Genomic DNA, 57,671 nt, shown 5'->3' on the forward strand with positions numbered 1-57,671 from the left:
CATGTGCAGCATTCTTATGCACAATCGCACATGAGACCGCGGGTGCAGCGCGCATCCGGCATTCCCTGCGCCCTCTGAATTGAGAGGGTGAAGAATTTTCAATAGCTCGGGCGCAATGCGTCGCGGGAACGCGAAACTATATCCGCGTCGTCCCGGCGAAGGCCGGGACCCATAGCCACAGGAAGAAGTTTTGCGAATGGTCTCTGTTACCGTAACTTCACCGAGAGATCACGCGGTATGGGTCCCGGCCTTCGCCGGGACGACGATGGTTGAAACACCGTCCCCGAAAACCACCCTACCCGATCGGCTTCAGCCCCGCTTCGATCGCCGCGCGGCGCGGTTCGAGGAACGGCGGCAGCGCCAGTTTCTCGCCGAGCGTTTCCATCGGCTCGTCGGTCGCAAAGCCGGGACCGTCGGTTGCGATCTCGAACAGGATGCCGTTGGGCTCGCGAAAATAAAGGCTGCGAAAATAAAACCGGTCGACCTCACCGCTGTTGGGCACCCGCAAATCCGTCAGCCGCTGCGTCCAGGCGTGATACTGCGTCTCGTCGGGCGTGCGGAACGCGACGTGGTGCACGCCGCCCGCGCCTTGGCGCGCCATCGGCGACGCCTTGTCCTCGAGTACATGCAGTTCGGCGGCGGGATTGCGCTCGTCCTTTGCCTCGCCCATCGCGAACACGTGAATTTGCGCGCCGTGCGCGGCGTAGTCGCGCACGCGGCGCATGTTCATGACCTCGGTCAGCACGAACGCGGTGCGGGGCAGATCGTGCACGGTGAGCACGATCGGGCCGAGGCCGCGGATCTGATGCTCCGCCGGAACCGTACTGCGCTCCCAGGGCGAGGAAGCGCCCGCCCCGCCGTCATCGATCAATACCAGGCGCTGCCCTTCGCCATCCTCGAACGGCAGCGTCAGCCGGCCGTCTACTTCGATCACATCCCCGGTCACGCCGCCCGCCGCCTTCAGGCGGTCGCGCCAGAACCCGAGCGTCTTTTCATCGGCGACCCGCAGGCCGGTGCGCGAGATCGAATTGGTGCCGCGCCGCTCCGGCGCCGCCGGAAAATCGAAGAAGGTAAGGTCCGTGCCGGGATTGGCTTTGCCGTCGGCATAGAACAGATGGTAGGCGCTGACGTCGTCCTGGTTGACCGTCTTTTTGACCAGCCGCATGCCGAGCAGGCCGGTGTAGAAGGCCAGATTGTCGCGCGGCTTCGCCGAGATCGCGGTCAAATGGTGAATTCCGGTAAGCTGCATGGCATCATCCTTATCGCGAGAAAAACAGGTGCGGCGATTTGGGTCTTCTGCGGGATCATGTAGGATATAGTGTGATTATTCGCCAGCGGCCCTGTCGCCGGCCTGTTCAGGGACAATTTCCATGACCGAACACCTCATAGTGTCTGACGAAGACGCGACGCGCGTGATCACGATGCGGCGGCCCGAAAAGAAGAACGCGATCACCCAGGACATGTATCGCGCGATGAGCGATGCGATCGACAAGGCGCAGGACAATCCGGCCATCCGCTGCATCATCATCACCGGCGGCTCCGGCGTGTTCACCGCCGGCAACGACCTGGAGGATTTCCTGAAAGACGGCACCTCCAATGCCGATGTGCCGCGCGCCTCCAACGCCGCAAAGTTTCTGTATTCGCTGGCGCACAACACCAAGCCGCTCATCGCCGCCGTCGACGGCATCGCGATCGGCATCGGCACCACCATGCTGTTCCATTGCGACCACGTGCTCGCCAGCAGTACCGCAACGTTCTCGACACCGTTCATCAATCTCGGGCTGGTGCCGGAAGGCGCCTCCAGCCTGTTGGTGCCGCGCGCCATGGGCCACCAGCGCGCATTCGCGATGCTGGTGATGGGACGCAAATTCAGCGCCGACGATGCGCACGCCGCCGGCTTCGTCAACGTCGTGGTGGCGCCGGGGCATACCGAGGCCGAAGCGCGCAAGGTGGCGCGCGAAATCTGCGCGCTGCCGGCCGAAGCGGTGGCGATCTCGCGCAAGCTGCTAAAACTGCCGCCGGAAGACCTGACCCGCCGGATCGACCAGGAAGGCCATCTGTTCGGCGAACGGATGCGCTCCAAGGAAGCGATATCAGCGTTCAAGGCCTTCATGGAACGCAAGAAGGGGTAGCCGGCAAGGCGTGATACTCACCCGCCGTCATTGCGAGCGCAGCGACTTGTCCGCCGTAGCTCAACGAGCGAAGGCGGAAGCAATCCATCGCGCCGCATGAAGAAAGAATGGATTGCTTCGTCGCTACGCTCCCTTGTACAAACGCATCGCGTTTGTTGCAGGCAATGACGGTGCCATGAGAATTCTCTTCAATCCTATTCTTGCCTTGGCGATCACGGCCGCGCTTGCCACATCATCGCACGCCCAGACCCCCGCCCCCATCGATCTGCGCATTCTCGCGATCAATGATTTCCACGGCTATCTCCGCCCGCCGCAGCTCGGGATCCGGATAGCCGATCCCGAGGACAAGACCAAAAAAACCTTCGTCGCCGCCGGCGGGGCCGAACACATGGCAACACTGGTCAAGGAACTTCGCGACGGCCACAAGAACTCGATCTTCGTCGCGGCCGGCGATCTGATCGGCGCCAGTCCGTTCCTGTCGGCGATGTTCCATGACGAGCCCACCATCGAGGCGCTGTCGATGATGGGGCTGGATATTTCCTCGGTCGGCAATCACGAGTTCGACGAGGGCAAGGCCGAACTGCTGCGAATGCAGAACGGCGGCTGCCATCCGGTCGACAAGTGCCAGGGACCGCATCCCTTCCTCGGCGCGAAATTCCGCTATCTCGCCGCCAGCACCTTCGAGAAGGCGACCGGAAAAACCGTGCTTCCCGCCTATGAGATCAAGACGTTCGAGGGCATTCCGGTGGCCTTCATCGGCCTGACCCTGAAGGGCACGCCCAACGTCATCTCGCCGGAGAGCGCCGCCGGCCTCGAATTCCGCGACGAGGCCGAGACGGTGAATGCGCTGATCCCCGAACTGAAGGCGCGCGGCGTCGAGGCCATCGTGGTGCTGATCCATGAAGGCGGCCTGCCGACCGGCGACTACAATGAGTGCCCGGGCATATCAGGCCCGATCGTCGATATCGTCAGGAAGTTCGACCGAGCGGTCGACATCGTCGTCTCCGGCCACACCCATCAGGCTTATGTCTGCGAGATCGACGGCAGGCTGGTCACGTCAGGCGACAAATACGGCACCATCGTTACCGCCATCGACGTCAAGCTCGATCCCGTCAGCCGCGACATCGTCAGTGCCAGGGCCAACAACACCATCGTCCGCACCGAGACCTACGCCAGGAATCCTGAGCAGACCGCACTGATCGAAGCCTATGACCGGGTGGCAGCGCCGATAGCCAACCGTCCGGCGGGCTCGATCACGGAAACGCTGTCGCGCGTGCCCAACAATGCCGGCGAGAGCCCGCTCGGCGATGTCATCGCCGACGCGCAGCTGGCGGCGACCAGTGCGCCTGCGAACGGCGGCGCGGTGATGGCGTTCACCAATCCCGGCGGCGTGCGCATCGACATCACGCGCAAGGAAGATGGCGCGGTGACCTATGCGGACCTGTTCGCGAGCCAGCCGTTCCGCAACCAACTGGTGACGCTGACGCTGACCGGAAAGCAGATCAAGGACATGCTGGAGCAGCAATGGTTCGATCCGAAACGGCCGCGGATCCTGCAGGTCTCGAAGGGCTTCAGCTACGCCTGGGACAACACCAGGCCGGACGGCGAGCGCATTCTCCCTGAGCGGATGGCGCTGAACGGCGCGCCGATCGAACCCGCCGGGAACTATCGCGTGACCGTCAACAATTTCCTCGCCGTCGGCGGCGACGGCTTTACGATCCTGACGCAAGGAACCGCCCCGCGAATCGGCGTCTACGACATCGACGCGTTGAACAGCTATTTCCTGGCCAACAGTCCGGTCGCCCCCGGTGCCGTCAATCGCATCGCCCGAATCAACTGAGCCAGCCCACCGCCGCGCGGGGTGGAACCATGGCCCCTTTCCGAGCGGCCGCCGAGCGCCTAGATTGTGCGTTCGCGGCCCGCCCGCACGCCAGGATTTCGCATGACGCTGTTACTGACGCATTCCGCCTGTCTCGACCATCTGACGCCGCCGGGACATCCCGAGCGTCCCGACCGGCTGCGCGCGGTCGCCGAGGTGCTCGGCGAGGATCGCTTCAAGGCGCTGGCGCGCGGCGAAGCGCCGGAAGGCAGTCTCGATTCCGTGACGCTGTGCCATGGCGAGCATTATGTCGGCGAGCTCCGCCACATCGCGCCCACCAGCGGCCTGATCTATATCGACGGCGACACCTCGATGTCGCCGGGCACCTGGGAAGCCGTCATGCGCGGCGTCGGCGGCGCGGTGGCCGCGACCGACGCGGTCATGTCCGGCGCCCATCACAACGCGTTCGTCGCAGTCCGCCCGCCCGGCCATCATGCTGAAGTGAGCAAGCCGATGGGCTTCTGCTTCTTCGACAATGCCGCAATCGCCGCGCGCCATGCCCAGCGTAAATACGGCATCGCGCGCGCGGCGGTGGTCGATTTCGACGTCCATCACGGCAACGGCACGCAGGATATTTTCTGGTCCGATCCGACCGTGATGTATTGCTCGACGCACCAGATGCCGCTGTTTCCCGGCACCGGCGCCTCCGGCGAGCGCGGCGAGCACGACACCATCGTCAACGCGCCGCTGGCGTCGGAGGACGGCAGCGTCAAGTTCCGCATGGCGTTCGAAAACCTGATCCTGCCGCAGCTGCAGAAATTCAGCCCCGAGCTCATCATCATCTCGGCCGGCTTCGACGCGCATTTCCGCGATCCCCTGGCCTCGCTCAACGTGAAGGCGGAGGATTTCGGCTGGGTCACGCGCAAGCTGATGGATGTCGCGGACAGCAGCGCCGGTGGCCGGGTGGTCTCGGTACTGGAGGGCGGCTACGACCTGCAGGGGCTGAAAGAGTCGGTCGCATCCCATGTCACCGCATTGATGGGCACGTAAATCCCCGCCACAATACGCCCGCAAAACTTCGCTTGATTCTGCGCATCACGATTTGATCTGCGCATCCGGGAACACAATATGGCTGAAAACACCCAAGTGGACGTCAAAAAGCTGAGCTTCGAGCGCGCGATCGAGGAACTTGAATCGATCGTCAAGCGGCTCGAGGACGGCAAGGTGCCGCTTGAGGAATCGGTTGCGATCTACGAGCGCGGCGAGGCCCTGAAGCGGCGCTGCGAGGAACTGCTGCGGCAGGCCGAGGCCCGCGTCGACAAGATCACCACCGACGCCAGCGGACAGGTGACGGGCACCGAGCCGCTCGATGTTCAATAATCGAGAACATTAGGCGAATTTGACACCTGCCATCCCGCAAGGGCCCGAAATAGCGACCGAATTAGCTACCTAATTAGCCGCCGAATTAGTTCTTGGCGCGCAAAACGGCCTGATATAGTCCGGCCAGCACCCGGGGACAGTTCGTGCGCGTTCAGCACCGCCATATCATCTACATACAGGGGTACGATCCGCGCGGATTGGCGCAGTACTACCGCATGTTCCGTACCGAACTGCGGAAATTCGGCCGGCTGTACCAGCTTTCCGCCACCATCAGCCGGCCCAAGGTTGCAGCCGACGACGAGATGGCGTCCTGGACCATCGAGACCAAGGCGGACGACTGGCAGACCCGTACCAGCTACGACTTCCTGCGTTTCGAAGACTTCATCCAGCGCGACCTCGCCTCGCCGATCTGGCGCACGGTGTTCAACGCGGTCTGGATCTACTGGCGGCTGGTGTTCAACGGCACGCTCGCGCGGTTCACACGTGCGAACTGGCGTTTCGCGGCCTTCATCACCTATCCGCATTTCGTGCTGCTGCTGGAAGCCCTGGGCTCGGCGGGTATCGCCTTCGTATTCATGAAGGGCCTCGACGCGCTGGGTATCCCGGCGCCATTCAGCATTGCCGCTTCTGTCGCGATATTCGTGGCGCTGCTCGGCACCGTGCTGAAATACACCGAAAACAGCACTTACGTGCTCTATCTGCTGTCCGACTGGATCTGGACCTGGGACTTTGCGCACCGCGCCCGCCCCGACTGGGACCAGCGCCTCGACCGCTTCGCGCAGCACCTCGTCAATGTGGCGCATTCAAGTGACGCCGAAGAGATCATCGTTGTCGGCCACAGTTCCGGATCATTCCTGGGCACCGAAATGCTGGCGCGTGCGCTTAAGCTCGATCCCGCACTGGGGCGTCACGGTCCGCGCATCGTGCTGCTGACGATCGGCGGCAATTTACCCATCATCGGCTTCCACGCGGCGGCGAAGGATTTCCGCGAGCATCTGCGCCAGCTCGCCGTCGAGCCGTCGATCGACTGGATCGACTGCCAGGCCCGCAAGGACGTGATGAACTTCTACCAGTTCGATCCGATCAAGAGCCACGGCATCGAGGTCGGGAACATCAGGCGCAATCCCACCGTCGTGGCGGTGCGTTTCCGCGACATCGTCCGGGCCGATCATTACGAGACCTTCCGCTGGCAGTTCTTCAAGGTCCATTTCCAGTTCGTGATGGCCAACGAGCAGCCCGACGCCTACGATTTCTTCATGATCGTCTGCGGACCGATCCCCCTGAGCGCGCGCATGGCCGTTCCGGATGCCGCGCTGGCGGTTGCAACCGGCGACCCGGCCGCGCGCGAATGGGCCTGGAAACGGATCGAAACCGCCAAGACCGGCGCGCTGGATGCCGACGATTTAGGCGGCATGGAACCTTCCGCCCGCCGGAGCGGTTAAAAAATCGAGGTTTTTGAACCGAACGGCCGGGAACTCTGACCTAGCACCGGGTTGGCTTTGGCCGCCGCTTTGGTGTAAAGCTTGCAATTCTATGGGCTGTGGAGAGCGGGTCTGCCGGTCATTGCCGACGGAAAGCAAGTTCTTCAAATGGCTGAAGAAAACTGACCGGTAAGGGTTAAACGGACCAGCGTGATGTAGATCACATGGCTCGATCCGGAGTGTATCTTGGCTTTCAAATCAGAAATCGGCCTGCCGAGATGGCACCCGGGGTCTGGATTTTCGCTGCGCGGTTAACGCGCAACCCATCTCGCGTCGGACCATTCGCTCCGACATGCAAAATTGGAATATCGCTGTGACCGAATTTAGTAAGACGCCTCTTCTCGATACCATCCGCACGCCCGATGACCTTCGCAAGCTCAAGATCGAGCAGGTCCAGCAGGTTGCCGACGAGCTTCGCCAGGAAACCATCGACGCGGTTTCGGTAACCGGCGGTCACTTTGGCGCCGGCCTCGGCGTCGTCGAACTGACCACCGCCATCCATTACGTCTTCGATACGCCCCGCGACCGTCTGATCTGGGACGTCGGCCACCAAGCCTATCCGCACAAGATCCTCACCGGCCGCCGTGATCGCATCCGCACGCTGCGCACCGCCGGCGGTCTGTCCGGCTTCACCAAGCGCAGCGAGAGCGACTACGATCCGTTCGGCGCCGCGCACTCCTCGACCTCGATTTCGGCCGGCCTCGGCATGGCCGTGGCGCGCGACCTCTCCGGCGGCAAGAACAACATTATCGCCGTGATCGGTGACGGCTCGATGTCTGCGGGCATGGCCTATGAGGCGATGAACAATGCGGGCGCCATGAACTCGCGCCTGATCGTCATCCTCAACGACAATGACATGTCGATTGCGCCCCCGGTTGGGGCGATGAGCGCGTATTTGTCGCGGCTCTACTCCGGCAAGACCTACCGCACGCTGCGCGAGGCGGCAAAGCAGATCAACAAGCGCCTGCCGAAGATCATCGCCAACCGCGCCAACCGCGTCGAGGAATATTCCCGCGGCTTCATGATGGACGGCGGCACGCTGTTCGAGGAACTCGGCTTCTACTATGTCGGCCCGATTGACGGTCACAACCTCGACCATCTGCTGCCGGTGCTGAAGAACGTCCGCGACATGGAGACCGGCCCGATCCTGGTTCATGTCGTGACGCAGAAAGGCAAGGGCTATGGCCCGGCCGAAGCCTCCGCCGACAAATACCACGCCGTCGTCAAGTTCGACGTTGCCACCGGCGCGCAGGCCAAGGCCAAGCCGAACGCGCCCGCCTACCAGAACGTATTCGGCCAGAGCCTCGTCAAGGAAGCCGAGAAGGACGACAAGATCGTCGCCATCACCGCGGCGATGCCGTCGGGCACCGGCGTCGATATCTTCAACAAGGCCTTCCCCAACCGCACTTTCGACGTCGGTATCGCCGAGCAGCACGCGGTGACGTTCGCGGCCGGCCTCGCCACCGAAGGTTACAAGCCGTTCTGCGCGATCTACTCGACCTTCCTGCAGCGCGGCTATGACCAGGTGGTCCACGACGTGGCGATCCAGAGCCTGCCGGTTCGTTTCGCGATCGATCGCGCCGGTCTCGTTGGCGCCGACGGCGCCACCCATGCCGGCTCGTTCGACAATGCCTATCTGGGCTGTCTGCCGAACTTCGTGATCATGGCCGCCTCCGATGAAGCCGAACTGGTTCACATGGTCGCCACGCAGGTTGCGATCAATGACCGTCCGAGCGCGGTGCGCTATCCCCGCGGCGAAGGCCGCGGCGTCGAGATGCCCGAAGTCGGCATTCCCCTCGAAATCGGCAAGGGCCGCGTCGTCCGCCAGGGCAGCAAAATCGCGTTGTTGTCGTTCGGCACGCGCATGGCCGAATGCGAAAAGGCCGCCGACGAACTCGCGGCCCACGGCCTTTCCACCACGATTGCCGACGCCCGCTTCATGAAGCCGCTGGACGTCGATCTGGTGCTGAAGCTGGCGCGCGAACACGAAGTGCTGCTCACGATCGAGGAAGGCTCGATCGGCGGCTTCGGCTCGCACGTCATGCAGACGTTGTCTGACAACGGTATGCTCGACGGCGGACTGCGGATGCGCGCGATGATCCTCCCCGACGAGTTCATCGACCATGACTCGCCGAACGCGATGTATGCCTATGCCGGCCTCGACGCCAAGGGCATCGTGGCCAAGGTGTTCGAGGCGCTCGGCAAGGATTACAAGGCCGAGACGGTCAAGCTCGCCTGAGATTGCATGGCGTTTCGGCGAAAGCCTGCCCCGGATTTGATCCGGGGTGGGAACCGGGTCGCGTCAAGAAAACGCGTCTGAAATGACCGGTGATCCCATGAAGATCTATCTGGCAGGCCCCGATGTATTCCTGCCAGACGCGATCGAGATCGGACGGCGCAAGGCCGAAATCTGCGCACGCCATGGCCTGACCGGGCTTTACCCGCTCGACAATATCGTCGACCTGTCGGCCAGTTCGGCGTCGCTTACGATCTTCAAGGGCAATGAAGCGATGATGGATGCGGCGGATGCCATTATTGCCAATTTGACGCCATTTCGGGGCCCAAGTGCCGACGCCGGTACGGTCTATGAACTTGGCTATGCGGCGGGCCGCGGCAAGTTCTGTCTCGCCTACAGCAACGACCCGACTGCCTATCGCGATCGCGTCGCGCGAATTTGCGACGTGACGACATCTGCCGACGGGCGGCTCGTCGACCCGGAGGGGCTTACCGTGGAAGATTTCGGCTGGCCGGATAATCTCATGATGATTCACGCGCTCGATCTGCACGGTTGCCCGCTGGTGACACCGCGTCAGCTATCTGCGGATATCTGGCACGACCTCACCGCGTTCGAGGCCTGCGTCGGCTTGGCGGTGGATCACGTCAAAGGCAAATCGAGCTGAAATTGGCTGACACGCACGACAACAAGATTGCTTCCCGCAAGCGCGCGGACGTGCTGCTGGTCGAACGCGGCCTGTTCGAAAGCCGGGCTCGCGCCCGCGCCGCGATCGAGGCCGGCGGCGTAACGGCCGACGGCAAACCAGTCGCAAAGGCGTCCGACCTGATCGCCGCTGACGCGAATCTCGCCGCGCAACCCGCGCATCCCTATGTTTCGCGCGGCGGCGTCAAGCTGGCGGGCGCGCTGGAACAATATCCGATCGAAATCGAAGACCATGTCTGCCTCGACGTCGGCGCATCGACCGGCGGCTTCACCGAGGTGTTGCTCGCGAACGGCGCCAGCCTCGTGTTCGCGATCGATGTCGGCCACGGCCAGTTGCATCCTTCACTGCAGGGCCACCCCAGGATCGTGTCGATGGAAGCGACCGACATCCGTGCCTTCGAAGGCAAGCGCCTGCCCGCACGACCCGACATCGTCGTGATCGACGTCAGCTTCATCTCGCTGAAAGCCGTGCTGCCGGTGGCGCTGTCGCTGGCGGCCGCCCCCATGCATCTGCTGGCGTTGATCAAGCCGCAGTTCGAGGCGGCACGAAAGCACTCCAAGCGCGGCATCATCCGCAATGCGATGGTGCATCAGGAAATTTGCGACGACATCGCGGCATTCGCCACCTCGCAGGGCTGCACCGACATCCAGATATTTCCATCCTCGATCACCGGCGGCGACGGCAACATCGAATTCTTCCTCGGTGCGCGCCGTGGCTGAAGCCGAACACCTTGTAATCGACCATGTTGGCCATCGCGGTGACGGCGTCGTCACGGCGGGCGGCATCAGCGTCTACGTGCCCTACGCGCTCGGCGCCGAAACGGTCGAGGTCGAGCACGTGCCGGGTCATCCCGATCGCCGGCGGCTGATCAAGGTCGAACGCGCCAGCGCGGAGCGCATAGCACCCTTCTGTCCGCATTTCGGCGTCTGCGGCGGCTGCGCCATCCAGCATTGGGACGCCGAGCACTATCGCGCCTGGAAACGGGAAATCGTGGTCACGACGCTGGCGCAGGCCGGGATTGCTTGCGACGTCGCGCCCCTGATCGACGCCCATGGCCTTGGCCGACGCCGCATCACCCTGCACGCGCGGATGGGTACGCATGAAGTGCTCAAGGTTGGTTTTGCAGCGGCCGGTTCGCACGACATCATCCCGATCGACCGTTGCCCGATCCTCGACCCGCATCTGAACGGCGCGCTTGAGGCTGCCTGGGCGATCGCTGAACCGCTGATCTCGGTTGGAAAGCCGCTCGACATTCAGATCACGGCCACCAGCAGCGGCCTCGATGTCGACGTGCGTGGCTCCGGCGCGCTCGCGACAGCGCTGATCGCAAGGTTGTCTGATGTCGCCGAGCGGCACAAACTGGCGCGGCTGACGCGCCATGGCGAACTGGTGCTGATGCGAACGCCGCCGGTCGTCAGCATCGGTGCCGCCCAGGTAGCCCTGCCACCTGGATCGTTCCTGCAGGCGACCGTGGCCGGCGAGGAAGCGCTCGCAGCATTGGTCGCCGGCCACTGCAAGCGCGCCAAGCATATCGCCGACCTGTTTTGCGGCGTCGGCCCGTTCGCGCTTCGCCTCGCCAGCAAATCGCGGATCGCCGCCTTCGACAGCGACGCGGGCGCGGTTACCGCCTTGCAGAAGGCCGCGACATCGACGTCGGGCCTGAAGCCGGTCAAGGCCGAGGCGCGCGATCTGTTCCGCCGGCCGCTGATGCCACAGGAGCTGCGCGATTACGATGCGATCGTGTTCGATCCGCCGCGGCAGGGCGCGCAGGCCCAGGTGACGCAACTCGCGGCGAGCAAAATCCCGACAGTGGTAGCGGTGTCCTGCAACGTCACGACCTTCGCCCGCGACGCCAAAATCCTGATCGACGGCGGCTATACGATCGAGGGCGTGACCCCGGTCGACCAGTTTCGTCACACGCCGCATATCGAACTGGTGGCGCGCTTCGTGCGCAAGCGCTGAACCAGCAGCCGGGAACCTACCGCCCCCAGCGGTCCTGCCAGATCTTCTCACCGATCAGGCAATTGACCCGCGGCTCCTTCTCCTTGGCTGCAACCGGCACCACCGGGCGTTCCGGCGTGCGGCCCGCGATTTCGAGCAATAGTTTGGTCCGGATCGCTTCCTTGAATTTCTCGCGCTCCTTGATCGTCACCACGAACGAGCCGGGACCACCGATCACGCAATCCTCGTAGTAGGCATCCAGATTGTCGATATCCATGGTCGAGTAAGACGGCTCCTTCACCATGATCGGCAGACCATTGATGACGACCCCCTTTTCCAGTGCAGCATCGCGGGCGACGACGACAGGACCACCGTTGTTGTTCGGACCATCGCCGGAAATATCGATCACGCGCCGCAACCCGCGATGCGGATTCTCGTCGAACAGCGGCATCGCGAAATTGATCGCACCCGATATCGAGGTGCGCGACGCCCGGCGGATCGGGGTTTTCATGATCTCGTTGGCAACGGCATCCGCCGTTTCCGGACCATCGATCAATCGCCACGGAATGATAATCTTCTGGTCTGTGGAAGCCGCCCACTCGAAATACGTCACCGAGATCTTGCCGTGCGGGCCGCTCTTCAGCGCCTGCAGGAACTCCTTGGAGACGATGGCCTGGGCGTAACCCTCGCGCTGGATCGCCAGCTCATCCATGTCCATCGAATAGGAGACGTCGACGGCAAGAACCAGTTCGACATCGACGGTCGGTGTGGCTCCCTTGTCCGCCAATTGACGGCTCGGTGCAAAGCCAGGTGGATGGCCAAGTTGGCTCCTTGTGCCCGGCGCGGCGACCCCCGCGACGTCGCCACCGGCGAGTACGCCTGCCACAAGCACAGCTCCGATCGAGACATACCAGCGCATCGCTGCCCTCCCGTCGACTGGTGACAATGGTGACACGCAAATTGCGCCGCGCAAAGGGCAGATATCATCTGTCCTTCACATTTGGGTTAGCTCTCCACTGCCTCGATTCGAGGCAAGCGTTGCCGCGCCTCGATTCGCGATGGCGTTTTGACGGATCAGCCACGGAGCGGAGCAATGCTGTGATGTCCGATTTGAACAAATTCGGCATTCACCGCGACAGAAGGGGCGTGCGGCGACCAGGCCGCGGATGGCATGGACATGGGCATACCCCCGAAACGTCCCGAAATTGCGCGCCGGCGAATGTCGCCGCGCGCGGTCGTGCCGTCGGTCCTGCTGTTTTCCACGCTCGCCGTCGCGGCGGCGCTGTTGCTGCCACCGAAATTGTCGGGCGCGGCGCAGCCCGAGGCTGCGCAAGCGGAACCAGCGCTGAATTCGGCCAATGCCGGCGAACTCTGTCTGCGCCTTTCCGAGAATCCCAAGGGCTACATGAGCGACGAGGCGCTGCGCCGCCGCTGGACCTTGCGGAGCGAAAGCTGCACCCTGGCATTCGTCAATCAGCCCGAAAATACCCATTTCAAGGTCGCGGTGGCGCGATCGATGCCCTACGCAAGGAAGGTCGAGGCGCTGGCCCTGCTGCGCGAGGCCGCCGCACAAGGCAACGCCGAGGCCTATTACGAACTCTATGAGCATCACAAATCCTGGGACCGCGGCGACCTCGACAAGGTGCCGATGGTGACGCGCGCCGAGGCCGATCAGGCGCTGCACAAGGCAGCCGAACTCGGACATCCCTTTTCCACGCAGATGCTGGCGATCCTGCTCAACCGGGGTTCGACGGTGAAACGCGATCCGGTTGCCGCGCGGTATTGGGCCGAGCGCGCGGTCGCCAACCCGGCGAAGGACGCCCGCAAGGAAGACCTTCTGGCGCTGCTCGGCCGATTGCTGGTGACGTCGGACCGGCCGGACGAACGCGCCCGCGGCATCGACATCCTCGAGCGAATGGCAACGGCGGGCGTGTTCGGCGCCAAGCGGGAGTTGGCGATCGCCATCCGCAAGGACGACCCGGTTCGCGCGCGAACGCTGCTCGAAGAGTCCCTGCGGCCCGATCCCGGCGGCGCTCCGCCACCGCTGGCCGAAATGCTGATCGCCGGTGAAGGCGGCCCCGCCGACCCCAAGCGCGCCCTCGCTTTGCTCACGGCACGCACCGACACGACAGGCGTCAAGGACGTGCTGGGACGGCTCTATCTCGCAGGCAAAGTGGTGCCCCGCGACGTCCAGCAGGCGGCGAACCTGCTCGACCAGGCCGGCGTGTGGGACCTTGACGCGCGCACCGAGGTGGTGCGGATCCTTGCCGCCAATCCCGAGGTCCGGATCAAGAATTCCAAACATCTGCTCTATTACGCCACCGAAGCCGCGGAACTCGACGAACCCGGCGCGATGACCGCGCTGATCGACCTGAAACTGTCGAAAAACGCCCAGTTTCAGGACCGGCCCGGAGCCTGTAAACTGATCGAGACGGCCGTCAGCCGCGGCGATCAGAGCATGACGCAGCGCCTGGCGGATTGCCGCGCCGGCTAACAGCGCGCCCGTCGGAGCGTTCTCATTTTTTGACGCGTTTTCTTTACGCGAACCGGTATCCACTTCGCTTGAAAACGCTTTCGCCGCTTCGGAGCCGCCACAGGAATGATCGATACCGTCGCCAAGCCAAAAACAAAGGTCAAAACCAAGACCGAACGGCCTCGCCTGCACAAGGTCATTCTCGTCAACGACGATTACACCCCGCGCGAATTCGTGGTTACGGTGCTGCAGGCCGAATTCCGCATGACCGAGGATCAGGCCCACAAGGTCATGATCACCGCGCACCGCCGCGGGGTGTGCGTGGTCGCCGTCTTCACCAAGGACGTCGCCGAGACCAAGGCGACGCGCGCCACCGACGCCGGCCGCGCCAAGGGCTATCCGCTGCTGTTCACCACCGAGCCCGAGGAATAGCGGGAGGGTTGACCGCGGCTAGGCCGCCGACGTTTCGTCGGCCAGGCCAAAGACGCGCTCCGCCTTCGAGAAGCCGGCAATCGGAAACTCGCCAAGGTCGCTCCACCCTCCCCGGCACATGCCGGCGAAACCTTCCGATGCCACCACCGTGCGCTGCAGGCGGCTGGCGATCTTTTCCAGCCGCGCGGCGAGGTTCACAGCAGGACCGATGCAGGTGAAGTCGAGCCGGTTGCCGCCGCCGATATTGCCGTAGAGAATTCGCCCGACATGCAGGGCGACACCGAAACGGAAACGTTCGATGGCGTCGCCGATCGGATACTGCAATTCCGTGACGTTGGCTCGGGACTCACGGGCTGCTTCAAGCACGCGCGAACAAACCTGCTGTTCGTCACCGACATATTCGTCGATCGGAAACACGGCCAGCAATCCGTCGCCCATATACTTCAGGACCTCGCCGCCATGGGATCGGATCGCAGCGACCTGGCAGTCAAAATACTGGTTGAGGATGTCGACGACGGTCTCGGACGGCAGCCGGTCGGACAGTGCGGTGAAGCCGCGCAGATCGGACAGCCAGATCGCGGCATTCATCGATTCGGTATGACCACGGCGAATCTGTCCGCCCAGAATCCGTTCACCGGCGCGATTGCCGACATAGGTATCGAGCAGGCTCGACGCCGTACGGCGCAAACTGATGATCTCGATCACCCGCGCCAGCGGCGTTGTTATTTGTCGCAAAGCGGACAACTGTTCTTCGGTGAAGCCCCCCGGTTGCTTTGTGGTCCAGCTCGACGCGTGCACCGCACCGTCCGTGAACAACAGCGGCAGCGCGATATAATCCGTGACGCCTTCGGCGCGCATGTCCTCGACGATCGGAAAGCGCCTGCTCTGTGGGTCATCGACACGGGCGCGAACCTCCAGCCCCTGCTGAAACACATGGATCAGGGGACTGTTGTGAAAAACCGGCGAGTCGAGAATCTTGAAATCGACCGTTCCGAACTCGACCTCCGCGCCGAGCCGCCAGATGAAGTTGCGGCCGAAGATATCGGGATGCAGGGTTCGAACGAAGAAGCCGACGCGCCAGAGCGGCAGTCCGGCCTCCACCAGCCGCTCGCAGACTTCAGCCATCAGCCGCGGCGAGTTGACCACGGACCTTGCGCCGTCGATTAGCCAGTTGGTGATTTGGTGCAATTCGGAAGCGTTCATGGCGCGGGCATTTGTCGCGCAAGTTCGGCGCGCGTCAAGGCTGATATCGCAACCCGCCGGGATCGATGAGGGCTTCGCGCGATTTCTGATTTAATCGTCAAGGGACCAAAATCCTTCAGACAAGACACTTCCAGACAAGACACTTCCAGACAAGACACTTCCAGACAAGACACTTCCAGACAAGACTTGGCATTCTCGCGGCCTGATCTGCCCGAGGCTTGCTATCGAATTTCTTACCCTCCAAAAACAGAGGGCGCAGGGAATGCCGGATGCGCGCTGCACCCGCGATCTCGTGTGCGATTGTGCTAAGAAAGCTGCACACGAGCATACAGGGCAGCGGAGAACATCCGACATTCCCTGCGCAGTGGCTTTACGGCTTATGACGCGCTCTCCCCGGTGAGACGGCCTCTATTGCCACCGTCGCCCCTCGGAAGCGTTAGCTCTCGAAAGACTTGACGCCGTTACGGGCGCCAGGACCACACGCTTTCGCAGTACGCCTTTGCTGCGACCGTCAATCGCAACATCAACGTCCACCGCATCCCCGCCCCCCGTCATGACGACGGCCGACGCCCCTCTGAGTGGGACGGGATGGCTATTGATGTGCAGGTGATTTGGGGTGGAAGGGAAGAGAAATGTTTTTGATTTTCGGAAATTTAGGACTTGACATGATTTCTGCAAATCGGAATTGATTTGCCCGACGGGTTGATCTGTCGCACGCAGTCCTCAAGATTACGCTTGCATGCGAGGCGACACAGCGACGTCGGTAGGGCGGATTGGAGCCGACTTGTCCGCCGTAGCTCGGAGAGCGAAGGCGGAAGGCGTAATCCGCCGCCCCGGCTACATCGCAAACTGGTCTGTGCATCAAACGCTCTATGTCGAATGATCGTCACGCGATCGACCAGCGGAGATTCTAGCGAAGATGAGCGCCTGACGATAACCTGGATGGCGGATTACGCCTTCCGCTCAATCCGCCCTACGATCTTGATCCTCACGCCTGGCAACACCGCCGACTGCACAGTCGGGCCGGCATGTGTCAGTCTGCTCGACGGCATCGCCGAGTTGCTCGGTGACAAGGCTTATGACAGCAACTCGTTCCGCAAGTCACTGCGCAAGGACGGCATCAAACCGGTGATCCCAGGCCGGTCAAATCGGAAGAAACGCATACGTCACGACAAGCTAGCCTTAAAGGATCGCAACGTCATCGAGCGCTGCTACTGCAGGCTCAAGGACTTCAGGCGCATCGCAACGCGCTACGACAAACTCGCTCGGAACTACTTCTCAGCCCTGTGCCTCGTTGCCGCCGTGGCATTCTGGCTTTAGTCGTGCGCGGTTTCCGCTTTTGGGATAACATGGCGGGCGTGTCGGCACCCGGATGACGACGGGAAACCGTGAAGGGGAGCTTGGAATGAGCTCGCAGCGAGTGTCGGGAACCGCCGTGCAACGAACCATTGCCGTCCTGGGCTCGGCGGTTTTCTTCGTGGTCGCCCCATGTACGCTGGCGGGGCTCGTTCCATGGTCGATCACGGGTTGGCAACTCCGGCCGCCGTTCCTTGGTCTGGAGCTGACGCGCGGCATCGGCGCGATAATGATTCTCGCAGGCGTGCCTGGGCTCGTTGACGCATTTGCGCGTTTCGCGCTGCAGGGTCTCGGCACCCCCGCGCCCATCGCGCCGACCCGGAATCTCGTGGTGACCGGTCTCTACCGTTATGTGCGTAATCCAATATACGTCGCGGTCGTTGCCATCATCCTGGGTCAAGCGGTGCTGATAGGCGATTGGCGCCTCATCGTCTACGGCGCGCTGCTCTGGCTCTTCTTCCACGTCTTCGTCGTGGCGTACGAAGAACCCACGCTCGAGCGGACGTTTGGGAGTGAGTACGAGGCGTTCTGCGCCGCCGTCCCGCGCTGGATACCGCGGATGACCCCATGGCGGGCGAAATGATCGGTGGCCCGCGGTTGTGCGAGCCGCTGCTCGCGACCGATCTCGGCGGATTCTCAAAGGGACAAACGTAAACGAGTTGCCGGTTCAGATGCCGGCAAAGTTCGAACTGGTGATCAATCTTCGAACCGCTAAAATGCTTGGTTTAAGCGTACCAACGACACTATTCGGCCGGGCGGACGAGGTGATCGAGTAGCGCTGCTGTTTACGGCGGCGCGCATATCCGCTTGTGGCACAAAGCGTCAGTTTGCGCGGTGCAAGGCGATGTCCGGAGTTGGGGGTAAAACCGACCTGCCGATTGAACGCCCGGACTTCTCAGAATGCCCCAAGGCGGACATTGGACCCCACCCAAATATACTTCCTTCGACCGCCGACAACACCTTCCAAGCATCGGGCTTGGACAGATACACTTCCCGCATCCTGATCCTGGGAGGCGGGCATGAGACGGCGCGCGTTCATTGGGCTAATCGGCGGCCTGGCCGTGTCTCCAATCGCTGGGCGGGCGCAGCAGCCAACAAAGATGAAGCGGCTCGCACTAGCTGACCCTGCGCTAAAGGTTGCCGACATGCGGATTGGAGGCGACTCGGGTTACACGTTGGGTCTTCAGGAACTCCAGCGCCTTGGTTATATCGAAGGTCAGAATTTGATCATCGACCGGTTTTCGGCTGGCGGGACAGGGGAATATGGCGACCTCGCAGCCAAAATCGTCAGCGCGCATCCAGACGTGATCTTTGCTCCGGGTACGTCTATCACACTCGCATTGAAAGCGGCGACTAGCACAATTCCCATCGTTGCCATCACTGGCGATCCGATTCGATTTGGAGTGGTATCCAGCCTGTCGCATCCGGGCGGAAACGTTACGGGGGTTAGCATTGATGCTGGCGTTGAACTTTGGGGTAAGCGTCTTGAACTGCTTGCTGAAGCCATCCCAAAGGCTCGCAACGTGCTTTTCGTTTCAACGCAAGCGGGTTGGGAGGCTGCGGGCGGCAAGGCGACGCGGGAGGCAGCTCAAAGGCTCGGTATTGCGTTAGCGATTGCGCCCGTGTCCACTCCGGTCAATGAACAGGCATACAGCGACGCTTTTCAAGCCATCCAGCGGGACCAAGCCGATGGACTTGTGATTGCAAATATTATCAACGCCTACGCTCATCGCTTTCTTCTCGTTAAACTCGCCCAGCAAATCGGTCTCCCGACGATGTTTGTTTTTCGCGAGCAGGCGGAAGCCGGAGGATTGATGTCTTATTCCATGGACCTAAAGTACGCCATTCGGGTCGCTAATGCGCAGGTGGCTGAGATATTGCGCGGTAGCAAACCAAGCGAGATGCCGTATGTCCAAGGGACGCGATACGAGTTTGTGATCAACCTGAAGGCCGCAAAGGCAATAGGTCTCACGATTCCTCCGGCAGTACTCGCCCGCGCCGACGAGGTGATCGAATAAAGTCGCCTACTGGCACAAAGCAGACGTGCTGAGGGCCGGCCTGGATGTCCGCTTCTGGACGTAACGCGGACATCACAAGCCCTTCGCGCTCATCGCCTATCCGCCGACCTGCCCGCGATGGCGCAGCAGATGATCCGCCAGCACGCAGGCCATCATGGCTTCGCCGACCGGCACCGCGCGGATGCCGACGCAGGGATCGTGCCGGCCCTTGGTCATGATGTCGGTGTCGGCGCCGGAGCGATCCACGGTCTGGCGCGGCGACAGGATCGACGAGGTCGGCTTCACCGCAAAGCGCACCACCACCGGCTGGCCGGTGGAAATGCCGCCCAGCACGCCGCCGGCATGGTTCGACAGGAAGCGCGTGCCGTTGTTGCCGGTGCGCATCTCGTCGGCGTTTTGCTCGCCCGACAATTCGGCGGCGCCGAAGCCGGCGCCGATCTCGACGCCCTTCACCGCGTTGATGCTCATCATCGCCGCCGCCAGTTCGCCGTCGAGCTTGGCGTAGATCGGCGCGCCGAGGCCGGCCGGCACGCCTTCGGCGACGACTTCGATCACGGCGCCGATCGAGGAGCCGCTCTTGCGGATGCCGTCGAGATACTGCTCGAAGAACGCGGCCTTGTCCTTGTCCGGGCAGAAGAACGGATTGCGCGCGATCTCGTCCCAGTCCCACTTGTCGCGATCGATCTTGTGCGGACCCATCTGCACCAGCGCGCCGCGCACCTTGACGTCGGGCAGGATCTTTCGCGCGATGGCGCCGGCCGCGACCCTTGTGGCGGTCTCGCGCGCCGACGAGCGCCCGCCGCCGCGATAGTCGCGCAGGCCGTATTTGGCCTCATAGGTGAAGTCGGCGTGGCCGGGACGAAACTTGTCCTTGATCTCGGAATAGTCCTTTGAGCGCTGGTCGGTGTTCTCGATCAGAAGCGCGATCGGCGTTCCCGTCGTCACCTGCACCCCGGTCTCGGGATGGGCCATCACGCCGGACAGGATTTTGACCGCGTCCGGTTCCTGGCGCTGGGTGGTGAAGCGCGACTGGCCGGGACGGCGGCGATCGAGATCGATCTGGATGTCCTCATTGGTCAGCGGGATCAGCGGCGGGCAGCCGTCGACCACGCAGCCGATCGCGATGCCGTGGCTCTCGCCAAAGGTCGTGACCCGGAACATGTGGCCGAAGGTGTTGAAGGACATTTTGAGCCTTGGAAAGACAGTCAATTCTGACTTGTCGTAACGCGCGAGCCCCCTGCGGTCAAACCGCCAGGCCGTCATTCCGGGATGGTCCGAAGGACCAGACCCAGAATCTCGAGATTCCGGGTTCGATGCTTCGCATCGCCCCGGAATGACGGTGTTAAACGTCGCCCTTAACTATACTTCTGCAGCGCCCCGTCCCGAAAGACGTAAACGGCGCCCTGCTCGATGGTCAGGTCGGCGGCGCTGAGCGGCGTCTCGATGCCGAGCGCCACCATCAGGGCCCGCGCCGTGCCGCCATGCGCCACTGCGACGGTGTCGGCCGCCACCGACGCATACCAATCCTGCATCCTCGCCTGCACGTCGACATAGCTCTCGCCGCCCGGCGGCGACACCGTCCATTTCTCGATCTGGCGCTTGGCATAGAGATCGGGGTCGCGCAGCTGCAACTCTGATAGCGTCGCGCCTTCCCACTGGCCGTAGCCGATCTCGCGCAAACGGTCGTCGAGCGCGTAGCCGTCGCGCGGCAGCTTCAGTGATCCGCGCACCAGCTCCATCGTCGCGCGGGCGCGGATCAGCGGGCTCGCGACAAACGAAAGCTCCGATTTGTCGCGGCCATGGCGGGCGAAGAGATCGCCGAGGACATTGCCGGCATGGGCCGCCTGCCTGCGGCCGAGATCGTTCAGCGGAATGTCCTGTACACCCTGTAGCCGCCCTTCGGCATTCCACGATGTCTCGCCATGGCGAATGTAATAGATGACAGGCGCAGGCATCGGACTGGCGGCTATTCCTCAGGCAACGAATGGGAGAGCGCGCGGCATGCGGCTTCCAGTCGCGCTTGGTATTACGGTTGGAGGTACACCAGCACTCCAGCGGGGTACAGCCCCAATCCGCTTGAGCCTAATCCTGGGATTAACCTTGGGTTTAACGCTGTCTTGCGTAAGCCTCAACAGGCGGAATAGACGCATCGATTGGGTGTTATGCTGGATAAGGCGTTCGCGCCGGACCGACCTGAAGATCTGGTGACAATGACCGCGTTTCGCCAAAGTGTCGAAGCCATGATCCCGGCGCTGCGCCGCTACGCGCGTGCGCTCGCGCGCGACGCCGATATCGCCGACGATCTGGTGCAGGACACGCTGGTGCGCGCGTTGCGTTCGGAACGGTTGTTTCTCGGCGGCGACGTCAGGAGCTGGCTCTATACGATCCTGACCAACCTCAACAAGAACCGGCGGCGATCGCTGGCGCGGCGGCCGCAATTCATGCCGCTGCTCGACAACAACCCGGACGCCAGCGGGACCGAAGCGGAAGGCCGCGACATCGCCCGTGCGTTGTCGACGCTGGTGGAAGAGCAGCGCTCGGTGCTGCTGCTGGTGATGCTGGAAGGGTTGAGTTACCGCGAGGTCGCCGACATCCAGGGCGTACCGATCGGGACTGTGATGTCCCGGCTTGCCCGGGCGCGCGCGCACGTCAAAGCCTCGCTCGAGGGCGAGCGCACAGCGCTGAGACGGGTGAAGTGATGCAGGTGATGCAAACAGGACGCGTGATGGCAGGCGATATGCTTAGGCAGGGTTCGACGCAGATTCCGATCCGGAATAGACAGAGACGACGACGATGACCGACCCCCATATTCCCGTCACCGAAGACGAACTGCATGCTTACGTCGACAACGAGCTGCCGGCGGAGCGCCGCGGCGATGTCGAAGCGTGGCTCGCGGCGCACCCCGACGATGCGGCGCGCGTGCGGTCGTGGCGCACGATGGCGGAAGCGCTGCATGTCCGCTACGACGGCATCGTGGACGAGGCGGTGCCGAGGCGGCTCGAGATCGAGCGGCTGGTGCGCCAGCCGCGCAAATGGTTCTACGGCGCGATTGCCGCAACGCTGGCGGCATTCATTGTCGGCGGCGGTGTCGGCTGGATGGCGCGCGGGGCTGCAGCAGCACCCTCGGCGCTGCAGAGTTTCACGACGGATGCGCTCGATGCGCACCGGCTCTATGTGGTCGAAGTGCGCCATCCCGTCGAAGTACCCGGCAGCGAACGCGCGCATCTGCAGGCATGGCTGACCAAGCGCTGCGGCTGGCTGGTGCGCGCGCCGGAATTGACCGCGGCGGGGTTGAAGCTGGTCGGCGGGCGGCTGTTGCCCGGCGCCACCGGGCCTGCCTCGTTCATGATGTATGAGAGCGCATCGGGCGAGCGCTTCACGATCTACACGGCAAAGTCGGAAGCCGAGGCGACGCAGATGCGATTTTCGTCGGAGGGCAAGGAGAGCGCCTTGTTCTGGGCCGATCGCGGCGTGGCATATGTGGTGGTGAGCAGCGTCGGCGACCGTGGCCGACTGACGCAGATCGCCCAATCGGTGTATGACCAGATGGAAAAGACCGGGGGTTGAGCGCCCTCACCATCCCGGTTGAACAAGCTTGTTGTTTGATGCGCTTTCCGTGCGCGAGCCGGTGTCCGTCCCGCATCAAGTGCGGGGCAGGTCTCGCTCGAAAACGCTATACGTCAAGCCGTTTGTCCCAATTCTGACATCGAAAATCTGGAATCAAGACATCGGCGCGTCTCATTATCGCACTGGGTGATCACGCGAAAATGAGCGGCGCTCGATCCGCCGATCGGCGCAAGCGGCCTCGATCGGGGTTTGGTACCGCGCTGGTCCCCCTTTCGAGGCCGCCCTTTTTAAGGGAAGCACCTGAATTGGTTCGGGAAATGGCCTGCCGCACTCCGCTGTTTTATTAGACGTGTTTTTGGTCAGCCGAAATCGCTGCGCGGATTGTAAGGGTGGCCGTCGCGCCACTTTTGCATCAATGCTTCAAGCTCGGCATCGTTCCCGTCGGGAAGAATAATCCTTGTCGTGACGAACAGGTCGCCGGTCGCGCCTGCCTTCGGCAGCCCCTTGCCCTTGAGACGGAAGGTGCGACCGCTGGAGGTGTTCTTCGGGATCGGAAATTCGACCGCGCCGCCGAGGGTCGGCACCCGAATCTTGGCCCCGAGCACCGCCTCATAGAGCGTGATCGGCAGATCGAGCCGCAAGTCGCTGCCGTCGATCTTGAAGAAGGGATGCGGCGCAATGCTGACGGTGATCAGGAGGTCGCCCGGCGGATGGCCTTGCGCGGTCTCGCCCTGGCCCTTCAGCCGGATTTGCTGACCGGCGGCGACGCCTGCCGGAATTTTGACGTTGAGCTCCTTGCCGTTCGGCAAGCGGACGCGCTTCTCGGCCCCCTTGACCGACTCCTCCAGCGACACCGTCATGGCGACGCTGAGATCGAGATCGAGGCCGATCCCGCCGGTATCGAATTCAAATCCTTTGCCACCGCCGGGACGTTGCCCGCGGGCCGCGCCGCCGAACATGCTGTTGAGGATGTCCTCGAAGCCGCCGCCGCCGGGGCCGCCGCCGGCGCGGAAAGTGTGGCTTTCAAAGCCGCCGCCCGGACCGCCGGCACGGCCGCGCGGGCCGCCGCCAGGAAAGCCCTGGAAGCGCGGCTTGCCCTCGGCGTCGATCTCACCGCGATCGAACTGCTTGCGCTTGTCCTCGTCGCCGATGATCTCGTTGGCCGAGTTGATCTCGGAAAAACGCGCCGCGGATTTCGGATCGTTGGTGTTGTTGTCGGGGTGATGCTTCTTGGCGAGCTTGCGGTAAGCACTCTTGATCGCCGCAGCGCTGGCGCCCCGCGGCACCCCCAAGACCTCATAGGGGTCGCGCATCCGTCACGTCTCCTTCACGGGAAATCGGTTCTAACTAAAGGGCGATCTGCCCGCTTTGCCTTCATCTGGGGAGCCAGTGGCATTTTTGCAACTGCCGATGCCCCTGAAAACGGACCCTCAAAACGGGCCCTCAAGATTCTTGGGGTAGCTTAGCTCCGTTTCCAGGGCTTGAGGGTACGAATTTCCCATCGACCTTGTTCACCCCTGCAGGCGGCGCCCTGCAGCCAGCTTTCCGCACGATCCTTGACGTAGCTGGCCAGGAAATCCCGGCAGGTACGGCCATCGTCCGAGGCATAGGCCTGGGACAGCGGCGTTACCGAACCCCGCGCGCCGGTTTCAGGGTTTTCCCAGGGCTGGCTGGAATCCTTGCCGCCCTTGGTCAATACATCGGAGGCGGCCGTGCGGGCAAAGGCGAGATCGCTCTCGGTCGGTACCGGAGGGGCGGCCTGGGGCGTCACCGACCCAGTCACGTCTTTTTCTTCCAGCTTGGCGAGAGCGTCGGAGCGGGACAGGCTGCAACCGCCCGCGCCGAGGCCGATCAAAATCATGGTCATCACCGCGCCCGCCGGCCGGATCGCGGATAGGCCAACGCGTCCCCATGTCCTATATAGGGCGAACCTATACTGGGGCTGTAGCGCGCTCTCTAACGCGAACGGACGCAACTGGAACTCCTGGCATGACCGACACAACCTCCATCAAACACCCGACACCGTTAACATCGGGTGATTTTACCGCCGCCGAGGAACCATTTGCGTTGTTCGGTGCGTGGTTCGCCGAAGCCGTGAAGGCAGAGCCGAACGATCCCAACGCGATGTCGCTCGCAACCGTCGATGCCGACGGACTTCCCGATGTCCGCATGGTGCTGATGAAAGGCTATGATGCGGATGGTTTCGTGTTCTACAGCCACATCGCCAGCCAGAAGGGCCGCGAACTCGCCGCAAATCCTAAAGCGGCTTTACTATTTCACTGGAAATCGCTGCGCCGTCAGGTGCGCATCCGCGGCAACGTGTCGCCTGTGACGCCGGAAGAAGCCGACGCCTATTTCGCCACCCGCCCGAAGCAGGCGCAGATCGGCGCCTGGGCCAGCAAGCAGTCGCAGCCGCTGGAAAGCCGCTTTGCCTTCGAACAGGCGATCGCGCTGGTTGCCGCCAGGCACGTCATCGGCGAGGTGCCGCGTCCGCCAGGCTGGAGCGGCTGGCGCATTGAACCGGTCCGTTTCGAATTCTGGCACGACCGTCCGTTCCGCCTCCACGACCGCATTGAATTCCGCCGCGACGCGCCGGTCCAGGCTTCTGAAGTTCAGCCTTGGACTAAAATGCGACTCTACCCCTGACGCCGAAAGCCTGAAAGACATGTCGACTTCCACCAATGCGCCGCGACGCACGCTGCTCCTGACCGGAGCGAGCCGCGGCATCGGCCATGCCACGGTGATCCGCTTTTCATCGGCGGGCTGGCGCGTCATCACCTGCTCGCGGCATCCCTTCCCCGACAACTGCCCGTGGGACGCCGGGCCTGAGGATCACATCCAGGTCGATCTTGCCGACCATGCCGATACCACGCGGGCGATTTCGGAAATCCGCGAACGCCTCGAAGGCGGCGCGCTGCACGCGCTGGTCAACAATGCCGCGATTTCGCCGAAGACCGCTGGAGGCACGCGGATGGGCACCATGGATACCGACATCGAGACCTGGAGCCATGTTTTCCGGGTGAATTTCTTCGCCCCCATCATGATGGCGCGCGGGCTGATCGAGGAATTGAAGGCCACCAAGGGCTCGGTGGTGAACGTCACCTCGATTGCGGGCTCGCGCGTGCATCCGTTCGCGGGCGTGGCCTATGCGACGTCGAAGGCGGCACTTGCGTCACTCACACGTGAAATGGCCTCCGATTTCGGCCGCGTCGGCGTCCGCGTCAATTCGATCGCGCCGGGCGAGATCGACACCTCGATCCTGTCGCCGGGCACCGAGAAGATCGTCGACCAGCAGATCCCGATGCATCGGCTCGGAACGCCGGACGAGGTGGCCAAGATCATCTACGTGCTGTGCACCGAAACCAGTTCGTATGTGAACGGCGCCGAGATCCACATCAACGGCGGCCAGCACGTCTAGAGCAATCGGTTCTGATTGAATCAGAACCGAAGCTCTAACTCCTTGGCGCGTTTTCTTTGCGCGAACCGGTATGCACCCGGATCAAGTCCGAGGCCATGCTTCGCGAAAACGCTGGCGCGCTTCACTCCGCGTAAAACTTGCTCCGCGTTTTCCTTGGCGCGGTTCGCAGGTCCCGCGTCTCGACGTTGAAGGCGCTGGAGCATTCGTCTTCGTTCTCGCCATCGGCAAGCGAAGCGCCGCAATGCCGGCAGAGCCGCGCCGCGATCGCCTGCGCCTTGCCAACGATGCGGCCCTGCTGGTAGCGCGCAAAATCGATGACGTTGCGGGGTGACGTTATGAATTTTTCAACCATTGCTGTCCTCGCGGCTTGTGACTGCGTTATCGCAGAAAGCCGTCGCGCAAAGGTTCATCGCGACGCTCAAATTTTACTCGTACAATTGGGGCAGCTTCCTGTTTTTTTTGAAGGTGCATGAATGCCCCCGAGATCATGCGCGCGCCTTAACATCTCGGTTACTACGGCCACCTCGGTGACAACAGTCAGGTTGTGACTACAGCCACTTCTTCCATCTGAAAAGAAAGTAAGGCAGCACGGCTGCCATGAGCATCATCACCAGCGCCATCGGATAGCCGTGCGCCCATTCGAGCTCCGGCATCGCCTTGAAATTCATGCCGTAGATCGAGGCGATCAGCGTCGGCGGCATCAAGACCACGGCCATCACCGAGAACAGCTTGATGATGTTGTTCTGCTCGAGATTGACGACGCCCAGCATGGCGTCGAGCACGAAGGTGATCTTGTTGGAGAGGTAGGACGCGTGGTCGGTCAGCGAGGCGACGTCGCGCTGCATGGTCTTGAGCTGCTCGCGCATGTCCTTGGACCATTTGACGCCTTCCATGACAGCCGAGAGGAAAGTGACGACGCGGCCGACCGAGACCAGGCTCTCGCGGACCTTCGAGGTCAAATCCCCCTTGCGCCCGATCGCGATCAGGATCTGCGAATATCGCTTGGCCTGGCCGTGACGCTCGCTTTCGGGTTCGAAGATGTCATGGGAAACCTGATCGACGTCGGCGCCGACCTTCTCCAGAATGTCGGCGCAACGGTCGATCACCGCGTCGACAAGTTCCATCAGCACCATTTCGCCTGTTATGCCCGGCATGCAGGACCGCCCCAGCTTGTTCTCCACCAGGGCAAACGGCTTCGGCATGTCGTAGCGCACGGTTACCAAGCGGTGACCGGCCATGATGAAGGTGACGGCCGTCGTCCGCGGCATATCGGTGTCGGAATGGCACATCAGCGTCGCGGTCATGTAGCGCGCGCCGTTCTCGATATAGAGCCGGCTGGAAATCTCGATCTCCTGCATGTCCTCCCGGGTCGGCACCGCGATCCCGGTCAGCCGCTCCACGGCGCGGTCTTCCTCGGTCGTCGGCTTCACCATGTCGATCCAGACCGCGGCTTCCGGCAAAGTCGCCGGTTCTGGCACCTCGACTTTCTTCAGAGTGGATTCAGAGGGGACATACACTGACAACATGGGAAACTCCGGAACAGGGCAGTCTTTTGGTCCTGACGTGTCGTCACGCGAACCCGGGACCCGCTCCCGCGCGACACCGCCACCCAGCGGACTAAACGCGATTCTGGCAAGCGCTTGATGACTGGCGTATTAACCCCCCATCCACATTTATGGCGGTGGGGTGGCGGTACCGTGGCCACGATTCGGCAAGGACGCCAGCGTTGCCTATAAATCAACCGGAAATCGAAAAACTTGCGGCAAAAAAGCCACAGCCAGGCTCCCGCAGCGCCGAACAAGCGTCTAAGCACTGGAATAATTACCGATTTTTGCCAATGATGGGATTATTGGAATCGTGGCGTTTGCGGCGCAAGTTGGCGCTAACCGCGATATGTTCGATTGGAAATGCGCAATGACGTCGCTGAAGGCAAAGTTGGGAATTCTGGCTGCAGGGCTGATGCTGTCAGGCTGCATGCAGACCACGAGCTATCAGGCTGCGCCGGAGGCGACGCTCAAGCCGAATGACAAGGCCCAGCTTGCTAAGGCGCGTTACGCCAAGGTTGCCGTGGCCGAACCGTTCCGCCGCGCCATCGTCGACTATCACCGCCGCGAACTGCCCGGCACGATCGTGGTCGATTCCGACAACCACTATCTTTACCTGGTGCAGGACGGCGGCAAGGCGATCCGTTACGGCATCACCGTCGGCGAAGAAGCCTTGGCCTTCTCCGGCATTGCCAAGGTCGGCAACATGGCGGAATGGCCGAAATGGACGCCGACCGCTGATATCCACAAGCGCATTGAAGGCCTGCCCGCGTCGGTGCCCGGCGGCGTCGACAATCCGCTCGGCGCCCGCGCGCTCTATCTTTACCAGGGCGGCCGCGACACGCTGTTCCGGATTCACGGCACCAACCAGCCGGAATATATCGGCGCATCGATTTCCTCGGGCTGCATTCGCATGACCAATGAGGACGTCATCGACCTTTACAGCAAGGTCAAGCAAGGCACGATCGTGGTGGTGCTCGACCCCAAGCAGGGTGACTCGCCGTACAATTCGAAGATGGCGCTCCAGGGCGGCGGCAGCTCGATAACGCAATAGCGGACTGCATCCGATCGCAACGAGATCAAAACGCCGGCCTTGCCGGCGTTTTTTATTTGTCGGTCGGTGTCGCGGAGAACACGCGGCTGGCGGGGTTGAAACCTTGGGCGTGGCCAAAATGTCGGCCAAAATCCACGGGATCCGCGGCCATGCGGCCAGAAAGACACAGCCGTCTCCCGCAGCAAGCCCAGCTGGCACGTAAACGCTGGAATTACGGCCGATTGCAACAGTAATGCGGCCAATGAATCGTCACGTGTAGGGCACGACTGGCGCGCTATAGTCTTATCGGTTCTGATGGAATCAGAACCGAAGCTCTAGACTCTAGTTTTGACGTGTTTTCTTCACGCGAACCGGTATCCACCCTGGATCAAGTCCGAGGGCATGCTTCGCTCGAAAACGCTCTAACCGACGACAAATGACGCCGCACAAGGACAATCAAGAGCGCCGGTTTTGCCGGCGTTTTTTTGTTGCGGGCTTTGGCTTGGGCTCCACTTCCACCGCATCGGATTTCTCATCCGCCGGGGCCGCGCTGGATTTCCCCGCAGCGGGTTTGGCAGCGTCCGATTTGGCCGCATCGGATTTGGCGGCAACCTCACGCGGCGGCGCCTCTTCCGGCCGCTCGGCCGGCATCAGCGGCGCTGTCTGCGGCAGCGGGTCCCACACGTTCCACTGGCAGATCCGGTAGTTATTCCGCCGTTCCATGAGGTCGAGATGGATGTGGTCCTCGTGGTACCAGTCCGACCCCGGTCCCAGCACCGTCGAGAACCGCGCGCACGCCGAATGCAGCACGGCTTCGCGCAGCTCGCGCGGCACATTGCGATCGGTGAGCGAGATTGAGCGGCCATTGGCGAGCTTGAGGGCGCGGACGTCGAGCGCATTGGCGCGGCCGTGTTCGGAGAGTCTTGCGCCGACGATACGGTTGCGGCCGCGGCATTCGAACGAGTCGAAATTGTCGAGATCACTGATCGTGCTGCCGAGGCGCCCCGCCAGCGGCGCGATGTCGGTCCGGATCCAGTTCACCAAAGCAGAGGCCATCGCGCAGCGCAGGATCGCCGCCGGCTTCACCGAGACCTGACGCTTGTCCGGCAGCACGATCGCCTCGAGCCGCACCAGATCCTCGCCCCCGCAGCCGCCGGCGCCACGGATGTCGGGAATGCTGGGAGCAATGGCGATGGCCTCCGTCAGTGCCAGCCGGCAGGCCGAGGGCGGAGGTGGCTGGGGCGCGGCCTGTTCGGTGGGCTTGCCTTCCTTTGTGGTCTCCTTGGCCGTTTCCTTGGCAGCTTCCTTGGGAGCTTCCTTGGCAGCTTCCTTGGCAGCTTCCTTGGAGGAGTCGTCAGCCGTGGGCTTGGCGGGCTCAGCGGTTGGTGCATCGGTCGGGCGCGGTCGCGGCAGCGGTACCGCCGCACGGTGGACCTTTCCACGCTGCCTCGGCGGATGGATCCCGAACAGATCGCCCCAAGGCGACTGCCACGCCGGCTGCCGGGACGTTTTCGCGGCCAGGGCCTGGTCGGAGAGCAGACCGAGCAAAAGCAGGCCCGCCGCAACGGTAACCATTGCCGCCGCCGTGCGACCAAAGGCGCCATAAGCCCATTTTCGGCTTGCTTTCTCCGCGCTACAGTTCATGTCAATTCCATGATCGCACGCCAAAACACCAGCACTTTGGCGGATCATGCGCGAGACAATAACCTTTGGGAGGGACGTGCGTATGCTCGGATTGATGCAAGACTGGCCTTTGCTTTGCCACCGGATTATCGAACACGCGGCGCAGTATCACGGTACGCAAGAGGTCGTCACGCGGTCGGTCGAAGGGCCCATTCATCGCACCAATTACGCCGAAATTCGCGATCGTGCGCTGAAAGTCTCGCAGCGCCTCGACCGCGACGGCATCAAGCTCGGTGACCGCGTCGCCACCATCGCCTGGAACACCTGGCGCCACCTTGAAGCCTGGTACGGCATCATGGGCATCGGCGCGATCTGCCATACCGTCAACCCGCGGCTGTTCCCCGACCAGATCGCCTGGATCATCAACCACGCGCAAGACCGCGTGGTGATGACCGATCTCACCTTCATTCCGATCCTGGAAAAGATCGCGGGCAGCCTGCCCAGCGTCGAACGCTACATCGTGTTCACCGACAAGGCCCACATGCCGCAGACCACGCTGAAGAACGCGGTCGCCTATGAGGACTGGATCGCGGAAGCCGACGGCAAGTTCGAGTGGAAGACCTTCGACGAGAATACCGCAGCCGCGATGTGCTACACCTCGGGTACCACGGGCGATCCAAAAGGCGTGTTGTATTCGCACCGCTCCAACGTGTTGCACGGGTTGATGGCCAACAATGTCGACGCTCTCGGCACCAGCGCCGCCGAGACAATGCTGCCGGTGGTGCCGTTGTTCCACGCCAACAGCTGGGGCATCGCGTTCTCCGCACCCTCGATGGGCACCAAGCTCGTGATGCCGGGCGCCAAGCTCGACGGTGCTTCGGTCTATGAGCTTCTCGACACCGAGAAGGTCACGCACACCGCCGGCGTGCCGACGGTGTGGCTGATGCTGCTCAATCACATGGCCGCCGGAAACCTGAAGCTGCCCCACCTGAAGAGCGTGGTGTGCGGCGGCTCGGCGATGCCGCGCTCGATGATCAAGTCGTTCGTCGACATGGGCGTTCGCGTGCGCCACGCCTGGGGCATGACCGAGATGAGCCCGATCGGCACCGTGGCGGCGCTGAAGCCGCCGTTTGCCGAACTCGGCGGCGAGGAACGGCTCGATATCCTGCAGACGCAAGGTTATCCGCCGTTCGGTGTGCAGATGAAGATCACCGACGATGCCGGCAAGGAATTGCCGTGGGACGGCAAGACCTTTGGCCGCCTCAAGGTCGCAGGACCTGCGGTCGCGAAGGCCTACTTCAAGGTCGATAGCGAGATTCTCGACGAGCACGGCTATTTCGACACCGGCGACGTCGCGACCATCGACCAGCACGGCTACATGCGGATCACCGATCGCTCCAAGGACGTTATCAAGTCTGGCGGCGAGTGGATTTCATCGATCGATCTGGAGAACCTCGCGGTCGGCCATCCCGCGGTGGCGGAGGCCGCCGTGATCGGCATCTATCATCCCAAATGGGACGAGCGCCCGCTCTTGATCGTGCAACTGAAGGCCGGCCAGCAGGCAAGCCGCGAGGACATCCTGAAATTCATGGATGGCAAGATCGCGAAATGGTGGATGCCGGACGACGTGGCTTTCGTCGAGGGCATTCCGCACACTGCGACCGGCAAGATCCTGAAGACCGCGCTGCGCGACCAGTTCAAGAGCTACCGTTTCCCGAACGCTGCGGCCTAGACCTTTCCCGTTCCGATAAAATCGGAACGGGGCTCTAGATTCTTTGGTTTGACGCGTTTTCTTGACGCGAACCGGTGTCCACTTCGCTGGAAAACGCTCTAGCCTCGGAGGGGCGCATTCGACCGGATGCGCCCCGACCGGCCCAGGGACCCACCCAAGACACGCCAGATCGACGACCACATCGCCCGCAGGCTGCGGGCTGTGTCCTGCACGGCGGCAACGACGGCCGCGTCCCGCTCGTGGTGAGCGATCCTGCCGTAAGCGGCGATATCGGGGCTGCCGTCCGGATGGCGCAGCGCGCCTTCAACAGCCCTTACGTGACCGTGCAGCTTCTTCTCCCAAGACATAGCGACCGCTCCTTCATTGACTGCGACCACTATTATTACGTTTCCAACGTGATATAATCGGCTAGTATTTATATTCACTCGTGAAACAAATTCATGAATATCAATGCAGCCTCGGCCGAGATGAATGGGTTCGTGCGGGTGGTCGAGCGGGGCAGCTTTGCGGCCGCGGCAGACGATCTCGGCCTGACCCCCTCTGCCTTGTCCAAGCTGGTCACGCGCATCGAAGACCGGCTGGGTGTGCGCCTGTTGACCAGGACCACGCGCAGGCTCGCCCTGACTGCCGAGGGCGATCTGTTTCTGGCCCGGAGCCGGGACATCCTCGCATCGATCGAAGCCGCCGAAGCCGAGGTAACGGCGGCAAGCCGGCTGCCACGTGGTCATTTGCGGATCAGCGTCGGGACAGCCCTCGCCAAACAGATACTCGGGCCCGCCCTTCCTGTTTTCCTTAGCCATTATCCAGACATCAGCGTCGAGCTTCATGTTTCGGACCACCAGGTCGATCTGGTTGCCGAGCAAGTCGATGTCGCCATCCGCTCCGGCGCACTCGGCGATTCAACCCTCATGGCGCGCAAGCTCGGTGACGCGACAAGGGTCGTTTGCGCCAGTCCGCTCTATTTGAAGCAACACGGATCGCCGCGCGTGCCGGCCGATCTGCTGCAGCATAATTGCCTGACGCTACCCGGGCCGGCGTGGTCGCAATGGCCCTTCCACACCCATGAAGGCATCAATCGCCTCGCCGTGTCAGGCACATTTACCAGCGACAGTGCCGACCTGCTGCTCGATATGGCGGTAGCCGGGCTCGGCATCGCCAGGTTGGCGGATTTCATGGTCGCGCGGGCGATACAGCAAGGCACCCTCGTTCCGCTGCTCGGAGACAGCCACATCCCCGAGACGTTTCCGATCCACGCGCTGACGGTCCCGGGCCGCCACCGCGCTCCGCGCATCAAGGCCTTTATCGACTTTGTGGCCACGCAGTTCGGGCGCCCGGCATGATGCGCCATGACGCTCCTTGCACCACCATTTGGACTGATTTTCCGGCGCAAGCTGCTTTCCACAGGTGCGGAAAATGCGCTAGTTCAGGGCGCCGGGTCTCCAGTATTGCGACCGGAACGGCAGCTGAATTCATGATGGAAGTTTGAGGATGGCCCGCAGGTTTTCCGCTCCCTACCAGACGGAGCCCGTGTCCAGCCTCGCCACATGGGCGCGCAACCTCGCACTGTTCTCACTGATTGCGGTGGTGGTCTCGATCATGATCGTCCGCTTCGGCTTCCTCGAGATGAAGCCGGCGCTGGCGACGTTCTTCGGCGCGCTGGCCTTGGCCGGCCTTTCCATCCTGGTCGGCCTGGCCGCGTTTGCCGCGATCTGGCAGAACGGTTCGCGCGGCATGGGCCGCATCCTGCTGGCGCTATTGCTCGACGCCGCCATCCTCGCCTACCCCGCCTATCTGGCCCTGCAATACCGCAAGTTGCCGCGGATCTACGACATCACCACCGATTCGATCGACCCACCGCGGTTCGAGGCGTTGGCGCGGCTGCGCGCCGGCGAAGGCACCAATCCGGCCGTCTATGCCGGGCTCTATTCAGCCGAGCAGCAGGCGATCGCCTACCCTGATATCGAGACCGTGGAGCTCGAGGTCCCGCCGCAGCGCGCCTACGAGATCACGCTCGCGCTGATCAACAAGCGCAAATGGCGCGTGGTCGACGAACGCCCGCCGCAGGCACGCCGCGAAGGACGCATCGAGGCGATCGCGCAAACGATGATCATGGGATTTCGCGAAGACGTCTCGATCCGGATCAAGGCCGACGGCGAGGATTCCCGCGTCGATATCCGCTCCGCATCGCGCTATTTCGACAGCGACCTCGGCAGCAACGCCTCACGCATCACCAAGCTGATCGCGGACATCAACACCGTGGCCGACACCAAGCCGGCCGCGAAGAAACCGGCGGCGCCGGCGAAGGTGCAGGCCAAGACGGTGAAGAAACAGTAGCTCGCTGGCCGCGCTCCCTCGCCCCCGTGCGTGCGATGGGCGCAGAACGGGTCTCCGAGATTATCCCCTAACCGGACATGACGCAGTCAGATTCTCGTGCGGGAATGCACCTTGCCAAGGTGATCGCCATCGGCTTGCAGCCCGGCGTAAATTCATCTCCCAGGTTCAGGCGCCTGACATTGTTTCCGCCGTGACCTCCCAACCGGCATCTATGCCACCGGGAAGCATCTGCCCGCGATCCTCACCAACCTCTGCGTCGATCAACCGATTGAGCTTCTCGTTCATGGCGACAACGAGTTCCCGGTGTTGCTTGCTATTCATCGCGAGATTGTTCATTTCGTAAGGATCGGCTCTCACATCGAACAGCTCTACGTCGTTCATCAGGTAAAGGTCTTCGAAAGTCGTGGGGCGGTTGTGTTGCTTCGGCGAAAAATAGCGCGTGAATTGGTACCGCCCATCGAACACCGACCGTACCGCGCCACGCTTCATCATGTCGGGGCGGATGCCCGCACTTTTGAGATCGCTCGATTTGCCTCCCTGTTGCATGTAGGTAACGGCTTTGTTGAGAAAATCCCCGTCGAGGTAAGCGAACATGTTGTAGTTGAAGAGCGCGCCGTCGCGAACGGCCGTGAACTCGGCGCGCTGAGGAGCCGCGAGGAGTCCGGACAAGTCCTTTCCGGGAAGGTCTTTGACAATCCTGGCCCGTTTGCCCGGTGCGACCGCACTAAGCCCTATCAGCGTCGGCGCGATATCCACGTGCGACGTGACGGCCCGACACTGCTGCCCGCCGGCGTGCGCGGGGTGAGCGATGATCAACGGTACGTTGTTTTGCTCGCGGTACGAGACTGCACCCTTGGCGTGAAGTTGATGCGCGCCGTCCATGTCGCCATGATCGGCGGTCAGGATCACGATCGTCTTGTCGGCAAGACCCGAGGCGTCCAACGCGGCGAGAACGGTCTCGATGTTGCGATCCACATCGCGCATGCAATTCAGATAATAGTTGTGGCGCCGGCGCCAGCGAGCATCCTCGTTCGGGATGTGGCCGACCAGCGCGTCGTGGGCCCTCAGGAAATCACGATGCGCCGGAGGGCGGCCCGGCGCGTCAAGTGCCTGAAAGTGGCTCGCCGGGAGCTTGAAGTCCCACTGCTTGGCATAGAGCGGATCGACCGGGTCGCGCGCGACGCGCTTGATGCCGCTTTTTGTCTGGACAACCGTGCCGGGGGCATCGGTGTTGTAGTACATTACATCATGCGGGTTGACGAGGTTGACGGCGAGAAACCAAGGCTTGTTTTCCTGTGAGAGATCGCGTGCCTTGCCGCGCAGCCAGTTGACGCCCATTGCAGCGATGATCGCGTCGTGCAGGTATCCGCCCCGCGTGTGTGCGATGATGTCGCCCACGCCGAAATAATCGGCGAAACCGTACGCCTCCATCTCCTCCGTGAAAATCTTGGTCAGATGGCCATGTTCGTTGACCGTCTCAAATTCCCTGGTCAGATGCCACTTGCCCTTGTAGGCCGTGTAGTAGCCGGCGTCGCGCATCATATCGCCAAGGGTCGGAATCTCGGTCGACATGCTCTCGATCCAGGGGAAATTCGTGTTGTCGAACATTTTCGTGTGCTGGATGTGCCGCCCGGTATAGAGCACCGAGCGGGAAGGCGTGCACACGCATGAACCGATGCGGTGATTGACGAACGTTGTGCCTCGTTTCATCAATCGTTCGTGTGCAGGCAACCGATAACCCGCCGGGAGTTCTCCTGGCCGGAACAATCGCTCCTGGTCGACCAGGAGGAACAGGATGTTGTAGGGCTGCGCGCTCTCGCGGGCTGCCTTGGTCGAGCCAACGGCCGCGTGGACTTGCCCGCTCGTATCGGCCGCGGCGCCGAGTCCCAGAGCCACCGCACCCATTCCAGCCGTGCGCAGGAAGCCTCGACGCGAGTCAGCCGGGCCCTGCGGATGATCGTTACTCATGTCCTCTCCTTTTCTTGGTCAGGAGGCTTGCGGTAGAGTTGATCTTCAGTCGGTCGATCTTGCCCATTGAACTTGAAGGGAGCGCGGTCTTGGGCCGCCTAGCAAAGTCCAGGCACACGCAAGTTGTTCGCCAAGATCGTTCAATTTACCGCGCGGCAGCAATCGGAATGAGGTGCCTGGCCCCACCTGGACGGAGCACTCACCAGTCTGGCGCAAGGATCGAGCGGTAGCTATGCAAAAAGCAGCCAAGCCTGCGGCATCATGTCCGTAGTTGGGCACTTTCCGGACATGGCGAGATGTCCGACTTGAGTCTGTTATGCACAGCAAAGCGGACGTCGCCGGCCCACCAAGAAACCGGCCAGCCGGCCAAGGCGCAAGCCAACCCTAGTGTCCTAAATGCAAGATGATAGAGTGTCGTAATTCGCAGTATGACCGGTGAGGACACCATGGGATGGTTTGACCGGCTGTTTGGAAGAACCCCGGGGCCTACTAGCCAACTCTTTGCCAGATTCAGAAAGAAATCACGGGCACCAACTGATCCTGATCTTCTGAAGATTGCCAAAGACCGAAAAGGGCATGTTTCACGGAGAGCTGTGAGAGATGAGTATAATCGGCTGCTCTTGGAGAAGTACTCGCACGATAAGGATTGATTTCTAGTTCCATCTAGTGGCGCAAGCTTTTGTAAGCCCGCCTCAGCGGGCAGCCCCTATCTTGACGTCGCTTGCTAGCCCGTAGCAGGAAATGACGAGATGTCCGACTTGAGTCTGTTATGCGCAGCAAAGCGGACGTCGCCAGCCAAGGCGCGGGCCAAGACAGTGAAGAAGTGAGGCACTACCGTCATTCCGGGGCGACACGAAGTGTCGAACCACAAATGCGCAATTGCGCATCGGGGAATCTCGAGATTCCGGGTTCGTGCTTCGCACGCCCCGGAATGACAGACGGATGGATGGCCCTAAGAAGAAGCCATCCGATAGGTCCCACCGATCACGGGATCGCCGTCGGTCGCCACGATGCCGCGCGACACCAGATCTTCCAGATGCGCCAGCACCGAATAGCCGGCTGCACCGCTCAGCCGCGGATCGAGGCCGATATAGATCGCGCGCACCATGGTCGGGATGTCGGTCTCGCCCTTGACAAGGCGATGCAGGATCGAGGCTTCGCGCGCGCGGCGGTGCCGGGTCAGGAAACGCACAAAGCGCGGGCCTTCCGGAATTTCCGGCCCATGGCCTGAGAAATACAGATCCTCAGGGCGGCTCTCCAACCGCGCCAGCGAATCCATGTAGTCGATCATCGAGCCATCAGGCGGGGCCACGATCGAGGTCGACCAGCCCATCACGTGGTCGCCGACGAAACTGATCTTCCGCTCGGGCCAGGCGAACGCCAGATGATTGGCGGTGTGGCCGGGGGTTGCCACCGCTTCCAGCGCCCAGCCGAAGCCCTCGATGGTGTCACCGTTCTTGACCTCGATGTCCGGCCGGAAGTTGCGGTCGGCGCCCGATTCCGGATTGTGCTTCTCGCTCTCGAAGCGCGGCCGCGAGGCGCGGTGCGGTCCCTCGGCGTAGACAGGCGCGCCGGTCGCGGCCTTGATCCGCACGGTGTTCGGCGAATGGTCGTTGTGGGTATGGGTGACCAGGATATGTGTCACGGTTTCGCCGCGCACGGCGTCCAGCAGCGCGTTCGCGTGCGCCTCGTTGTTTGGCCCGGGATCGATGATCGCGACCTTGCCCTTGCCCACGATGTAACTGACCGTGCCGGTGAAGGTGAAGGGGCTCGGATTGTTGCAGAGCACCCGACGTACGCCGGGCCGGGCTTCGTCGACGACGCCCGGCAGGAGCGGAAAGTCGCGGTTGAACGGGATGGTTTCGTTGTCGGTTTCGGCCATGGGAGTTCCTGCACGCTGTCACCAAGCTACAGTCGTCATACCCCGCGAAGGCGGGGTATCCAGTAAACGCCGGCGTTTCGAGACTAAACGGGAGGTCTCTGGGATACTGGATCGTCCGCCCCCCGTGCGCAATTGCGCACTCGGGCGGACGATGACAGCTAAGTTTGACGCCACCTCGGGTGCCCTGTCCAAGGCCTTACGAAAACGCCTGGATGCCCGTGATCGCGCGGCCCAAAATCAGGGCGTGGACGTCGTGGGCGCCTTCATAGGTGTTGACGGTTTCCAGGTTCGAAGAGTGGCGCATCACGTGATATTCGATCTGGATGCCGTTGCCGCCGTGCATGTCGCGGGCGACGCGCGCGATGTCGAGCGCCTTGCCGCAATTGTTGCGCTTGACGATCGAGATCATCTCCGGCGCCACCTTGCCTTCGTCCATCAGACGGCCGACGCGCAACGAGGCCTGCAGGCCCAGCGAGATCTCGGTCTGCATGTCGGCGAGCTTCTTCTGCACCAGCTGGGTTGCCGCCAGCGGCCGGCCAAACTGCTTGCGCTCGAGCGTGTATTGCCGCGCGCGCGCCATGCAGTCTTCGGCGGCGCCCATCACGCCCCAGGAGATGCCGTAGCGGGCGCGGTTGAGACAGCCGAACGGCCCCTTCAGACCGGACACGTTGGGCAACAGCGCGCTCTCGGGCACCACCACGCCGTCCATCACGATCTCGCCGGTGATCGAGGCGCGCAGCGAAAGCTTGCCGCCGATTTTCGGCGCCGACAGGCCCTTCATGCCTTTTTCCAGGATAAAGCCGCGGATCTGGTTGTCATGCGCGGCCGATTTCGCCCAGACGACAAAGACGTCGGCGATCGGCGCGTTGGAAATCCACATCTTGCTGCCGGTCAGCCGGTAGCCGTCGGAGACCTTCTCGGCGCGGGTCTTCATGCCGCCGGGATCGGAGCCGGCATCCGGCTCGGTCAGGCCGAAGCAGCCGACCCATTCGCCGGTCGCGAGCTTGGGCAGATATTTCTTGCGCTGGCTGTCGTCGCCATAGGCGTAGATCGGGTGCATCACCAGCGAGGACTGCACGGAGTTCATCGAGCGATAGCCGGAATCGACGCGCTCGATTTCGCGCGCCACCAGGCCATAGGCGACATAGCTTGCACTGGCGCAGCCATATTCTTCCGGCAGCGTGATGCCGATCAGGCCGAGTTCGCCCATCTCGTTGAAGATCTCGCGATCGGTCTTTTCCTCGAGATAGGCCTTGGTGACGCGCGGCAGCAGCTTGTCCTGCGCATAGGCTCGCGCGGTGTCGCGGATCATGCGTTCGTCTTCGGTAAGCTGCTCGTCGAGCAGGAACGGATCGTCCCACTGGAAACCCGCGGATGTCGGTTTGTCCTTGGACTGAGGGCGCACGCTCATAAAAATCCCTTTCGCATCACTGTCCTCATTGGAGTTGGCGGCCAAATTAGTGCGCTATCGTCCGAAGCGCAATTGAATTGGGCCTTTTACGTCATTCCCCGATGCGCAATTGCGCATCTGTGGGCGCGCGCAGCGCGAGCCCGGAATCTCGAGATTCCGGGTCTGGTTCTAACGCACCATCCCGGAATGGCGAATGCGGCTACCCTTCGAGCCGTTCGTTGGAGACGATCTCGATCCCGAAACCGGACAGTCCCTTGTAGTCATGGACCGACGACGTCAGATGCCGGATCGAAGTGATGCCGAGATCGCGCAATATTTGCGCACCGACGCCGACTTCACGCCATTGCCGGTTGCGATCGGCCTCGGCGGATTTCTGTTCGCCGACCGGCTCGACCGGAACGCCGGCGGCGCCGTCGCGCAAATACACCAGCACGCCGCGGCCGGCCTGCTTGAAATGGTTCAGCACGATCTGCATGCGCGCCTGGCCGGTGAACAGATCCTTGACGATGTTGGGCTTGTGCAGCCGCGTCAGCACGTTCTTGCCGTCGCCGATGCCGTTGTAGACGAAGGCGGCATGCGCGATCTCATCGAACGGCGAACGGTAGGCGTAGCCCTGCAGCGGCCCGATCGGGCTATCCGTTGTAAAGGTTGCGACCCGCTCGATCAGCTTCTCGCGCGCCTGGCGGTAGGCGATCATGTCAGCGATCGTGACGTGCTTGAGCTTGTGGGTGGCGGCGAATTTTGCGACCTGCACGCCCTTCATCACGGTGCCGTCGTCGTTCATCAACTCGGAGATGACGCCGACCGGCGGCAGGCCGGAGAGCTTGCAGAGATCGACCGCGGCCTCGGTATGACCGGAACGCAGCAGCACGCCGCCGTCACGGGCGATCAGCGGAAAGATATGACCGGGCCGGGCAAAATCACTGGCGCCGGCATTCGGGTTGGCCAGCGCCCGGCAGCAGGAGGCGCGCTCGTCCGCCGAAATCCCGGTGCCGCCATCGGGCTTGTAGTCGATCGAGACCGTGAAGGCGGTGGTGTGGTTGGAATCATTATGCGCGACCATCGGATCGAGCCGGAACCGGCGCGCGTCTTCCTGCGTGATCGGCGCGCAGACGATGCCCGAGGTATGGCGGATGATGAACGCCATTTTCTCGGCGGTGCAGAGCGAGGCCGCGACGATCAAATCGCCCTCACCCTCCCGGTCGTCATCATCGGTGACGACGACGAGTTCGCCGTTGGCAAAGGCTTGCAGAACTTCCTGGATCGTATCGGCCATTTTCTCAAATTCTCGCTTTGGACAGGGAGTGCATTAGCCGGACTCATGGGCCCGCGCCAGCATCAATACGCAGGGCAGGACGTCGCCTGCGACGTTTCGCAGTACGAAATCGGCATGCAGGAAACCATTGACCGGGTCCGGCTTCAATCGCCATGGTCGCACCCATAAAAACAAGAAGCACCATTCGGGGAGGAGACATATGCGTTTTCGGTTGAATTTCCACCTGATGGTATGGGCGGGGTTCGCCCTGATGGCAGGGGTCGCGGGCCTATCGCACCCCGCTCCCGCCGCTGGCGTACCAGCCGCTGAGAGCAGCCTGTAGCCCTACCAGTTCACCGCCGCCGCTGCTCGCGCCGTTTGGCGAAGCCTGCAGCAAGGAGGATGCAGAAGGCCCACCCCAGCAAGGGCACAGCTGCGGTGCGCGCAATGGCCCGGTATTGCTCTGCGAGGGCGCCTGCAACCGAGGGAGCGCGCGTCACGATGAGCGGCTCATCCAGTGTCTTGAGGCCGAGTTTCTTGGCCGCATCGCGCGCGATGATCTGCGCGCCGGATACGGCAACGCCCACGAACCGGACATATTCACCGCCGGATTCGTTCCAGAATTGCGGATGCGAGGCGAGAACACGTCCTGAATCCCTGACTTCGCCCGCGACCCAGACTTCAACGGGAAGCTCGGGTCTCCAGCCCTCGCCGACCAGCGGTGCAAGACGGCGGGTGCCGTAACCCTTGCTGCCGCGGCCGCCGCTCATGCGGGCCTCCCCTGCGAATTCGGTGGCAATGCGCCAGCGCGGCGCGGCGTAGCCGGCGACGCCGACACCTTCAGGAATATCGTCGACCAGACGCAGATTGACGGTGCGGCCCCACAACGGTGCATCCACGACAAAGGCCGGCGACACGCCCGTCAATGTCATGATCGCGACCGCAGGCATGCACAGGCCGGGCCGGGATCGCGTGACGCCTATAGCCAGCGGCAAACCGAGCAGGAACACCCCCATGATCCACGGCACAACCGGCGTGTATGCAACGACAAGCGTGCCGAGCGTCAGCTGAAACAGGATCGCAGCCGTTCCCGCCATCAGGCAACCGAACAGCGTGGACGACGCGGCCAGCGACGGGCCCGAACCGCGCGTCCTGTTTGATGACGAGAACGATATCCGCATGCTGATGGGCATTTCCGTGCTTCAATCCGGCTGGCGCATCGCCAAACCCAGGACGGCCCCGCACAGGGCGCCCGCCGCTCCGCCGACGCCCATGGTGCCAAGCGCGCGGGCCGCGTAAACGGTCTCGTGCGGCTTCAATGTCAGCAGCACCAGGAGCATCATGCTCAGCGCTCCCGCGGTGAAGCCGACGGCAGTCAGTCCCGGTACGCGCCTGCCTTGCCATCCCGCGGACGAATAGGCCGCGACCGGCAGGGCGATCAGTGTGGTCGGCGCCGCGAGTAGCGCGCCGAACGAAATACCGGCGAGAGCGAGGAACCTCAGAAAGTCGGGAAACGGAAAATCGATTCCGTCGATCAGATACATCGGCACGACCAGCATCAGCGCTCCCGCCAGGCCGCCGAGCGGGGCGAGCAGCAATCCGATGGCGAGCGCCTTGGCTGCATCGCTCCCGCCCGTCCGCGCGAAAGGCCGAGCCTTCCGGGCCGGCGCTTCACGATCGGACCGGATCATTTCGACGCTTTCCTTCGGTTGTGAGACGAGTGTTCGCAGCCGCCAAAAGAATGGCTGCTCGCCGTGCAATATTCAGTGTCGGTTGTATTAAGTTCGGTTCAAATGCAGACTTGGGAGACTCTGATCCCCCGCGGCGCCTGTCCGTCATCTCTCCGCTTACGGAGATAGAGCGACAGACAGCCTTACGGCAGCACTTCCTTGCGCTCGGCGAGCAGTGCATCCATTTCGGCGCGCTTGTCTCCCAGCAGGTCGGCGGCGGCGGCCTCGATCACGGTATAGAGTTCGTGAGCATCGCTGAGCCGGGTCACGGTGACGTAATCGGCGCCGGCTGCGTAAAGGTCGTTGACGTCGGACAAGAGATCCGCGGTCGCGACGATTTTTGCGGTCGGGTTGAGGGTGCGCACGTGCCGGACCAGTTTCTCGTTGTTGGCGCCCTTCAGGAGCGAATCCGGCACGCTCAGGATGATCAGTTCCGACTTGCCGATACCGGCATGGAGCAGCGTATCGACATTGCTGATATCGCCATAGATCACGTGCAGACCCCGATCGGCCAGCGTCCGGAACACATTGGGATTGAAATCGATCACGGTGATCTGTTCGAGCACGAGCGGATTTTGCCGCTCGATTTCGGCGAGCAGCGCGCTCGCCGCGCGGAAGAAGCCGAGAATGACGATACGGCGTGCCTCATGGCCGCCCTCATGTCCGGCCTCGCCCTGGCCGTGATCGAGATCGCGCAGCCCGATCTTCTTCATTGGACCGATCAGAGCCCGCGTGATCTCATCGCTCTTGCCCATCACGAAGGTGCTGATCACGGCCAAAATGACGAAGGCGAACGACGCCGCGCTCGACGTCTCGGTCCCGATATGGTTCGCGACCACACCGGTCTGGATCACGACCAGCGAAAACTCCGAGATCTGCGCCAGATTGATCGCCGGCAACAGGCTGGCGCGCAGACCCTGTTTCATCAGATAGAGCGGCACAAATGTCGTCACCACGCGGCTCACCACGGTGAAGGCCGCAATCAACAGCGCCAGCCCGATCACCGACGGGCCGGGAATGGGAATGGTCATGCCCAAGGCCACGAAGAACAGCGTGATGAAGAAATCGCGCAGCGTCGTCACCTTGGCGGTGACGTCGAGCGCGTAGGGGAATGTCGAGAGCGAGACACCGGCGACCAGCGAACCCATCTCGCGCGACAGATGCAGCTTCTCGGCAATCTCGCCGATCAGGAAGCACCAGGCCAGCGCGCCGAGCAGGATCAGCTCAGGGCGGCGCGCGATCTGGTGAAACAGCCGCGGCAGCACGTAGCGGCTCAGCACCAAAGCGGTCGCCACCAGCACGCCGACCCGGCCGATCGAGATCAGGATCACGCTCACCTGAAGATTGTCGAGGCTCGGCTGCACGGCGAGGAACAGGATCGCGAAGATGTCCTGCAGCACCAATACACCGAGCGTGATGCGGCCGGGCAGCGTATCGAGCTCACGCTTCTCGTACAGCACCTTGACGATGATAACGGTTGAGGAGAGCGCGCAGGCCACGCAGAGATACAGCGCGTCGAAACGGCCCGCCCCCATCGACAGTCCGATCCCCCAAAAGAACAGGATCCCGAGCAGGCAGCCGCCGACCAATTGCCCGCCCGCGGCGAACAGGATGACCTTGCCGGCGCGCACGATCTTTTTCAGGTCGATTTCCAGCCCGATCATGAACAGCATGAAGATCAGGCCGAGTTCGGAGATGACGTGAATCGAATCCTTTGAATGGACCCATTTCATGCCGAATGGACCAATCAAAAACCCGGCGATAAGGTAAGCGAGGATCAGCGGTTGCCGGGTAAAATGCGCCAGCAAACCAAGCACCCAGGCAAACAGGATGCATAAAGTGATATCGCCGATAAGCTCGTGCATATTTCCTGACTTTTCCTCATTGCAACCTAGAGGCCGGGGCGCAATGGTCAAACGAGCAATGTGTCACATCCGCCTAACAGGTCTCTTTCTAGCGATTCTTGCCTGCCTGTCGATCCTTTACTGCCCGGGAGCGCAGGCGCAGGCGGCCGGCAGTATCCGGCAAAATTTGGAAGGGTTCCTGACGGCGAACCCCGCACGCACCCCCGCTATATCGGGCAGCATCGATAGCAGACATTCCGCTTTCATCCCCCGGCGGCGACCGATTAAGATCATCGGCAAGAACTAACCAAACTACCGGAGGGCCGCGCCAGCGGCCTTCTCAACGAAAAACAAAACGGGAGTGAATGTCCAATGTCTACCGCATCAATCTTTGATTTCGCACCATTGCTGCCGGCCGGATTGCCGGCGCCGGCGGCGCGGTGGACGGGTCTGGCCAAATACAGTTTCGTCGGCGGCAACAATGATCCCGACCAAGTGCCGGTCGATGGCCTGATCGCGGCGATGACTGCCGTGCTCCAGCGCGAGGGCAAGACGCTTGCGACCTACGGCCTCGCCAGCGGCCCGCAGGGTTACCGCCCCCTGCGCGAATTCCTCACCAGGAAACTCAAGCGCGATGCCGGCATCGGCTGCACCACCGACGACGTCATGATCGTCTCCGGTTCGCTGCAGGCGCTCGACCTCGTCAACGCGACGCTGCTGGCGCGCGGCGATACCGTGCTGATCGAACAGGAGACCTATCAGGGCTCGCTGAGCCGGCTGACCCGGCTCGGCGTCAAGACGGTCGGCATTCCCCTCGACGACGAGGGCATGCGGATGGATGCGCTGGCGGCTGTTCTGGCCGACCACAAGCGCCGCGGCATCATGCCGAAATACATCTACACCATCCCGACCGTGCAGAACCCGACCGGCTCGATCCTGCCGGAGGCGCGGCGCGCCGAAATGATAAAACTGTCGCAGGAATACGGCGTGCCGATCTTCGAGGACGATTGCTACGCCGACCTGATCTGGAACGGCCAGCGCCCGCCCGCGATCTATGCGATGAGCAAGCAAGGCGGCGTCATCCATATCGGCTCGTTCTCCAAATCGATTGCGCCGGCGCTGCGGGTCGGATTCATCGTCGCGCCCTGGGAGATGATGTCGCGGATGCTGGCGCTGAAGACCGATGCCGGCTCCGGCGCGCTGGAGCAGATGGTGCTGGCGGAATATTGCACGCCGCATTTCGAAACCCACGTGCCGAAGCTGACACGCGGCCTGCGCGCCAAGCTCGATACGCTGATGGAGGCGCTCAACGAGCAGTTCGGCACATCAGCCGAGTTCGAGGATCCCAAGGGCGGCATCTTCCTGTGGGTCAAACTTCCCGACAATGTCGATACGTTGAAGCTGTATCAGGCAGCGCTGGCCGCCGGCGTCGCCATCAACCCGGGGCCGGAATGGTCGACCGACAAGTCCTATGCCGGCAGCCGCCTGCGGCTGTGCTTTGCCAGCCCCTCTCACGAGCAGATCCGCGAAGGCGTCGCCGTGCTCGCGGACGTCTGCCGCAAGGAGTTCGGTGTGCCCGAGCGAAGCGCCAATGTGGAGAAGCGGGCGCGCAGTTAAGGTGCGCGAGCGCACACCTGAGGTGACCGGCGCCGCCTCCCAGCATCGCCTCGGCATTGCCCTCGTCGTCGCTGCCGCCATCGCCTGGAGCACGGCGCCGTTCTTCACGCGGCTGCTCGCCTATGATTCCTGGACCATCCTGTTCTGGCGGGGGTTGTTCGGCGGCGGCCTGATCGCGGCCATGATGGTGTTGCTGCAGGGTCGCGCCGGCCTGCAGGAGCTGACCAGGATGGGAAAAAGCGGCTGGCTGGTCGCGTCGTATTCGACAGCAGCCATGATCGCCTTCATCCCTGCCCTGCAGCTGACCAGCGTATCCAATGTCGCAATCATCATCGCCACGGGGCCCTTCCTCGCCGCAGCGCTGGCGTGGGCATGGCTGCGAGAAATCCCGAGATTGCGAACCATGCTGGCGAGTGTCGTGGCGCTCTGCGGCGTTGCGATCATCCTCGGCAACGCGCGCGCCGGTTCCGATATCCTCGGAATCGCACTGGCCTGCTTCATGGCACTGGCGATCGCCGCGATGACAGTCATGGTGCGGCGGCACAAAGGCACCTCGATGGTCGCCGCGGCCGCGATCTCGAACATCCTGGGCAGCGTGGTCAGTATTCCCTTTGCTCACGGCATCGCCGGCGTCACCGGGTACGACCTGTTCATTCTTGCGATGTTCGGGTTCTTCCAGGTCGCGATCGGCCTCACGCTGTTCTTCGTCGGCTCACGCCTGTTGCCATCCAGCCAGGCGGCGCTGATCTCGACGCTGGAGACACCGCTGATGCCGTTTTGGGTGTGGCTGGCGTTCGCCGAGGTTCCCGGAATCCGGGTCCTCATCGGCGGCGCCCTTGTCATGGGCGCGGTCATTGCCGACATTATCGGCGACAACCGCGCGCAGCGGCAATCAGGCTGATCTGGCCGACCTGCCCCTCCGCTCTACCGCGACATGGCGACGATCTCGACCCAGTTCGGGTTCTTGCCCACGGCATACTCCTTGAGTTTGGTGAGTTTGCCGGTCGCCTTGTCGATGGCGTAACTCGTCATGCTGTTGGACAATTGGCCGACCGACAACAAATAGCGGCCGGTCGGATCGATGTTGAAGCCGCGCGGCTGCTTTTCGGTCGGGTAGGAATCGATCGGTGTCAGCATTCCCGTCTTGGGATCGACCTTGAATGCCGCAAGCGTGCTGGTGGTGCGTTCGGAGGCGTAGAGAAATTTGCCGTCCGGCGTGAGATGGATATCCGCAGCCCACGGCTTGCCCTCGAACCCCTTGGGCAATGACGTCGCGACCTGAATTTCCTTACCCAGGGTACCGGCCTTGGCATTCCATGGGAAAACGTAGATCGACGCGTCGAGTTCATTGAGCAGATAGACGAACCGGTTGCCCGGCGCGAACACCAGGTGACGCGGACCGGCCTTGGCCTTGACGCTAACGGTCGGTGGATCGTTGGGTACAAGTTTGCCGGTCTTGGCGTCGAATTTTTCCTGGTACACGACGTCGCCGCCGAGGCTGGTGTGCAGCACGTAGCGGTTCGACGGATCGACCACGATGCAATGCGCATTCGGCTGCGTCGCCATGATCTGCTGCGCCGGCTGCACGACGCCGTCGAGGCCGATCGGATTGACCGTGACCTTGTTGCCGCCATAGGAGGCGCTGAGCAGGAACTTTCCGCTCCGGTCGGTGGCGACATAGGCCGTCGAATCGGCCAGCGGACCGGGGCCCAACGGCTTCAATTTGCCGGTCTTGGAATCGATCGAAAAGCTCACCACCGAATATGGCTCGTTGCGCAAGCCCGCAAAGAGACGTTTCTTGTCGGGACTGACCGCCAACGGCAGCGAGCCTCCGGGTTTGGCAGGGCCCGGCACCGCGGTCGTTTCGACCGGTGTCAGTTCGCCGTTCGGCTTGAGTTCCAACACGTGGACGTCCTGGCTGTCGGCATTTCCGACATACACAAACGTCGCAGCACCCGCAGATGACATGAAAACCCCAGCTCCCAGCAAAGCAGCCACGCTGAATATCGCATTAAGACTCGCTCGTGCTCGCACGTTGCCTCCTCATTTCCGGTTGATCGAACAGCGGTTGCCGACGTGATGGATGCGCACCCTATCGCACCGCGAACGGCGCCTGATACGGCCTCCCGAACGGCACGCCGTTGATCACGGTCTGCACCGGTTTCAGCAGCAGCTTGCCCTCGCGCTTGTTGTTGCGGGTGTCGACGAACGAGACCTGCGCCTCCATCAGTTCCATGATCGCGACGTCGCCGGGCGCGCCGACCTGCAGCGTGCCGATTTTCGGTGCGCGGTTGATGATCTTGGCCGGCGCCGAGGTTGCCATCGCCACCACCTGCTCCACCGTAAATCCGAGCGGGATGAACTTGCTCATCACGTTCGGCAGATACGGCATGCCGGGCGAATTGCCGGAGAAGACGTGGATGTCGGACGAGATCGTGTCGGGCGGGCAGCCGCCCGCGATCGCAGGCTCCGCCACCGTGAAATCGAAACTGCCGCCGCCGTGCCCGACGTCGAACATCACGCCGCGCTGCTTGGCGGCAAGCGCTGCCGGCAGCAGCTTGCCATCCTGCACGATGTTGGTGAACACGCCGCCGACGTTCGGTGCGCCGGAATAGGCATGGGTCAGCACGTCGCCCGGCCGCAGCAGATCGAGAATCTGCGACATCAACTCCTTGGTCTCGACGCCGCCGATATGCACCATCATCTTGGCCGGCCAGCCGCACATCTCGCAGGCCTTTATGGCCCGCTTCAGTGGTTCGAGGCCGTGCTTGGCGATGACATTCTCCGACATCCGGACTTTGACGCCGAGCAGGAAATCCGGATTCTCGGCCAGCGCCATGGCGCAGGCGTCGAGCTGCGCGTGGTCGATATTGTATAGTTCGGCGACCGGGAAGCCCGACAGACCGTGATTGGCGATATGGACGAAGGCGTAAATCCGCGCGCGGGATTGCGCCACGACGTAGCGGCGCAGCGCGGCGATATTGTTGACGCCGGCGTCCCCCGCCGACACGACTGTCGTCGTTGCCTGGGCCTGCACCAATTCGTCGGCGGGAATGCCGATCGCCGAGCCATAGGGGTAGACATGGGAGTGCAGGTCGATCAATCCCGGCGTCACCAGTTTGCCGGCAGCGTCGATGGTCTTCGAGGCGCGTGCGGCCGGAATATCGGCCTCAACTGCCTCGATCATGCCCCAGCGAATGCCGATATCACGTTTTCCCCGCAACGACTGGCTGGGATCGAGCACATCGCCGCCCTTGATCACGAGGTCGAACTTGTCGTTCGGGCCCATCGCGGCATTGGCCGGTGCGGACATCGCAGCGACCGCGGCCGATCCTGACAGGCTTAGAAAATCACGGCGTGAAAACCCGCTCATGGCATCGCTCCCCCAGATGATTTTTATGGCGCGATGATGCGCCGGGACCGGGCTTTCCGCAAGCCGGCGCGTGCCTACGCTCAACCCACACGGGTATCAATGACCGTGCGGCCGGACGGTCCGTGGGATCGCGGTTGTCCAGAACGGCCGCGTGTAAACGCAACGTTTCGAGCGTGGGTTATTGGACTAAAGAAACTTGCTCGTGCACGGAACCAACGCACGCATTGCATCCGCAGATCCTTGCTGAACAGACATTCAGAATTCTCTTCAAGTTTCGTCGGAACGTTCCCGTCGATGCGCTGTTCTATCCTCGCTCAATTGAGAAGAGGACAAGTAATGAAGAAGTTTGGATTAGTTTTGGCCGCGCTTGGCGCGATCATCATCGGGGTGCCGTCGATTGCAAGCGCACAGACTGTTGTGATCAAGCGTGGCAGCGGTTATCACCAAGGCCATCACCACTCTCACGGTGCACGCGCCGAATACCGCGGGCATCGTGACCGCGGCTACCATCGCGGACATCGTGGTCATGGTCACCACAACAAGGTCGTGATCATCAAGAAGCATCGTTACTGAGGTTGATGCCTCAGACTTAGGCCTCAACGGAAAATGGCTCCTCGCGGAGCCATTTTCTTTGTTGGTATCGCCGGCTGATTGCTTCGGCTCAGCTGTAGATTTCAAACAGGCCTGCGCCACCCTGGCCGCCACCGATGCACATGGTGACGACGCCCCACTTCGCCTTGCGACGACGGCCTTCCTGCAGGATGTGGCCGGTGAGCCGCGCGCCGGTCATGCCGAAGGGATGGCCGATCGCGATCGAGCCGCCGTTGACATTGTACTTCTCGGGGTCGATGCCGAGCTTGTCGCGAGAATACAGACACTGGCTGGCGAAGGCTTCGTTCAGTTCCCAGATGTCGATGTCGTCGATCTTGAGGCCATGGCGCTTCAACAGCTTCGGCACGGCGAAGATCGGGCCGATGCCCATCTCATCCGGCTCGCAGCCCGCCGCCGCCCAGGCAACGAAACGGCCGAGCGGCTGCAGGCCGCGCTTTTCGGCATCCTTGGCTTCCATCAGCACGACAGCCGCCGCGCCATCCGAAAGCTGGCTGGCATTGCCGGCGGTAACGTATTTGCCGGCACCCTTGACCGGCTCGAGCTTGGCAAGGCCTTCCATGGTGGTCTCGGGACGGTTGCACTCGTCGCGATCGACCGTGTAGTCGACGATGCTTTCCGCTTTCGTCGCCTTGTCGACCACCTTCATCCTGGTCTTCATCGGGACGATTTCGTCCTTGAACTTGTTGGCCTGCTGGGCGGCGGCCATGCGACGCTGCGATTCCAGCGAATACTCGTCCTGGTATTCGCGGCTGAGCTTGTAGCGCTCGGCGACGATGTCGGCGGTATCGATCATCGCCATGAAGATGTCGGGCGCGGTCTTGAGCAAATCCGGATCGATCGATTCCTTGGGCGAGCCGCCGCCGGGAATCGAGATGCTTTCAACGCCGCCAGCCACGATGCAATCGGCGCCGTCCGAGCGGATCGAGTTGGCGGCCATCGCGATGGTCTGCAGCCCCGAGGAGCAGAAGCGGTTGACCGAAACGCCGGCCGTCGACTTTGGCATGCCAGCGAGCAGCGCAGCCTGGCGGCCGATATTGGGCGCGCCATGCGCGCAATTGCCGAGATAGCAGTCCTCGACGTAGTCCTTCTCGACGCCGGCGCGCTCGACCGCGTGCTTGATGGCGTGGGCCGCCATCGACATCGGAGGGGTGATATTGAACCCGCCGCGGCCGGACTTCGCCAGCCCCGTACGTGCATAGGAAACGATAACAGCTTCACGCATTTTCTAGACCTCCCTTTGATGCCACCCAGTATGGACTGGACCTCAGCCCGTGTGTAGCGAAAAACCTTGAATTCCGGCGGACGGAAAAGGAGGAATCGCCTTCAATCCCACGCCGGCCCGAAGGCGGGATTTACACAACGTTTGTCCTTCGGCAAGGCCGCGATTGCCTTTCGATCGTCGTCATCAACCCGCAGCTGCAGCGCGTCGAGATTGGCCTTTTGGCTTTCGGCGCGCGAGGCCTTCGGGATCGCGGCGACGCCGTCCTGGTCGAGCAACCATTTCAGCGCCACCTGTGCGGCGCTGGCATTATGCTTGCGCCCGATCGCGGTCAGCGTCTCGTCGGAGGCCACGCGGCCCTGCGCCAGCGGGCAATAAGCAACCAGCGGAATCGATTTGGCGGTGAGATATTGGCGCAGCTTTGTCTGATCCAGCATCGCGTGGTATTCGACCTGGTTGCAGACAATCGGAGCCTTGATCTCCTCGACCACGGTTTTCAAGAGCGCGATGTTGAAATTGGCGACCCCGATGGCGCGGGTGCGGCCTTCCTGCTTCAGCTTCATCAGCGTTTCGAAGATCGCCGGCAGGTTCATATCTCGTGACGGCCAGTGCACCAGATAGAGATCGACCTGATCGAGCCGCAACTTCTTCAGGGAAGCATCGAAAGCCCGGCGGATCGCGTCCGGCGCCAGGTTTTCGTTCCAGACCTTGGTGGTGACATGCAGGTCCTTGCGGGCGATGCGCGAGGCCGCGATGGCAGCGCCAATCGGCTCCTCATTGCCATACATTTCCGCGGTGTCGAGATGCCGGTAACCCAGCGCCAGCGCGCTTTCGACCGCGGCGCGGCAGCCATCGCCCTGCAGGCGAAAGGTGCCAAGTCCAAGCCTCGGCAGGGCAATGCCCTGCGTTTGCAGATTTTCCATTGAATGCTCCCGAAGGCGTAAAGTGTCGCGGGGAAGACGAAAGCCGCATGGACGGCATTGGATTGCGTGGGATAGATCGCTATAAATAGACTGCCCGCAAGGCGCTGGGCAAATCAAGATCAGGTCAGGGAGAGCGATGGGCAACGCGTTGCAACGATGGCTGGATTCGCATCAATTGCCGGCGATCGCCGCCGCCGTGCTCGGCGTGATCACGACGCTCTCCGTGCTGATCGTGGCTGTCTTCTTTCTGATCGGAAAACCCTGAGCGACCGCCGCTATCGCTGCCAGTTGCAGATGCCGCCGGACCTGCACGGCCAGGTTTGAATCCGGGTATCGCGCGCCTGCGCATCGAGCGGATTGTGGCGCGGCTTCGCCAGCTTCGCACGCGCTGCGGCACGCGGCGCCTCAGTGCTGGTCTTCTCGGCCTGAGATTTGGCGACATGCGCCTTGCGTGGCGGCAGCTTGGGCCAGATCGTCGAATCCAGATCCGCCTCCGTGTCCTCCGACCTTGCCTCGATCCGAACGGGCCCGAACCGCGCCTCCGGCCCGATCCGCTTGGGCGACAATACGGCCCTGGGAAGATCAAGGCTGAGCAACTCACCCGGACGATACTCGGCCGCCGTCGCGGCGCCGGCCAATGCCAAAAACCCCGTGCAAACCGCTGCAGCTAAAGCGCTTTTCAGGACCATTATGGGCCTCCTGAAATGAATAAAAATAAAGGTAACTGAGACCATCATGTAGGAAGCCGGCAGGGCCTTTTCCAGCCGAAATTTTCGGCAAGGTTACCCGCTAACTACGCCGGCCGCGAAAAATCCGCGGCCGGTCGCCCGGAACCTATTCCGCGGCTTGCGCAACCGGCTGACCGATCGTGCCCTCCAGCCGCGCGCATTCCTGGCGGTAGCGCGCGACATTGGCCTCCTTGATGTGGCCGTAGCCGCGCACGAGGTCAGCCATTTTCGCCAGCGCCACCAGCCGCGGCCAGTCCTGCGGTTTGGCCGTGTCGAGGTGGCGGAGGATCATGTCAGAATATTCGCCCGGCAGTGCCCGCTCCATCCGGCGCTCGGAGGTATAGCCGAACGGATCGAACGCGGTGCCGCGCAGGAATTTGAAGCGCGTCAGGACATCGAACGCCTTGAGGATCCAGCCACCGAATTCACGCTTGCGCAAATGCCCGGTGACCTTGTCGCGGCGCGCCAGCAAGGGCGGCGCCAGGCTGACTTTGACGCTCGCGTCGCTGTCGAACTGCTCCTTCAGCGCTCTGGCAAATTCGCCGTCGGAATAAAGCCGGGCAACTTCGTATTCATCCTTGTAGGCCATCAGCTTGAACAGGCCCTTTGCAAAGGCTTCGGTGAGGTCCTGCGCTGCAGGCGAAGCCTTGGCTTCGGCGGCACGCACCCGCGCGACCTCGGCAAGGTAGCGCTTCGAATAGGCCTCGTTCTGGTAGTCGGTCAGGAAGCCAGCACGGTGAGCGATGGTCTCGTCCAGCGTCCGCTTGACCGGCGCTGTGCCCTGCGCCTTGAAGCGCGCGGCGCTGACCACACGTTGCAGGTCGTGCGCGGCAAGCCGGCCCCAGGAGAACGCGAGTTTGTTCATCTCGATCGCCGCGCCGTTGAGGTCGATCGCCTTCATGATCGCCTCCAGTGACAGCGGAATCGTGCCGCGCTGAAATGCAAAGCCCAGCATAAAGGAGTTGGTCGCGATGCTGTCGCCCATCAGGGACGAGGCGAGACCGGTCGCGTCCAGAATATCGAGATCGCTGGCGCTGACGGCCTCGTTGAGCGAGTCCCGCATCGCGCCGGCCTGGAAGTCGATATCGGGATCAATGACAAAACTTGCGGTCGGCAGCAGATCGGCGTTGACGATCGCGCGCGTCAGGCCGCGCTCGGCCCGGCTCAGCGCCGGGATGCTGGTGGCGACGACGATGTCGCAGCCGAGAATGAGGTTGGCGGTGCCGGGCCCGATCCGGACATTGGCGAGATCGTCAGCCGACGGCGCGATGCGGACGTGGCTCATGACCGCGCCGTTCTTCTGCGACAATCCCGTGAAGTCGAGCGTCGAGCAGGCCCTGCCGTCGACATGCGCGGCCATGCCGAGCAACGCGCCGATGGTGATGACGCCGGTGCCGCCAATGCCGGTGACGAGGATGTTGAACGCGCCATCCAGCGCGGGCAGCGTCGGCTGCGGCAGATCGGCGAACAACGCCGACGGGTCGGCCGCGGCGCGATCGGCCTTCCGCAACTTGCCGCCATGCACGGTAACAAAGCTCGGGCAAAAGCCTTCGATGCAGGAGAAATCCTTGTTGCAGTTCGACTGGTCGATCCGGCGCTTGCGGCCGAGTTCCGTTTCCAGCGGCTGCACCGAGACGCAGTTGGAAGCAGCCGAGCAGTCGCCGCAGCCTTCGCAGACGCGCTCATTGATGAAGACGCGCTTCGGCGGATCGGGATAGAGCCCGCGCTTGCGGCGGCGGCGCTTTTCGGCGGCGCAGGTCTGGTCGTAGATCAGGACCGAGAGACCTTTGACGTCGCGCAGTTCCTTCTGCACGGCGTCGAGTTCGCGGCGGTGATGAACAGTCGCGCCTGCGGGGAAATAGTTGCTGGGGTATTTATCGGGATCGTCAGAGACGATCGCAAGACGCTTGGCGCCTTCGGCGGAAACCTGATGCGCGATCTGCGACACGGTCAGGCCGCCCTCGGCCGGCTGGCCGCCCGTCATCGCGACAGCGTCGTTGTAGAGGATCTTGTAGGTGATGTTGACGCCGGCGGCGGAAGCGGCGCGCAGCGCCAGCAAGCCCGAATGCGTGTAGGTGCCGTCGCCGAGATTCTGGAACACGTGCTGTTCGCTGGTGAACGGCGCCTGCCCGATCCAGGTGACGCCTTCGGCGCCCATATGCGAGATCGTCGCGGTGCGGCGGTTCGGCACCGAGAGCGCCATGCCGTGACAGCCGATGCCGGCCATCGCGCGGCTGCCCTCAGGCACTTTGGTGGAGGTGTTGTGCGGGCAGCCCGAGCAGAAATACGGCGTGCGCTGCAGCTTTGCCGCACCAATGCCCTCCGCGGGCCGGTCGAACGCTTCGAGTTTTGCCAGGCGCTGTTCCAGCGCCGGGCTGCGATGGCCGAGCCGGCGGAGCCGCGCCACCACGGCCGCGGCGACCATGGTTGGCGTCAACTCGCCTTCGCTTGGCAGCAGCATCGCGCCAGTCTCGTCGCGCTTGCCGACCACCGAGGGGCGCCTCATAGCATCGACATTGTAGAGGATGCGCAGCAGCTGATCCTCGATGAAGCCGCGCTTCTCCTCGACCACAAGCACGTCCTGCAGGCCTTCGGCGAACGCGCGTGCGCCGTGCTCCTCCAGCGGCCAGGTCAGCGCGACCTTGTAGATGCGCAGTCCCAGCGCCTGCGCTTCGGCGTCGGTAATACCAAGATCGGCCAGCGCCTGGCGCAGGTCGAGATAGGCCTTGCCGGTCGCCATGATGCCGAGCCGCGCCGGCTTGGAATCCAGCACGATACGGTCGAAGCGATTGACGCGGGTGAAGGCGGCGATCGCCTGCATCTTCGGGCCGTGAAGCCTGCGCTCCTGCTCCAGCGGCGCGTCCGGCCAGCGGATGCCAAGCCCGCCCGGCGGCATTTCGAAATCGGTAGGGATGATGATCTTGATGCGATCGGGATCGCTGACGATCGAGGCCGAGCTTTCGACCGTCTCGGAAATCGCCTTGAACCCGACCCAGCAGCTCGAGTAACGCGAAAGCGCAAACCCAAGAATCCCGAGGTCGAGATAGTCCTGCAGCGTCGCAGGATTGACCACCGGCATCAGTGCCGCCGCAAACACCTGTTCGCTCTGATGCGCCAGCGTCGAGGACTGGCAACCATGATCGTCACCGGCCAGCGCGATCACGCCGCCATTGGGCGAGGTGCCGGCAGAGTTGGCATGCTTGAGCGCGTCCATCGAGCGATCGACGCCGGGACCCTTGCCGTACCAGATGCCGAACACGCCATCGACCTTGGCGCCCGGGAACATCCCGACCTGCTGGCTGCCCCACACCGCCGTGGCCGCCAGATCCTCGTTGAGGCCGGGCGCGAACTCGATGTTGTGTTCCTTGAGGAAGGATTTCGCACGCCACAGCGCGTGATCGTACATGCCGAGCGGTGAACCGCGATAACCCGAAATGAAACCTGCGGTGTTGAGTCCCTGCGCGCGGTCGCGTTCGCGCTGCAACATGGGCAACCGGACCAGTGCCTGCGTACCGGAAAGAAAGATGCGTTTCGCATCCAGCCGGTACTTGTCGTCCAGCCCAACTTCCATCAACGCCATTTTTCGCTCCCCGTCGCGCTTTTCTGTGCCGGCTGTTTTGAACCGGTCTAATTGGAGCCAGAATGCACCGGTTTTGCTATGCATGCCCAGCCTGAATGCATGGCGGCAGGACATATCTCGGCTGCGATGTGGATTACGGTCGCACCCTTGCCGAAACCTGTCTTCTTTGAAACGCTGGACGGCAAACGAAAGAGTCAAGGAAACCTCAGAGATGACAGAAGCGGCATTCACGACCGAGATACTGGAGAGCGGCGATGTGCTCGTCGGGCCGTGGCGGGGCCCAAAGCAGATGCTGCAGGCGCAGGTCTACGATTCCCACGCCTCGATCCATGACGACGCGACGGCGCAAAAGCTCGGCTTCAAGGGCGGCACCATCGAAGGCCCGACTCATTTCAGCCAGTTCGCGCCGCTGTGCGAACGGATCTGGGGCCAGGCCTGGTTCGAGACCGGCTGCCTTTCGGCGCATTATCGCAATCCTGCTTTCGAAGGCGAGGAGGTCCAGGCCAACATCGAAAAGCCGAAACCGGGCCAGACCGTTTGCGCCATCGGCATGACCAAACGCGACGGCACCGAGATTTTGCGCGGCACTGCGTCGGTCGGCGGCGATGGGACGGAAACAGCGCTGCACCGGCGGCTCGGCGAACTCAAGCCGCTCGCTGACCCCGTGATCCTCGCCGACCTCAAGGTCGGCATGAAGACCGGCCGGCAAACCGTGAAAATGGATTTCGACCAGAACATGGGCGATCTCTATCCGTTTTCGCTGGCCGAGAAGCTCAAGGTCATCACCGAACCCTCGGCGTATTATTCGCAGGAACTCAATCCCTGGGGCCGGGCGATTATCCCCATGGAGATGCTGAGCGTGCTGTTTCAATACCGCGCGCGTGAGGATCGGCTGCCGATCCGCGGCCCCGCCGTTGGACTGTTCGCGGACCAGGAAATCCGTCTGCTGCGCGGGCCGCTTTTCGCCGGCGAGAATTACACGACCGAGCGTGAGGTCGTCGCCTTGAGCGGCAGCCGCCGCACCGAGAGCGTGTGGGTGCGCACCACCGTATTCGGCGCCGACGACAAGCCGGTCGCCACCATGCTGCTCAATCATGCGAGCAT

Annotated in this window: 51 protein-coding genes (1 of these 51 running past the window's edge); 28 read left to right on the forward strand and 23 right to left on the reverse strand. The window is 62.6% G+C overall.

Annotation, left to right across the window (positions count from 1 at the left end; translation table 11 throughout):
* Positions 1-295: 295 nt before the first annotated feature.
* Positions 296-1,249, reverse strand: coding sequence for a ring-cleaving dioxygenase (locus tag JQ611_RS23845; RefSeq protein WP_212466772.1), 954 nt, complete (start codon positions 1,247-1,249; stop codon positions 296-298).
* Between the two features lie 121 nt (positions 1,250-1,370).
* Here JQ611_RS23845 and JQ611_RS23850 point away from each other — a divergent pair, with 121 nt between their 5' ends.
* The 9 genes from JQ611_RS23850 (at position 1,371) to JQ611_RS23890 (ending at position 11,713) form a co-directional block, all read left to right on the forward strand.
* The gene (locus tag JQ611_RS23850; protein ID WP_212263189.1) at positions 1,371-2,132 is read left to right on the forward strand and encodes a crotonase/enoyl-CoA hydratase family protein; all 762 of its coding nucleotides are present in this window, start codon (positions 1,371-1,373) and stop codon (positions 2,130-2,132) included.
* 175 nt (positions 2,133-2,307) lie between these two features.
* Positions 2,308-3,972, forward strand: coding sequence for a bifunctional UDP-sugar hydrolase/5'-nucleotidase (locus JQ611_RS23855; protein WP_212466773.1), 1,665 nt, complete (start codon positions 2,308-2,310; stop codon positions 3,970-3,972).
* A 102-nt stretch (positions 3,973-4,074) separates the two neighbouring features.
* On the forward strand, positions 4,075-5,001 hold the full coding sequence (locus JQ611_RS23860) for a histone deacetylase family protein (protein WP_212263191.1): 927 nt from the start codon (positions 4,075-4,077) through the stop codon (positions 4,999-5,001).
* A 78-nt stretch (positions 5,002-5,079) separates the two neighbouring features.
* Entirely contained in the window at positions 5,080-5,331 is a 252-nt protein-coding gene (locus JQ611_RS23865; protein ID WP_065730974.1) for an exodeoxyribonuclease VII small subunit, read from the forward strand.
* Between the two features lie 143 nt (positions 5,332-5,474).
* Entirely contained in the window at positions 5,475-6,773 is a 1,299-nt protein-coding gene (locus JQ611_RS23870) for a hypothetical protein (protein WP_212466774.1), read from the forward strand.
* 331 nt (positions 6,774-7,104) lie between these two features.
* Positions 7,105-9,051: a 1-deoxy-D-xylulose-5-phosphate synthase gene (gene dxs, locus JQ611_RS23875; protein WP_212385882.1), complete on the forward strand. Its 1,947-nt coding sequence runs from the start codon at positions 7,105-7,107 to the stop codon at positions 9,049-9,051.
* 97 nt (positions 9,052-9,148) lie between these two features.
* Positions 9,149-9,712, forward strand: a complete 564-nt coding sequence (locus JQ611_RS23880) for a nucleoside 2-deoxyribosyltransferase (RefSeq protein WP_212386001.1) — start codon at positions 9,149-9,151, stop codon at positions 9,710-9,712.
* A 26-nt stretch (positions 9,713-9,738) separates the two neighbouring features.
* Positions 9,739-10,470 carry a TlyA family RNA methyltransferase gene (locus JQ611_RS23885; RefSeq protein ID WP_212386000.1) on the forward strand — a complete coding sequence of 244 codons (732 nt, stop codon included), beginning with the start codon at positions 9,739-9,741 and terminating at the stop codon, positions 10,468-10,470.
* A complete protein-coding gene (locus JQ611_RS23890; protein ID WP_212466775.1) occupies positions 10,463-11,713 on the forward strand; it encodes a methyltransferase in 1,251 nt (416 codons plus the stop codon). The genes JQ611_RS23885 and JQ611_RS23890 overlap by 8 nt, the downstream gene beginning before the upstream one ends.
* A gap of 16 nt (positions 11,714-11,729) precedes the next feature.
* Here the strand turns inward: JQ611_RS23890 and JQ611_RS23895 are convergent, their stop codons facing one another.
* Positions 11,730-12,611: a DUF1194 domain-containing protein gene (locus tag JQ611_RS23895; RefSeq protein WP_212263196.1), complete on the reverse strand. Its 882-nt coding sequence runs from the start codon at positions 12,609-12,611 to the stop codon at positions 11,730-11,732.
* Between the two features lie 258 nt (positions 12,612-12,869).
* Here JQ611_RS23895 and JQ611_RS23900 point away from each other — a divergent pair, with 258 nt between their 5' ends.
* Together JQ611_RS23900 and clpS are read left to right on the forward strand one after the other, a co-directional pair.
* Positions 12,870-14,186, forward strand: a complete 1,317-nt coding sequence (locus JQ611_RS23900; protein WP_212263197.1) for an SEL1-like repeat protein — start codon at positions 12,870-12,872, stop codon at positions 14,184-14,186.
* 105 nt (positions 14,187-14,291) lie between these two features.
* The gene (gene clpS / locus JQ611_RS23905; protein ID WP_212466776.1) at positions 14,292-14,597 is read left to right on the forward strand and encodes an ATP-dependent Clp protease adapter ClpS; all 306 of its coding nucleotides are present in this window, start codon (positions 14,292-14,294) and stop codon (positions 14,595-14,597) included.
* Positions 14,598-14,615: 18 nt separating this feature from the next.
* Here clpS and JQ611_RS23910 read toward each other — a convergent pair whose 3' ends face one another.
* On the reverse strand, positions 14,616-15,800 hold the full coding sequence (locus JQ611_RS23910; RefSeq protein WP_212263198.1) for an adenylate/guanylate cyclase domain-containing protein: 1,185 nt from the start codon (positions 15,798-15,800) through the stop codon (positions 14,616-14,618).
* Between the two features lie 942 nt (positions 15,801-16,742).
* On the opposite strand from JQ611_RS23910, the gene JQ611_RS23915 reads away from it, so the two are divergent.
* The 4 genes from JQ611_RS23915 (at position 16,743) to JQ611_RS23930 (ending at position 19,174) form a co-directional block, all read left to right on the forward strand.
* Positions 16,743-17,120, forward strand: a complete 378-nt coding sequence (locus tag JQ611_RS23915) for a transposase (protein WP_212269671.1) — start codon at positions 16,743-16,745, stop codon at positions 17,118-17,120.
* 85 nt (positions 17,121-17,205) lie between these two features.
* Positions 17,206-17,739 carry an isoprenylcysteine carboxylmethyltransferase family protein gene (locus tag JQ611_RS23920; RefSeq protein WP_212269672.1) on the forward strand — a complete coding sequence of 178 codons (534 nt, stop codon included), beginning with the start codon at positions 17,206-17,208 and terminating at the stop codon, positions 17,737-17,739.
* Between the two features lie 16 nt (positions 17,740-17,755).
* Positions 17,756-17,932, forward strand: a complete 177-nt coding sequence (locus JQ611_RS23925; RefSeq protein ID WP_312012126.1) for an ABC transporter substrate binding protein — start codon at positions 17,756-17,758, stop codon at positions 17,930-17,932.
* A 243-nt stretch (positions 17,933-18,175) separates the two neighbouring features.
* Complete coding sequence (locus JQ611_RS23930; protein WP_212269674.1) at positions 18,176-19,174, forward strand: ABC transporter substrate-binding protein; 999 nt, start codon at positions 18,176-18,178, stop codon at positions 19,172-19,174.
* Between the two features lie 96 nt (positions 19,175-19,270).
* On the opposite strand, the gene aroC is transcribed toward JQ611_RS23930, so the two are convergent.
* Both aroC and JQ611_RS23940 read right to left on the reverse strand, forming a co-directional pair.
* Complete coding sequence (gene aroC, locus JQ611_RS23935; protein WP_212269675.1) at positions 19,271-20,359, reverse strand: chorismate synthase; 1,089 nt, start codon at positions 20,357-20,359, stop codon at positions 19,271-19,273.
* 170 nt (positions 20,360-20,529) lie between these two features.
* Positions 20,530-21,129 carry a histidine phosphatase family protein gene (locus JQ611_RS23940; RefSeq protein WP_212269676.1) on the reverse strand — a complete coding sequence of 200 codons (600 nt, stop codon included), beginning with the start codon at positions 21,127-21,129 and terminating at the stop codon, positions 20,530-20,532.
* Between the two features lie 255 nt (positions 21,130-21,384).
* Here JQ611_RS23940 and JQ611_RS23945 point away from each other — a divergent pair, with 255 nt between their 5' ends.
* The gene (locus tag JQ611_RS23945) at positions 21,385-21,873 is read left to right on the forward strand and encodes an RNA polymerase sigma factor (RefSeq protein ID WP_209846728.1); all 489 of its coding nucleotides are present in this window, start codon (positions 21,385-21,387) and stop codon (positions 21,871-21,873) included.
* 94 nt (positions 21,874-21,967) lie between these two features.
* On the forward strand, positions 21,968-22,741 hold the full coding sequence (locus JQ611_RS23950; protein ID WP_212385874.1) for an anti-sigma factor: 774 nt from the start codon (positions 21,968-21,970) through the stop codon (positions 22,739-22,741).
* A 359-nt stretch (positions 22,742-23,100) separates the two neighbouring features.
* Here the strand turns inward: JQ611_RS23950 and JQ611_RS23955 are convergent, their stop codons facing one another.
* Together JQ611_RS23955 and JQ611_RS23960 are read right to left on the reverse strand one after the other, a co-directional pair.
* On the reverse strand, positions 23,101-24,054 hold the full coding sequence (locus JQ611_RS23955; RefSeq protein ID WP_212269678.1) for a DnaJ C-terminal domain-containing protein: 954 nt from the start codon (positions 24,052-24,054) through the stop codon (positions 23,101-23,103).
* A 149-nt stretch (positions 24,055-24,203) separates the two neighbouring features.
* Entirely contained in the window at positions 24,204-24,608 is a 405-nt protein-coding gene (locus JQ611_RS23960) for an RT0821/Lpp0805 family surface protein (protein WP_212385872.1), read from the reverse strand.
* 122 nt (positions 24,609-24,730) lie between these two features.
* Between JQ611_RS23960 and pdxH the strand changes: the two genes are divergently transcribed.
* Together pdxH and JQ611_RS23970 are read left to right on the forward strand one after the other, a co-directional pair.
* Positions 24,731-25,387 (forward strand): pyridoxamine 5'-phosphate oxidase, encoded by a 657-nt coding sequence (gene pdxH / locus JQ611_RS23965; protein WP_212413145.1) that lies wholly within the window; start codon positions 24,731-24,733, stop codon positions 25,385-25,387.
* Positions 25,388-25,406: 19 nt separating this feature from the next.
* Complete coding sequence (locus JQ611_RS23970) at positions 25,407-26,159, forward strand: SDR family NAD(P)-dependent oxidoreductase (RefSeq protein WP_212466777.1); 753 nt, start codon at positions 25,407-25,409, stop codon at positions 26,157-26,159.
* 121 nt (positions 26,160-26,280) lie between these two features.
* Here the strand turns inward: JQ611_RS23970 and JQ611_RS23975 are convergent, their stop codons facing one another.
* Both JQ611_RS23975 and JQ611_RS23980 read right to left on the reverse strand, forming a co-directional pair.
* Entirely contained in the window at positions 26,281-26,511 is a 231-nt protein-coding gene (locus JQ611_RS23975) for a hypothetical protein (RefSeq protein WP_212466778.1), read from the reverse strand.
* Between the two features lie 196 nt (positions 26,512-26,707).
* Positions 26,708-27,685 (reverse strand): magnesium transporter CorA family protein, encoded by a 978-nt coding sequence (locus JQ611_RS23980; RefSeq protein WP_212269682.1) that lies wholly within the window; start codon positions 27,683-27,685, stop codon positions 26,708-26,710.
* 388 nt (positions 27,686-28,073) lie between these two features.
* On the opposite strand from JQ611_RS23980, the gene JQ611_RS23985 reads away from it, so the two are divergent.
* Positions 28,074-28,757: a L,D-transpeptidase gene (locus JQ611_RS23985; protein ID WP_192735138.1), complete on the forward strand. Its 684-nt coding sequence runs from the start codon at positions 28,074-28,076 to the stop codon at positions 28,755-28,757.
* A gap of 435 nt (positions 28,758-29,192) precedes the next feature.
* Here JQ611_RS23985 and JQ611_RS23990 read toward each other — a convergent pair whose 3' ends face one another.
* Entirely contained in the window at positions 29,193-30,380 is a 1,188-nt protein-coding gene (locus tag JQ611_RS23990) for an extensin family protein (protein WP_212466779.1), read from the reverse strand.
* Between the two features lie 82 nt (positions 30,381-30,462).
* Here JQ611_RS23990 and JQ611_RS23995 point away from each other — a divergent pair, with 82 nt between their 5' ends.
* The 3 genes from JQ611_RS23995 (at position 30,463) to JQ611_RS24005 (ending at position 34,425) form a co-directional block, all read left to right on the forward strand.
* On the forward strand, positions 30,463-32,091 hold the full coding sequence (locus JQ611_RS23995; protein ID WP_212466780.1) for a fatty-acid--CoA ligase: 1,629 nt from the start codon (positions 30,463-30,465) through the stop codon (positions 32,089-32,091).
* A gap of 440 nt (positions 32,092-32,531) precedes the next feature.
* Positions 32,532-33,431 (forward strand): LysR family transcriptional regulator, encoded by a 900-nt coding sequence (locus JQ611_RS24000; protein ID WP_249133411.1) that lies wholly within the window; start codon positions 32,532-32,534, stop codon positions 33,429-33,431.
* A gap of 148 nt (positions 33,432-33,579) precedes the next feature.
* A complete protein-coding gene (locus JQ611_RS24005) occupies positions 33,580-34,425 on the forward strand; it encodes a DUF1499 domain-containing protein (RefSeq protein ID WP_212269685.1) in 846 nt (281 codons plus the stop codon).
* A 165-nt stretch (positions 34,426-34,590) separates the two neighbouring features.
* On the opposite strand, the gene JQ611_RS24010 is transcribed toward JQ611_RS24005, so the two are convergent.
* The 7 genes from JQ611_RS24010 to JQ611_RS24040 all read right to left on the reverse strand — a co-directional run bounded on the left by JQ611_RS24010 (position 34,591) and on the right by JQ611_RS24040 (position 44,536).
* Positions 34,591-36,393: a sulfatase-like hydrolase/transferase gene (locus JQ611_RS24010; protein WP_212466781.1), complete on the reverse strand. Its 1,803-nt coding sequence runs from the start codon at positions 36,391-36,393 to the stop codon at positions 34,591-34,593.
* Positions 36,394-37,345: 952 nt separating this feature from the next.
* Positions 37,346-38,275: an MBL fold metallo-hydrolase gene (locus tag JQ611_RS24015; RefSeq protein WP_212269687.1), complete on the reverse strand. Its 930-nt coding sequence runs from the start codon at positions 38,273-38,275 to the stop codon at positions 37,346-37,348.
* A gap of 196 nt (positions 38,276-38,471) precedes the next feature.
* Complete coding sequence (locus tag JQ611_RS24020; protein ID WP_212269688.1) at positions 38,472-39,686, reverse strand: acyl-CoA dehydrogenase; 1,215 nt, start codon at positions 39,684-39,686, stop codon at positions 38,472-38,474.
* A gap of 199 nt (positions 39,687-39,885) precedes the next feature.
* On the reverse strand, positions 39,886-40,962 hold the full coding sequence (ribB, locus tag JQ611_RS24025; RefSeq protein WP_212035364.1) for a 3,4-dihydroxy-2-butanone-4-phosphate synthase: 1,077 nt from the start codon (positions 40,960-40,962) through the stop codon (positions 39,886-39,888).
* A 332-nt stretch (positions 40,963-41,294) separates the two neighbouring features.
* Positions 41,295-42,134, reverse strand: coding sequence for a hypothetical protein (locus tag JQ611_RS24030; RefSeq protein WP_212466782.1), 840 nt, complete (start codon positions 42,132-42,134; stop codon positions 41,295-41,297).
* Positions 42,135-42,143: 9 nt separating this feature from the next.
* Positions 42,144-42,632, reverse strand: coding sequence for a hypothetical protein (locus JQ611_RS24035; protein ID WP_212269690.1), 489 nt, complete (start codon positions 42,630-42,632; stop codon positions 42,144-42,146).
* 182 nt (positions 42,633-42,814) lie between these two features.
* Complete coding sequence (locus JQ611_RS24040) at positions 42,815-44,536, reverse strand: cation:proton antiporter (protein WP_212269691.1); 1,722 nt, start codon at positions 44,534-44,536, stop codon at positions 42,815-42,817.
* 351 nt (positions 44,537-44,887) lie between these two features.
* On the opposite strand from JQ611_RS24040, the gene JQ611_RS24045 reads away from it, so the two are divergent.
* Together JQ611_RS24045 and JQ611_RS24050 are read left to right on the forward strand one after the other, a co-directional pair.
* Positions 44,888-46,132, forward strand: coding sequence for a PLP-dependent aminotransferase family protein (locus tag JQ611_RS24045; RefSeq protein WP_212269692.1), 1,245 nt, complete (start codon positions 44,888-44,890; stop codon positions 46,130-46,132).
* 1 nt (position 46,133) lies between these two features.
* Entirely contained in the window at positions 46,134-47,033 is a 900-nt protein-coding gene (locus JQ611_RS24050) for a DMT family transporter (protein WP_312012127.1), read from the forward strand.
* Positions 47,034-47,056: 23 nt separating this feature from the next.
* Here the strand turns inward: JQ611_RS24050 and JQ611_RS24055 are convergent, their stop codons facing one another.
* A complete protein-coding gene (locus JQ611_RS24055) occupies positions 47,057-48,100 on the reverse strand; it encodes a beta-propeller fold lactonase family protein (protein ID WP_212466784.1) in 1,044 nt (347 codons plus the stop codon).
* 124 nt (positions 48,101-48,224) lie between these two features.
* Positions 48,225-49,505, reverse strand: coding sequence for an amidohydrolase family protein (locus JQ611_RS24060; RefSeq protein ID WP_212466785.1), 1,281 nt, complete (start codon positions 49,503-49,505; stop codon positions 48,225-48,227).
* A 336-nt stretch (positions 49,506-49,841) separates the two neighbouring features.
* Here JQ611_RS24060 and JQ611_RS24065 point away from each other — a divergent pair, with 336 nt between their 5' ends.
* Complete coding sequence (locus JQ611_RS24065) at positions 49,842-50,078, forward strand: hypothetical protein (RefSeq protein ID WP_212385863.1); 237 nt, start codon at positions 49,842-49,844, stop codon at positions 50,076-50,078.
* An 88-nt stretch (positions 50,079-50,166) separates the two neighbouring features.
* On the opposite strand, the gene JQ611_RS24070 is transcribed toward JQ611_RS24065, so the two are convergent.
* Both JQ611_RS24070 and JQ611_RS24075 read right to left on the reverse strand, forming a co-directional pair.
* On the reverse strand, positions 50,167-51,339 hold the full coding sequence (locus JQ611_RS24070; protein ID WP_212385862.1) for an acetyl-CoA C-acyltransferase: 1,173 nt from the start codon (positions 51,337-51,339) through the stop codon (positions 50,167-50,169).
* Between the two features lie 101 nt (positions 51,340-51,440).
* The gene (locus tag JQ611_RS24075; RefSeq protein ID WP_212466786.1) at positions 51,441-52,259 is read right to left on the reverse strand and encodes an aldo/keto reductase; all 819 of its coding nucleotides are present in this window, start codon (positions 52,257-52,259) and stop codon (positions 51,441-51,443) included.
* Between the two features lie 136 nt (positions 52,260-52,395).
* Between JQ611_RS24075 and JQ611_RS42540 the strand changes: the two genes are divergently transcribed.
* Positions 52,396-52,524, forward strand: a complete 129-nt coding sequence (locus JQ611_RS42540) for a hypothetical protein (protein ID WP_283813476.1) — start codon at positions 52,396-52,398, stop codon at positions 52,522-52,524.
* 10 nt (positions 52,525-52,534) lie between these two features.
* Here the strand turns inward: JQ611_RS42540 and JQ611_RS24080 are convergent, their stop codons facing one another.
* The gene (locus JQ611_RS24080) at positions 52,535-52,948 is read right to left on the reverse strand and encodes a hypothetical protein (protein WP_212466787.1); all 414 of its coding nucleotides are present in this window, start codon (positions 52,946-52,948) and stop codon (positions 52,535-52,537) included.
* Positions 52,949-53,093: 145 nt separating this feature from the next.
* Complete coding sequence (locus JQ611_RS24085) at positions 53,094-56,567, reverse strand: indolepyruvate ferredoxin oxidoreductase family protein (protein ID WP_212466788.1); 3,474 nt, start codon at positions 56,565-56,567, stop codon at positions 53,094-53,096.
* Positions 56,568-56,778: 211 nt separating this feature from the next.
* Here JQ611_RS24085 and JQ611_RS24090 point away from each other — a divergent pair, with 211 nt between their 5' ends.
* Positions 56,779-57,671: the 5' portion of a hypothetical protein gene (locus tag JQ611_RS24090; RefSeq protein ID WP_212466789.1), read on the forward strand. Its footprint extends 52 nt past the window's final position; the window shows 893 of its 945 coding nt (coding positions 1-893); the start codon lies at positions 56,779-56,781; the stop codon falls past the right edge of the window.

It is taken from the genome of Bradyrhizobium sp. AUGA SZCCT0182 (genome assembly GCF_018130185.1).
In the GTDB taxonomy this organism is placed as follows: domain Bacteria; phylum Pseudomonadota; class Alphaproteobacteria; order Rhizobiales; family Xanthobacteraceae; genus Bradyrhizobium.

Coding starts and splice junctions, on each gene's coding strand:
- JQ611_RS23845 (WP_212466772.1), bottom strand. CDS start 1,249: ATGCAGCTTACCGGAATTCACCATTTGACCGCGATCTCGGCGAAGCCG.
- JQ611_RS23850 (WP_212263189.1), top strand. CDS start 1,371: ATGACCGAACACCTCATAGTGTCTGACGAAGACGCGACGCGCGTGATC.
- JQ611_RS23855 (WP_212466773.1), top strand. CDS start 2,308: ATGAGAATTCTCTTCAATCCTATTCTTGCCTTGGCGATCACGGCCGCG.
- JQ611_RS23860 (WP_212263191.1), top strand. CDS start 4,075: ATGACGCTGTTACTGACGCATTCCGCCTGTCTCGACCATCTGACGCCG.
- JQ611_RS23865 (WP_065730974.1), top strand. CDS start 5,080: ATGGCTGAAAACACCCAAGTGGACGTCAAAAAGCTGAGCTTCGAGCGC.
- dxs (WP_212385882.1), top strand. CDS start 7,105: ATGCAAAATTGGAATATCGCTGTGACCGAATTTAGTAAGACGCCTCTT.
- JQ611_RS23880 (WP_212386001.1), top strand. CDS start 9,149: ATGAAGATCTATCTGGCAGGCCCCGATGTATTCCTGCCAGACGCGATC.
- JQ611_RS23895 (WP_212263196.1), bottom strand. CDS start 12,611: ATGCGCTGGTATGTCTCGATCGGAGCTGTGCTTGTGGCAGGCGTACTC.
- JQ611_RS23900 (WP_212263197.1), top strand. CDS start 12,870: ATGGGCATACCCCCGAAACGTCCCGAAATTGCGCGCCGGCGAATGTCG.
- clpS (WP_212466776.1), top strand. CDS start 14,292: ATGATCGATACCGTCGCCAAGCCAAAAACAAAGGTCAAAACCAAGACC.
- JQ611_RS23910 (WP_212263198.1), bottom strand. CDS start 15,800: ATGAACGCTTCCGAATTGCACCAAATCACCAACTGGCTAATCGACGGC.
- JQ611_RS23915 (WP_212269671.1), top strand. CDS start 16,743: ATGGCGGATTACGCCTTCCGCTCAATCCGCCCTACGATCTTGATCCTC.
- JQ611_RS23920 (WP_212269672.1), top strand. CDS start 17,206: ATGAGCTCGCAGCGAGTGTCGGGAACCGCCGTGCAACGAACCATTGCC.
- JQ611_RS23930 (WP_212269674.1), top strand. CDS start 18,176: ATGAGACGGCGCGCGTTCATTGGGCTAATCGGCGGCCTGGCCGTGTCT.
- aroC (WP_212269675.1), bottom strand. CDS start 20,359: ATGTCCTTCAACACCTTCGGCCACATGTTCCGGGTCACGACCTTTGGC.
- JQ611_RS23940 (WP_212269676.1), bottom strand. CDS start 21,129: ATGCCTGCGCCTGTCATCTATTACATTCGCCATGGCGAGACATCGTGG.
- JQ611_RS23945 (WP_209846728.1), top strand. CDS start 21,385: ATGACCGCGTTTCGCCAAAGTGTCGAAGCCATGATCCCGGCGCTGCGC.
- JQ611_RS23950 (WP_212385874.1), top strand. CDS start 21,968: ATGACCGACCCCCATATTCCCGTCACCGAAGACGAACTGCATGCTTAC.
- JQ611_RS23955 (WP_212269678.1), bottom strand. CDS start 24,054: ATGCGCGACCCCTATGAGGTCTTGGGGGTGCCGCGGGGCGCCAGCGCT.
- JQ611_RS23960 (WP_212385872.1), bottom strand. CDS start 24,608: ATGACCATGATTTTGATCGGCCTCGGCGCGGGCGGTTGCAGCCTGTCC.
- pdxH (WP_212413145.1), top strand. CDS start 24,731: ATGACCGACACAACCTCCATCAAACACCCGACACCGTTAACATCGGGT.
- JQ611_RS23970 (WP_212466777.1), top strand. CDS start 25,407: ATGTCGACTTCCACCAATGCGCCGCGACGCACGCTGCTCCTGACCGGA.
- JQ611_RS23975 (WP_212466778.1), bottom strand. CDS start 26,511: ATGGTTGAAAAATTCATAACGTCACCCCGCAACGTCATCGATTTTGCG.
- JQ611_RS23980 (WP_212269682.1), bottom strand. CDS start 27,685: ATGTTGTCAGTGTATGTCCCCTCTGAATCCACTCTGAAGAAAGTCGAG.
- JQ611_RS23985 (WP_192735138.1), top strand. CDS start 28,074: ATGACGTCGCTGAAGGCAAAGTTGGGAATTCTGGCTGCAGGGCTGATG.
- JQ611_RS23990 (WP_212466779.1), bottom strand. CDS start 30,380: ATGAACTGTAGCGCGGAGAAAGCAAGCCGAAAATGGGCTTATGGCGCC.
- JQ611_RS23995 (WP_212466780.1), top strand. CDS start 30,463: ATGCTCGGATTGATGCAAGACTGGCCTTTGCTTTGCCACCGGATTATC.
- JQ611_RS24000 (WP_249133411.1), top strand. CDS start 32,532: ATGAATATCAATGCAGCCTCGGCCGAGATGAATGGGTTCGTGCGGGTG.
- JQ611_RS24005 (WP_212269685.1), top strand. CDS start 33,580: ATGGCCCGCAGGTTTTCCGCTCCCTACCAGACGGAGCCCGTGTCCAGC.
- JQ611_RS24010 (WP_212466781.1), bottom strand. CDS start 36,393: ATGAGTAACGATCATCCGCAGGGCCCGGCTGACTCGCGTCGAGGCTTC.
- JQ611_RS24015 (WP_212269687.1), bottom strand. CDS start 38,275: ATGGCCGAAACCGACAACGAAACCATCCCGTTCAACCGCGACTTTCCG.
- JQ611_RS24020 (WP_212269688.1), bottom strand. CDS start 39,686: ATGAGCGTGCGCCCTCAGTCCAAGGACAAACCGACATCCGCGGGTTTC.
- ribB (WP_212035364.1), bottom strand. CDS start 40,962: ATGGCCGATACGATCCAGGAAGTTCTGCAAGCCTTTGCCAACGGCGAA.
- JQ611_RS24030 (WP_212466782.1), bottom strand. CDS start 42,134: ATGCCCATCAGCATGCGGATATCGTTCTCGTCATCAAACAGGACGCGC.
- JQ611_RS24035 (WP_212269690.1), bottom strand. CDS start 42,632: ATGATCCGGTCCGATCGTGAAGCGCCGGCCCGGAAGGCTCGGCCTTTC.
- JQ611_RS24040 (WP_212269691.1), bottom strand. CDS start 44,536: ATGCACGAGCTTATCGGCGATATCACTTTATGCATCCTGTTTGCCTGG.
- JQ611_RS24045 (WP_212269692.1), top strand. CDS start 44,888: ATGTCTACCGCATCAATCTTTGATTTCGCACCATTGCTGCCGGCCGGA.
- JQ611_RS24055 (WP_212466784.1), bottom strand. CDS start 48,100: ATGTCATCTGCGGGTGCTGCGACGTTTGTGTATGTCGGAAATGCCGAC.
- JQ611_RS24060 (WP_212466785.1), bottom strand. CDS start 49,505: ATGAGCGGGTTTTCACGCCGTGATTTTCTAAGCCTGTCAGGATCGGCC.
- JQ611_RS24065 (WP_212385863.1), top strand. CDS start 49,842: ATGAAGAAGTTTGGATTAGTTTTGGCCGCGCTTGGCGCGATCATCATC.
- JQ611_RS24070 (WP_212385862.1), bottom strand. CDS start 51,339: ATGCGTGAAGCTGTTATCGTTTCCTATGCACGTACGGGGCTGGCGAAG.
- JQ611_RS24075 (WP_212466786.1), bottom strand. CDS start 52,259: ATGGAAAATCTGCAAACGCAGGGCATTGCCCTGCCGAGGCTTGGACTT.
- JQ611_RS42540 (WP_283813476.1), top strand. CDS start 52,396: ATGGGCAACGCGTTGCAACGATGGCTGGATTCGCATCAATTGCCGGCG.
- JQ611_RS24080 (WP_212466787.1), bottom strand. CDS start 52,948: ATGGTCCTGAAAAGCGCTTTAGCTGCAGCGGTTTGCACGGGGTTTTTG.
- JQ611_RS24085 (WP_212466788.1), bottom strand. CDS start 56,567: ATGGCGTTGATGGAAGTTGGGCTGGACGACAAGTACCGGCTGGATGCG.